The sequence below is a fragment of the Comamonas denitrificans genome (assembly GCF_042654745.1).
GTDB classification, from domain to species: Bacteria; Pseudomonadota; Gammaproteobacteria; order Burkholderiales; family Burkholderiaceae_C; genus Comamonas; species Comamonas denitrificans.
The window spans coordinates 1-57,211 of the sequence record NZ_JBHSEY010000056.1; the positions used below are offsets into that span (position 1 = coordinate 1).

Genomic DNA, 57,211 nt, shown 5'->3' on the forward strand with positions numbered 1-57,211 from the left:
AGCACCGTAGGAATCCCCCTCCTTCCCGCGCAAGCGGTGGCCGAAGGCTAAGGTGGGGGAGGATGTCAAGACAGCGTGCAGCGCGTGGGCGCGGGCAATGCCTTGGCCCAGCAAACGGGCGAGACGATGCAAGAAATGGTGGGCGCAATTGGCAAGGTGAACACCATCGTCAGCGCCATCAGCAACGCCAGCCGCGAGCAGGCCGAAGGGGTCATCCAAGTGGGCGAGGCGATTACGCAAATGGACCAAGTCACCCAGCAAAACGCCGCACTGGTCGAAGAAATGGCGGCGGCTGCCACCAGCTTAAACAGCCAGAGTCAAGAGTTGGTGCAAGCCATCTCCATCTTTCAGGTGGAGGGGGCCAGCGGGCACAGGCAAGCCCCACCAGCCCTATTAAAATAAGAGCGCTTTACGCACGTATTTGCTTTAATTTATCTAAAAATAGCTGCTTAACGCTTTAAATTAAAGCGCAAGCAGCTATTTATTTTTAAGCAACGCCTGCATCATCTCCAGCGCATAGCGGCTGGCCACCGACTGCACAAACGAGGGGAAATCCAAGTGGGCGCTGTCGTCCGCCCGGTCAGAAATGGTGCGCACCGCCGCAAAGGGCAGGCCGTAATCGGCGCAGGTTTGGGCAATGGCTGCGCCCTCCATCTCTACCGCCAGCACCGGGTAGCCGGCCGCCTGCAACTCGCTGTGAATGCGCTGCGAGGTATTGGCCGCCACAATAAATTGGTCGCCGCTGGCAATCAGCCCGTGGTGGACTTGTGGCGCATGGCCTGCCAGCAAAGGCAACTGCCACTGCTGTGCGGCGCTGATGCACTGCGCCGCCGCATGCGCCAGCGCCTGGGTAAGCTGCGCATCGCAATCAAAATGCGGCGCGGCGTAGCCGGGCACCTGCCAGCGGGTAAACAAGGGGCGCACATCCATATCGTGCTGCACAAACTGCGTGGCCACGACCACATCGCCCACCCGCACGTGCGGGGCCAGCCCACCGGCCACACCGGTAAAAACCAAACGCTGAATGGCAAAACGCTCCATCAACACCGCCGTGGTGGTGGCAGCGGCCACTTTGCCGATGCCGCTCAAGGCCAGCACCACTTCTTGCCCATGGAACATGCCCCGGGTAAAGGTGCGCCCCGCATGGCGTTCGGTGGTGGTGTGGGTCAGCAGCAGCTGCAGGCCCTGTTGTTCTTCAGGCAGGGCGCTAACAATGGCAAGGGGCATGGCAAGACAGGCAAAAAAAAGGCGCAGGGCGCAGAAGCAAAAAACCGGGCCTCCCGCAACGAGAGGCCCGGCCCGGATTGTCCCTGATTGTGGCTTGGCTGCCGCCTTAGACCACAGGTCGGCGCTTACGCTTGGCTTTGGCGCAGCTCGCGGCGCAGCACCTTGCCGACGGGGGTTTTAGGCAGTTCCTGGCGAAATTCAATGATCTTGGGGTGCTTGTAATTGGTCAGCTTGCCTTTGCAGAAGTCGCGAATGGCTTGCTCGGTAATCTGCGGACTGTTCACCACGACGACCAGCTTGACGGCCTCGCCGGTTTTTTCGTCTGGCACGCCGACCACAGCGCATTCCAGCACACCGGGCATTTGCGCAATCACCTCTTCCACCTCGTTGGGATAGACGTTAAAGCCGCTGACCAGCACCATGTCCTTTTTGCGGTCAATGATGGTGAAGTAACCGCGCTCGTCCATGATGCCAATGTCGCCAGTGCGGAAATAGCCATCCGGGGTCATAACGCGGGCGGTTTCATCGGGGCGCTGCCAGTAACCGGCCATCACCTGCGGGCCTTTGACGGCAATTTCGCCCGATTGGCCGTGGACGGCAAAGCCATCGTCATCCACCAAAATCACATCCGTGCTGGGCACCGGCAAGCCAATGGTGCCGGTAAACGCTTTGCCCGCCACCGGGTTGCACGAGACGATGGGGCTGGTCTCTGACAAGCCATAGCCTTCGCAAATGGGGCAACCGGTTTTCTCCAGCCACAGCTTGGCCACCGCGCTTTGCACGGCCATGCCGCCGCCGACCGATACCTTCAGGTGGCTCCAATCGACCGAGTCAAAATCCGGGTGGTGGGCCAAGCCGTTGAACAGGGTATTGACCGCCGGGAAGGTGTGAAAGCGCTGCTTGGACAGCTCTTTGAGCGTCGCTTTCAAATCGCGCGGATTGGGGATCAAGATGTTTTTGCCGCCAATGTGCATCGACAGCATCATGTTCACCGTAAACGCGAAGATGTGGTACAGCGGCAGGGCACACACACTGATGATTTGTTCGCCACCGGCCAGCAAGTCCTTGAGCACGGGGCCGTACCAGGCCTCGGCCTGCAGCACGTTGGCAATCACGTTGCGGTGCAGCAGCACTGCGCCCTTGGATACCCCGGTGGTGCCGCCCGTGTACTGCAGCACGGCAATATCGTCTGGCCCAATCTCGGGGCGGGTAAAGGGGGCGCTTTCGCCTTTGTGCAGTGCGTCTTTGTAGGCCACGGCCTGGGGCAGTGCAAACGGCGGCACCAGCTTTTTGACGTTGCGCACCACGTGATTGACCAGCGTGCCCTTGAACCAGCCCAGGGTGTCGCCCATGCTGCACAGCACTACATGCTGAATTTGCGTGTTGGCAATGCATTGCTGCAAAGTGCTTGCAAAGTTTTCGATGATGACGATGGCCTTGGCCCCCGAATCCTTCAACTGGTGCTCCAGCTCGCGGGCGGTGTACAGCGGATTGACGTTCACAATCACCAACCCGGCCCGCAGCACCGCTGCCACGGCCACCGGGTACTGGGGCACGTTGGGCATCATCAGCGCCACACGATCGCCTTGGGCCAAGCCCAGCGATTGCAAATAGGCGGCAAACGCCTGGCTGAAACGATCAAGCTCGGCAAAGCTCATGTCCTTGCCCATAAAGTTAAACGCCACCCGGCCCGCATGCTGGGCAAAAGCCTGCTCCATCAACGCCACCAAGGAGGTGTAGCGGCTCAGATCAATCTCGGCAGGGATGCCTTCGGGGTAGTGGGCCAGCCAGGCGCGCTCTTGCATGAAAAACTCTCTTTCAGATGTCTGCCAGGAGGCTTGCAAAAGGCAATTCTCAAGCTGACGATAAAAACGAACGATAGTTCTATTTTTATCCAAGGTCGTTAAAAAAGTCCATGGTGCTTTGTCAGCAACATGGACTTTTTTTCCTAGGAAAAACCCTTGAAAACGGTGACTTAGGCCTGCAACGCCGCGTTGTTCAACGCAATGCGCGTCTCCAGGGCAACCGCCCGGGCTGCTGTCGCAAAGTCCATTTCCGCGCTGGCGTAAAGAATCGCCCGCGAGGAATTAATCACCATCGGCCCGCCTTGCGCCGCTTGCACCGTGGCCACCGCATCACCCCCCTGTGCGCCCACGCCAGGAATCAGCAGCGGCAGCGTTGGCGCAACCGCCCGCACGCGCTCAATCTCTTGCGGGCGCGTGGCCCCCACCACCAGGCCCAGCTGGCCATTGGTGTTCCACGGCCCCTGCGCCAGCTGGGCAATGTGCTCAAACAGCGTAGGTTGGCCGGGCACATTCGCCAAAGTTTGCGCCTGAAAATCGTCCCCGCCGGGGTTGGAGGTGCGGCACAGCAAAAAGGCCCCTTTGCCCTCGTACTCCAAATAAGGCAGCACCGAATCCAGTCCCATAAAGGGCGAAAGCGTCACCGCATCCGCCCCGTAGCGCTCAAACGCCTCTTTCGCGTACTGCTCGGCGGTGGAGCCAATATCGCCGCGCTTGCTGTCCAAAATCACCGGCACCTGCGGCGCAACGCTGCGCATATGGGCGATCAGCTTTTCTAACTGCGCCTCCGCCCCATGGGCGGCAAAGTAGGCAATTTGCGGCTTAAAAGCGCACACCACATCGGCGGTGGCATCCACGATGGCAGCACAAAAATCAAAAATTTTGGAAGCATCGCCGCGCCAGTGGGTGGGGAATTTGGCCGGTTCGGGGTCAAGGCCCACGCACAGCAAGGAATGGTTGCGAGCCGTGGCATCGCGCAGCATGTCAAGAAAGGTCATGGCTAGATTGTAAAAAAGAGAAGGCCCGGACTGCCCAACCGTTTTAAGCCTGGCCGCCAGCGGGCAAGTTGGGCACATTTGGCAACAAAGCCGCCAACTGCTGGCGGGCAATCGCATGTCCATGCGCGGCGGCCTTGGCAATCCACATCAGCGCCATGGCGTTGTTGTTGGCATCCGCATCACTGGCATCACCGGCCGGCCCCAGCCCCGCCGCATACAGCAGGCCCAGCCAGTGCATGGCATCGGCCTGCGCCTGCTCGGCCGCCCGCTCCAAAAAATAGTGGGCAATGCGCCCCGCGTCGTGCCCCGGCGCGGGCGGGGTGGCTGGCGCAGCACCGCGCAAGGCCAGCAATGCAAACTGGCTGCCCATCTGCGCCTGGGCCAGCGCCTCGCCCTGGTCGGCCCGCACCAGGGTTTGCACATCCTGCGCACTCCAAGCGTTGGCTGCCTCGCCTGGCACACCCTCCATGGATTGCTGCACCGCCTCAAAAGGCACCAATGCCCGCACACCACTGCCCAGGCGCGGCACCAAGCCCTCTTCAATGCGCCGCTGCCAAGTGCGCACACTGCGGCCCGTCAAGATGGCGGCGGTGTGCAGGCTAATCGAAAGGTGGGGGCAGGGCAGCGCAGACATAGCGGCATTGTAGAGAGCGGGCGCTGGGCCCACAGCATGGCGTTACCAGCGCGCGCGTGTCGTTATTTTTGCGCGACAAACCAGCGTGTCGCTGATTTTTGGCGACAAAGCCATGGCTTTTTGTCCTTTGGCCCTGCGACACACGGCCTTGTCGCCAGGGTTTGCCCAGTGCGAGAAAAGTTGGCACGGTCTTTGCTTAAACCTTTGCGTTTTCATTTTTTACTCACTCTAAGGAGCTTGTTATGAAACGTACTATGCGTTCTGTGCAAAAGGGTTTTACCCTGATCGAACTGATGATCGTCGTGGCGATTATTGGTATTTTGGCTGCCGTGGCTTTGCCGGCTTATCAGGATTACACGGCTAAGGCCAAAGTATCGGAAGTAGTTTTGGCTGCATCTAGTGCTCGTACCTGTGTGACCGAAATTGTCCAGTCGTCCGGTTTTTCAAATCTTGACACTTGTGGTAGTTCTTTCACTTCTACAAAATTTGTATCGACTCTGAGCGTCAATGCGACGTCCGGTGAAGTTACTGCTGGGGGGACTATCGATGGCACAGCTGTGGAGGTTAAATTGACACCTACTGCAGCAGGCACGAACGGTATTTCTTCATGGGCTTGCGTGGCTACGCCGGCAAAGTGGGCTCCTGGTTCTTGCCGTTAAAAGAAATCTTAGGAAAAAATGAAAGCGGCTTCGGCCGCTTTTTTTAAGTATGCAAAATTCACCCCATAGTGCCCGTTTGGCTGCGATCTCGTTAGCAGTTTTTTGGCTCTTGTATTTGCATCCTTACCATGGCATACGCCACGACAGCGTTCTGTATTTGGGGCAGGCCCTGCTGGTACGCGAACCACAACAGTTTGCACAAGATTTATTTTTTTCTTACGGCAGTCAAAGCCAATATACCTTTTTCCCTGAACTAGTCGCTTGGCTACTGAACTACTTTCGTCCAGCAGAAATTTTTTTAACGCTGACACTGATAGCTCTCTCTGCTTTTACAGCTGCATCATTCGCCCTGCTACGCACACTGTTTATTGCTGAGCAGCGGTTTTATGCGTTATTGGCTGTACTTATACTGCCTGCGGGTTACGGTGGGCATCTTATTTTTTCTTATGCAGAGCCTTTTTTTTCAGGGCGTTCGATTGCAGAGCCTTTGGTGTTGGCTACTTTAACAGCTTGGCTTGTTAATCGGCGCTGGCTCGCCGCCATATGTTGGCTGTTGGCCGCCAGCATCCATCCGTTGCAAGCCTTAGCCATCCCCATGCTGGCCTTTGGCGTACTGGTCTGGCAAGACAAGCGCTGGTGGCACTTGCTGTGGCTAGCCATACCAATAGTTGGTCTAGGTTTTTGGGGTATTGTGCCTTTTAATCAATTGGTCATACGTCACGATCCATGGTGGCATAACCAAATTGCCGAGCTAACACCTCAAGTGTTTATCTCATCCTGGCAGTATGAAGCTTGGGGCTATTGGTTAACGGATATTTTTCTGGGTTGGCTGGTGATACAGCGTGCTACTGGTCGCCTTCAATCCGTCATGCGAGGTGCCATCATTGCGACTGTGCTGGGTATGTTGGCGACCTTAGTTTTGGCTGATTTTTTTGGTTTGGTTTTGCCAACAGGCCTGCAATTGTGGCGCACTCAGTGGTTGCTGCACTGGCTTGCTATGGCCAGTGTACCTTGGTTACTGATAATGCAGTGGCGCTCTGATTACAGCTTTAGTCCACGCCTAGCACTCTTGTTAGCGATCGTAGTCTATGGGGTGCCACTGGGTGCGATTGCTCCCTCTCCATTGGCAATCTTGGCCATGATCCCACTGTATCTTGTATGGCCGCGTTTGATGGTAACGGTTTCTCCGTGGTTGGTGCGTACGTTGCGCGGTTTTGCTTGGTTAACACTGGTTTTAGGACTGGCCAAATATGCTCAAGGCGTTTGGATGATTTATGCACGTATGGAGGGTGTGCGCGAAGCCGTGCGGCCAGAATTCATGTTGGCCAGCTACCCATTAGTGGCGGGGATACTCATCTATTTGGGTTTAATCGCTTGGGAGCGGGTTAGATACTTGCGTATTGTACTTGTCGCTGTTCTTCTTCTTGCACTGACCCATACAGTAGATGTGTGGGATAGGCGTAGTAAATGGACAAATTATATCGAGTCAGCCCAATATTCTCCCAATTTGTTTGGTGTTTCGCTTGAGCCAGGGGTTCAGGTATTTTGGGAAGATGAACTGTTGGCATCTTGGATTATTTTAAACAGGCCCAGCTTCGTCAATTCACAACAAGCGGCTGGTATAGCATTTAACCGGGGTACTGCAGTTGAAGTAGTACGTCGCCAAAAAATGTTTGATATATTTTATATGCAAAAGCAAATTTGCAGTCTGCTAAATAACTTGAATAGCAACAATGCATGCTCTGTAGATGATCAGCAAATAAATACGCTGTGCGCTAATGGTGCTGGACCAGATTATCTTGTTCTTACTGACCGACTTCAAACCGCACCCCAAGGGACATGGTCAATTATGGGTGGAAGTAAGGGCGATCGGCAGATTAATTACTACTTGTATCGCTGCACAGATTTTTTTACCCATAGTGAAGAATAATAAAAAAATGAGTTTTAATATAAGTAAAATTATTAATACAAATGTTGGCAAAAATAGCCTGTTAGCAAACGAACTGGCACGGTATTTTTTAGTTTCTTTGATTGGGCTTTTGATTGATCTGAGTCTGTTTTCAGTAGCGATGCGCTTGGGGGGGGCTTCCTGGTTTTTTGCGGCAATTTTGGGGTTTTCTGCTGGTGTGGCATCGGTTTGGTGGTTGAGTATTCTTTTTGTTTTTAAAAATCGTTCGCTTGGTCAGTCGCCTGCTATAGAATTTGTGAGCTTTTTGTTTATTGGTATTTTGGGGTTGGGTGTAACCGAGTCGGTTCTTTTGGTCGGAATTGAGGTTTTAAAAATACAGCCGGAACTCAGTAAAATATCAGCTGCAGGGGGAACCTTTGTATTTAATTTTGCATTGCGAAAGTTGTTATTGTTTCGAAATGGCACCTAAAAAATTTTGTTCCGAAAGGATTTGATATGAAAAAACCCGTGGTCATCATCATTGGAGCCGGCCCTGCCGGATTAACTGCAGCACTAGAGCTGGCCCGTGATGGACGTATGGTGCCTATTGTTTTGGAGGCATCAGATAGCGTGGGCGGAATTTCGCGCACCATTGTTTATAAAGGAAATCGCATGGATATTGGCGGCCATCGCTTTTTCTCTAAAAGCGATTGGGTTATGAATTGGTGGAATGAGATTTTGCCTATATCAGCCAGTGAAAAAGATGTAGAAATTGCTTATCAAGGTCAGCGTCGTCAAGTTAATGCAGATTTATCTGGGGCGGAAAAAAAAATTGCACAAGGCAAGATGATGCTTGTGCGAGATCGTCTGTCTCGTATTTATTTTTTGCGAAAATATTTTGATTACCCAATAAAGCTAAATGGGGCAACATTGTCTAATTTGGGTTTATTGAGATTGGTTCGCATAGGTTTTAGCTATGTCTTGGCGATGCTGTTCCCTCGGCGATTGGAAAAGTCATTGGAAGATTTTTTTATTAACCGTTTTGGTGCTGAGTTGTATCAGACTTTTTTCAAAGACTATACAGAAAAGGTCTGGGGGATTTCTTGTGATCGCATCAGTGCTGAGTGGGGGGCGCAACGAATTAAAGGACTTTCTGTTTTTGAAGCTCTTCGTCATGCATTGAGGCGTCTTTTTGGAAAAAATACAGCAGCAACAAAAACAAGTTTGATTGAGAAATTTCTTTATCCTCGGCTCGGTCCTGGGCAATTATGGGAAGAGGTGGCTCGGCAGATTGTTGCTTTAGGAGGGGAGATTAGGTATGAAACGAAAGTTGTATCGATTGCAAATAAAAATGAGAGAGTAAATGCAGTGCTTGTGGAGAGTAATGCTGGAATTAGGCAGGAACTTAATGCGGATTATTTTATTTCAACAATGCCGATAAAAGATTTGGTTTCTGGGATGAATCCACCTGCGCCAGAGAAAATAGAAAGAATCGCTACCGAGCTACCCTACCGGGATTTTATTACAGTGGGTTTGCTGCTATCACGTATGCGTGCTAATTCTCAGGCGCGTAGTGCATCAAGCACCAACATGCCTGCAGATAACTGGATTTATATACAAGAGCGTGATGTGCGCATTGGCCGCTTGCAGGTGTTTAATAACTGGAGTCCAGATTTGGTTGCTGACTCAGAAAATGTTTGGCTTGGCCTTGAATATTTTTGCCAAGAAGGCGATGATTTGTGGTGCATGAGCGATGAACAAATGCGTATTTTTGCTGCTAGTGAGTTGGAAAAAATTGGAATGATTGATCAGCGTGACGTGCTAGATGGCACAGTGGTACGCGTACCAAAGACATATCCGGCCTATTTTGGAGCCTACCAAGAATTTCCACAGGTGCGTGAATGGTTGGATAATTTTAGTAATCTTTACCTTATTGGTCGTAATGGAATGCACCGTTATAACAATCAAGATCATTCCATGCTTACAGCAAAGCTGGCAGTTGAAGCTATTTTGTGTGGGGAATCAGATAAGTCAGCTATATGGAATGTGAATATTGACGACGAATATCATGAAGAATCAAAAAAGGCGGATTCAAATCTGAAGTGCAATACCTGACCTGCCGTAAGGTATGCAGATGTCGCAGCAGCCCAGAATCTACCGCCAACTCCAACCCGAAGACCGTGTGACCCTCGCCAGCCTCAAGCAGCAAAACTACAGTGTTCGTGTGAGATCGCCAGCGTTCTCAGCCGCTCGGCCAGCACCATCGCAGTGAACTGCGCTGCAACTCCTCAGCTGGCCAGTACAGCAGCAATGCGGGCCAGCAAAGCTACCAGCTGTGCCGCAGATAGGGCCGCCGATGCGTAAACTGCACAAGGACACTATCTTGTTTGACCTTGTGCAGCACTTGCTGCGACAGCGCTGGTCGCCCCAACAGATTGCCCTGGCACTGGCGCGCATCTACCCCAATCGCCATGAGCTTCGCGTGTCGCACGAAACCATCTGCAACTGCATCTATGCCCAACCCGTGGGTGAGCTTTGCAAGGAGCTGATCGCCTGCCTGCGCCACGCAGTAAGGGCCAAAACCGGCGTGGCCAGATCCCCGATATGCTCAGCATCCACCTGCTTCCGCCCGAGGTGTAGGATCACCAGTTTCCAGGCCACTGGGAGGGCGACCTCATCAAGGGCGAAGGCAATGCCAGCGCAGTGGGTACCTTGGTCGAGCGCACTAGCCCGCTGCTGATCCTGGTCAAGCTGCCTCACCCCAAGCCCGCTAGCGCCGCGAACGTGCTGCAGGCCTTCACTGACAAGCTCAATGGCATTGCCCCGCCGATGCGCCAGAGTCTGCCTACGACCAGATCAATGGTCGCCCGCGCAAGGGACTCAGGGTACGATCACCGCTGGAGCTTTACGGGGAGCTGCTCCTGAATAGCCCGCAATACTCCACCCTCATTCACTGAACACCGGGTGTTGCTCTTCAGATTTAAATCCGCCCTTATTTAGCAGGCGAAAGTAGCTATCAAAAAATCGCTTTCCCTTCTTGCCAAACCACGTAGATGGTGCTATTGACGCGCAAACAGCCCAGCCCGTGGGCTTTGTCGCGCTGGATTCGTTTTAGCGCAGCCAATGTGCTTCTAAAAATTAAGCTGCTTGCGCTTGATAAATAAGGGTTTTGGCATCAAAAGTGCTTGAAACCTTTTATTTTTAAGTGGCAGGCGCTTGTATAAAGTGAGTGGTTTTGCAGTCTGGTGGGTGGGTTGGCGTGTAGCCAGCATCACCTAGCGCATACGTTTTAAGCTTCAAATTGGCATTTAGCCCTTATTCAGTAAGCGCAAAGAGCTATTAGTTTTGAGTTTCAGCCCCATCCAAAGGCTGCAAGGTGGGGCTGAATCGTTTGCGCTCCCACATCCACGCATGCCGCACGATGTCGTGCAAATCGGTGTATTGCGGTTGCCAGCCCAGCGCAGCGCGGGCGCGGGTGCTGTCGGCCACCAGGATGGCGGGGTCGCCGGGGCGGCGAGGTAAATCTTGCACGGCCACACGCTGGCCGGTGACGGTTTCTACGGCATGAATCACTTCACGAATCGAAAAGCCGTGCCCATTGCCTAAGTTGAAAGCGGTGGAGGCTTTTCCCTGCAGCAGCCAATCCAGCGCCAGCAGGTGGGCCTCGACCAAGTCTTGCACGTGGATGTAGTCGCGGATGCAGGTGCCGTCGGGGGTGTCGTAATCGGTGCCAAACACGCCAATATGTGTTCTTCGCCCGGATGCCGCCTGCAGCACCAGTGGGATCAGGTGTGTCTCGGGGTCGTGGCGCTCCCCCAGTAGGCCATCGGGGTGTGCGCCCGCAGCGTTGAAATAGCGCAATGCCACAGAGCGCAAACCGTGCGCGCAGTCGCAATCGGCCAGTATCTGCTCCACCATGGATTTGCTCCAGCCATAGGGATTGACCGGCTGGCGTGGGTGCGTCTCATCGATGGGAATGCGGATCGGATCACCAAAAATAGCGGCAGTCGAAGAAAAGATCAGGCGCTGCACGCCGTGTTCGATCATGGCCTCTACCAGGTGGATGGTGTTGCCCACGTTGTTGGCGTAGTAGCGGGCAGGCTGCTGCACAGATTCCCCTACTTGGATGGAGGACGCAAAGTGCATCACCGCATCAAAGCGGTGGGCAGCGAACAGGCGCGCCAGCATGGCCCGGTCGGCCAGATCGCCCACGACCAGCTCTCCAGCCAGCACGGCATCCCGGTGGCCATGGCTCAGGTTGTCGAAAACTACAACGTCGTATCCCGCCTGGGCAAGTCGCAGCACCATGTGAGAGCCGATATAGCCGGCTCCGCCGACGATCAAAATTTTGGATTTCATAGGGTTGGTTTCACGGCAATGTGCCAGTTCAGCCGCTCCATGCCACCCACCAGCGGGGGCAAGTTGCGTGTGATGTGCAGGATGCAGGGCTGGGTCATGGGCGCTCCTGCTGCACCAGCGCTTGCCCCGCCTCAGTCAGCCGGTAGCGCTGCAGGCGGCTGGTGGGCTTGTCGGGGAGGGTCATTTCGATGTGCCCTGAGTCCAGCAGGCGGCGAATTTGCTTGTGCAACTCGCCCGATACGGTGGTATGGCCCAGTGCCTTGGCCAGATCGGCCTTACCCATGGGCTGGGTGGTCAGGTGCATGAGCACCTTGGCTGCCAGTTTTGACTCTAGCCGTGACTCTAGCCGTGACTCTAGCCGTTGCAGGATAGAGGTGTCATCCGCAGGGGCAGGCGTTTGTCCCGCCGCGTGGGGCTGTGCCAGCCAGATACGCAACCGAATACCGGTGGCTATTTCCTCAATCAGGGGTTCGGGCAGGCCTTGTTGTGCGGCGGATTCAAAGATGCGCTTAATGCCGCTGCCCCATTGTTCGGTCAAGCCCAGCTCGCGGAATACGCGGGCAATCACCGGGTTGCGGATGCGCGAAATGCCGCTCTTCATGGGTTGTGGCCCTGCTGTGGTGGCACCAGCGCTTGCCCCGCCTCAGTCAGCCGATAGCGCTGCAGGCGGCTGGTGGGTTTGTCGGGGAGGGTCATTTCTACCCAGCCTGCCGCCAGCGCGGGATGCAAATAGTTGGCACGGAAGGTGGGGCGATGTTTGAGACCAAGGCGGTGCTGTATTTCAGAAGGTGGCAGTGCGCCATCCACCAAAACCCGCAGCAACCGCACGACTGGGTCGGCGACTAGGTCGGTGACTGGGTCGGTGACTTCGGGGGTGGCTGGTGGGCGAGTCCCCTCTGCGCCTATGCCTGCGGGTGCAATCACTTGCGTGGTGGGCTTGGGCCGCGCCACCACGGCCCTAAATTCATTGCCGCTGCGGTGGTCTTGCAACTCGATCTGCGGCCAGGCTTGGCGCGCCCGGTGAATGCCGCTGCCCAGCCCCCGGTAGGGCAGCAGGTGGGCGGCGTGTTCGCTCAAGATGGGGTTGCGGCGCTTGGTTTTGCCGTGCTGGATGTCCTCGGTGCTCAGGTTGCCGGGCAGGTGGCCGGGGCTGATGATTTCAATGCGGTCACGAAACACCAGGATGCGAATGGAGGCGCTGTCAAAGTAATCGCGGTGCATCAGGGCGTTGACCAGCAGCTCTTCCAGTGCGATGGGCGGCACTTCCAGCTCGCCCAGGGTGTTAAAGCCCCTGCCGTTTTGCACGTGGTGCAAGTTGCGCTTGATAAAGGCAAAGCTGCGCTGAAACTGCGCGCTCAGGGTGCCGTCAATGTCTTCGCTGTCTTGGTACTGGGTATCGCCAATCGAGTTGCCATAGAACGCCACGGCTTTGACCATGCACACGGGCAGCCAGCGCTGGGGCTGCAGGCCAAACAGCAGCACCCCGGCCAAGGTCAGTTGCTGGTTTTTGAGCAGGCCCAGGCTGGTAAGGCTGGCGGTGTGCTCGGCTTCGGGGCAGGGTTGGTTAAAGCGTTTGCGGTAGTAGGCATCAAAAGCGGCCCAATCCATATCAGCCACGCTGGTGCCCGGCACGGGCAGGGTGTCGGCCTGGATCAGCCCGGCGTTCAAGAACATGCGCTGCATTTCTTCACGCGAGGTGACGTGGCGTTTGTCTGCGCCGTTCTTGACCCACACGCGGCCCTGTGCGTCCATGTAGGGCTGGTTCAGGCCCGCAGCCACCGTCACCACGATGACAACACCCTGTTCGGTAACGATGTTTTGGGTGCTGGGGTGGATGGGTGGGCGCACGTTGTTGCTGGCAGTATTGCTGAGCAACTGGTTAAAAGCGCGTACCTGCTGTGGGCTCAGGCCGCTGATCCGGCCATCGTCTTCCACCCCAACAAAAATCTGCCCGCCGCCACTGTTGGACAGGGCTACCAGCTCGGCAGCCAAGCTGTCCGGGTGGGTGATTTCGCGCTTGAACTGGTGCTGGCTGTCTTCACCACCGGCCAAGAGGCGCTGGAGTTCTTCAAGGTGCATGGCTATCACGGCGGCATCGTTTGGGCGGGCACTGCATAAAAAAAGAGCTTCCAGCCCTTGCTGTAAAAGGGCCGGAAGCCAGTTGGAGGCTGTTATTTTTTCAAAGTGTGCAACGCTCTACACGTCAATATTGCCTGCCCGCAGGGCGTTGGTTTCGATGAAATCGCGGCGGGGTTCGACCTCGTCGCCCATGAGCATGGTGAACACGCGGTCGGCCTCGATGGCGTCGCCCACCTGCACTTGCAGCAGGCTGCGCACGTTGGGGTCCATGGTGGTTTCCCACAGCTGCTCGGGGTTCATTTCGCCCAGGCCTTTGTAGCGCTGGCGGGCGGTGGTGCGCTCGGCTTCGCGAATCAGCCACTGCATGGCTTGGCGGAAGTCGGTGACTTTTTCTGTGCGGGCTTTGTCGCCTTCGCCACGCGTGACTTTGGCGCCGTCTTGTAGCAGGCCGTTGAAGCTTTGCGCTTCGGCGCTGAGCGCGGCGTAGTCGCTGCTGCGCACAAATTCTTGCGTGAGGATGGAGCTTTTGATGTTGCCGTGGTGGTGGCGGCTGATGCGCAAAATGGGGTTGTCGCTTTGCGGGTCGATCTCGGCGGTGACGGCGGCGGGTACGCCGGTGGTGGTCAGCTCGCGCAGTTTTGCTTCTAAAATAGGAGCGCATTCCGCAGCATCGGCCAGCGTTTCTAGGTGAATCTGCACCCCATCGGCGATGGCCCGCAGGGCTTCAGCATCCATAAAGTTAGACAGGCGCTCAATCACGTTCTCGGCGGCCAGGTGCATGTCGGCCAGGCGCTGCAGTTCTTCGCCCTCGATGGTGCGCGGGTTGGCGCCCCCGGTGCTGACGCTGGCATCGCGCAGGGCGATTTTGAGCAGGTAGCGGTTCAGCGCGGGGCCATCTTTCAGGTACAGCTCTTCCTTGCCGTTTTTCACCTTGTACAGCGGCGGCTGGGCGATGTAGATGTGGCCGCGCTCGACCAGATCGGGCATCTGGCGGTAGAAGAAGGTGAGCAGCAGGGTGCGGATGTGCGCACCGTCCACGTCCGCGTCGGTCATGATGATGATGCGGTGGTAGCGCAGCTTGTCGGGGTTGTAGTCGTCGCTGCTGCTTTTGTTGGAGTCTTCGCTGACCTTGCCAATGCCGGTGCCCAGCGCGGTGATCAGGGTGATGATTTCCTGGCTGGAGAGCAGTTTTTCGTAGCGCGCTTTTTCCACGTTCAAAATCTTGCCGCGCAGGGGCAGGATGGCCTGGAATTTGCGGTCGCGCCCTTGCTTGGCCGAGCCGCCGGCCGAGTCGCCCTCCACGATGTAGATTTCGCACAGCGCCGGGTCTTTTTCTTGGCAGTCGGCCAGTTTGCCGGGCAGGCCCATGCCGTCCAAAACGCCTTTGCGGCGCGTCATTTCGCGGGCTTTGCGGGCGGCTTCACGGGCGCGGGCGGCATCGATGATTTTGTTGCACAGCACCTTGGCATCGTTGGGGTTTTCTTCCAGGTACTCGGTCAGCAGCTTGCCGACGATGTCTTCCACCGGCGCGCGCACTTCGCTGGACACCAGCTTGTCCTTGGTTTGGCTGCTGAATTTGGGCTCGGGCACTTTCACCGAGAGCACGCAGCACAGGCCTTCGCGCATGTCGTCGCCGGTGACATCGACCTTGGCTTTTTTGGCCAGCTCGTTTTGCTCGATGTATTTGCCAATCACCCGCGTCATGGCCGCGCGCAGGCCGGTCAGGTGGGTGCCGCCGTCGCGCTGGGGGATGTTGTTGGTAAAGCACAGCACCTGTTCGGCGTAGCTGTCGTTCCATTGCATGGCCACTTCCACGCCGATTTCGGTGCCGGGAATGCCGCCGTAGCTTTCTGCCGGGCGATGGCCCTCGGCATAAAAGGTGGTGGGGTGCAGCACTTTTTTGGTGCCGTTGATGAATTGGACAAAGCCCTTCACGCCGCCAGCGCCCGAGAAATCATCCTCTTTGCCGTCGCGCTCGTCTTTCAGGCGGATGCGCACGCCGTTGTTCAAAAAGCTCAGTTCACGCAGGCGCTTGGCCAGGATTTCGTAGCGAAATTCGTTGTTTTCTTTAAAGATTTCGGTGTCGGGCAGAAAGTGGACTTTGGTGCCGCGCTTGTCGCTGTCGCCCAGCACGCGCATGGGCGAGGTCTCAAAGCCATCGACCACTTCAATCAGCCGGTTTTGCACAAAGCCGCGCGAAAAATCAATTTCATACGCTTTGCCATCGCGCCGCACGGTCAGCTTCAGCCAGCTGGACAGCGCATTCACGCAGGACACGCCCACGCCGTGCAGGCCGCCCGACACTTTGTAGCTGTTTTGGTTGAACTTGCCGCCTGCGTGCAGTTCGGTCAGGGCGATTTCGGCCGCGCTGCGCTTGGGCTCGTGCTTGTCGTCCATCTTCACCGCCGTGGGAATGCCCCGGCCGTTGTCGATGACCGACAGCGAACCGTCGGCATGGATGGTGACCAGAATGTCGTCGCAGTGCCCGGCCAGCGCCTCGTCGATGGAGTTGTCCACCACCTCAAACACCAAATGGTGCAGGCCGGTGCCGTCGCTGGTGTCACCGATGTACATGCCGGGGCGTTTGCGCACGGCTTCCAGCCCTTCCAGGATTTGGATGGCCCCCGCGCCGTAGCCGTCGCTGGGGTTCTCGGGGAGGGGAAGGGTGTCGCTGTGCTGCTCGCTCATACAAAGCCTTTGCTCATAATTCAAGAGCGGGTTGCGCTTGAATAAATTGAATCTGGAGAATAAATAGTATAGAAAATAGCTTATTGCAAGCGCAAAAAGCTATTTGTTTTGTAGCTATCAAAGCCGCATGGGCATGACGACGTATTTAAACCGTGCGCTCTCGGGCACGGTGATCAGGGCCGAGCTGTTGCTGTCCAGCAGGTTGATTTGCACCATCTCCTGGCCCATGTTGGCCAGCACATCAATCAGGTAGCTGACGTTAAAGCCGATGTCGATCTGCGGGCCGTCGTAGGCAATGTCCAGCTCATCGACGGCCTCTTCCTGCTCGGCGTTGTTGCTGGCCACGCGCAGCACGCCGGGTTGCACCGTCAGGCTCACGCCCTTGAATTTGTCGCTGGTCATGATGGCGGTGCGCTGCAAGCTGGCCAGCAGCGCCGCGCGGCCCAGCACGATTTGCTGGTGGTGGTTGGCGGGGATGACACGCTGGTAATCGGGGAATTTCCCCTCGACCAGTTTGGTGACAAATTCCATGCCACCAAAGCTGAATTTGGCCTGGTTGTTGGCAAATTGCAGCGTGATGCGCGGCGCGTTGTCGCCGCTGGCATCGGACAGCAGGCGTTGCAGCTCTAGGACGGTTTTGCGCGGCAGGATGACTTCTTGCTTGGGCTCGACCTGCACATCCAGCTCGGCGCTGGCCCAGGCCAGGCGGTGGCCGTCGGTGGCCACCAGGCTCAGGGTATTGCCCTCGGCCACGAACAAAATGCCGTTCAGGTAGTAGCGAATGTCTTGCACCGCCATGGCAAACGAGACTTGGTGCATCAGGTCTTTGAGCGTTTTTTGCGGCACGCTGAAGGTGGGGCCAAAGCTGGGGGCCTCTTGCACCAGCGGGAAGTCTGGCGCGGGCAGCGACTGCAGGGTAAAGCGGCTTTTGCCGCCTTTGAGCAAGATTTTGTCGGCGTTGGCCTCCAGCGTCACCGTTTGGTCGGCGGGCATGGTTTTCAAGATGTCCATCAGCTTGCGCGCGCCGATGGTGGTGGCAAAGTCGCCCTCGTCGCCGCCCAGCTCGGCGGTGGTGCGGATTTGAATTTCCAGATCGCTGGTGGTCAGCTGCACCGCGTTGCCCACCTTGTGCAGCAGCACGTTGGCCAGAATCGGCATGGTGTGGCGCCGCTCGACGATGCCGCAGACAGATTGCAGTACGGCCAGGACTTTGTCTTGTGTGGTTTTGAAAAGAATCATGTCTGCCTCGATGGGGTCGTCAGATAAAAAGGGGTGATTTTGCCGTGCTCTGCGGGGGCTGCAAACCTGGATGGGGCTAGCCCTTGAGGGTCTGCTCCAGCACGTGCAGTTGTTGGTTGAGTTCGGTGTTGGTCTGGCGCTCGGCCGAAATTTTGCGCACCGCGTGCAGCACCGTGGTGTGGTCGCGCCCGCCAAACAGCTCGCCAATCTCGGGCAGGCTTTTTTGCGTCAGCTCTTTGGCCAAATACATGGCAATTTGGCGGGGCCGGGCAATGCTGGCCGGGCGCTTCTTGCTGTACATGTCCGCGACTTTGATTTTGTAAAAATCGGCCACGGTTTTTTGGATGTTTTCCACGCTGATCTGGCGGTTTTGAATCGACAGCAAATCGCGCAGCGCCTCGCGGGCCAGCTGGATGGACACTTCCTTTTGGTTAAAGCGCGAGTAGGCCAAAATTTTGCGCAGCGCCCCTTCCAGCTCGCGCACGTTGGAGCGCACGTTTTTAGCGACAAAAAACGCCACGTCTTCGGGCATTTCTGAGCCTTCGGCGCGCGCCTTGTTGATCAAAATGGCCACGCGCATTTCCAGCTCGGGCGGTTCAATGGCCACCGTCAGCCCCGAGTCAAAGCGCGAGACCAGGCGCTCGTGAATGTCGGCCAGCCCCTTGGGGTAGGTGTCGCTGGTCATGACGATGTGGCTTTTTTTGGCCAGCAGGGCTTCAAAGGCGTTGAAAAATTCCTCTTGCGTGCGGTCTTTGTTGGCGAAAAACTGCACATCGTCAATCAGCAGCAAATCCAGCGAGTGGTAGTGGTGCTTGAACTCGTCAAACGTCTTGCGCTGGTAGGCTTTCACCACATCCGAGACAAATTGCTCGGCATGGATGTAAAGCACTTTGGCATCGGGTTTGTCCTCCAGCAATTTGTTACCCACAGCATGCATCAAGTGGGTTTTACCCAAGCCCACGCCACCATAAATAAACAGCGGGTTGTACAGCTGCCCCGGCGCACCGGCCACATGCAGCGCGGCCGCGCGGGCCATGCGGTTGGCCGTGCCTTCAACCAAGGTTTCAAAGGTCAAAGCCGGGTTTAAACGGGTGCGAAAAACGGGGGTGGCCGGGGCGGCCTCCTGCGCCGTGGGGGCGTGCGCGGGCCCTGCGCTGGCATGGCTTGCTGGGGCACCCTGGTCGGCCGCAGCCGCAGGACGCACATAGGTGCGGGTGACCGATTCACGCTGGGCCACCGCCAATTCCAGGGTCACGCTGTGGCCGCACAGGGCTTCCAGCAAAGCCACGATGCGCCCGGCGTATTGCGTGCGAATCCAATCGAGTTTGAAGCGGTTGGGCGCGTACACGGTGACCTTGGCGAAGTCTTCGCTGACGCTGGCCGTCAGTGGCTTGATCCAGGTGTTGTACTGTTGTTCTGGCAGGTCGTGGCTGAGCTGTTCAACACAGGCCAACCACAGCCCCTGACCCGCGTTGTGCAGGGCATCTTCGGTCATTCGCAAGCGCTCGGTATGTGGATAGAAATTGACGGCAAAGGAGGCAGATTGTAGCTTTTCAAATGGTTATCCACATGCGCGGCGCATTCTCTAAGGGGGAGATAAGGGGCGCTATTGTGGCCTAAATGCGCAAGGTCATTGCAAGCTGGTCTTAACGCTGTGATAATCGCGGGTTTCCCTGAATGTGTTCAGGGCAATCGTCCTTGCGTAGCGCATGGCTTATAGGAAGCTGGCGCCGCCAAAATACTGAACCTTCTCAAGGAACTGCACCATGAAACGTACTTACCAACCCTCCAAAATCCGCCGCGCCCGCACCCACGGTTTCCTGGTGCGCATGAAAACCAAAGGTGGCCGTGCCGTGATCAACGCACGCCGCGCCAAAGGCCGCAAGCGCCTGGCCGTTTAAGGCCGCGCTTGGCTGGCCGCTGGCAGTGCACCTGCTTGCCATGGGGCAGGCAATGATGCAAAGGCTCAAAACCCGGGCGCAGTTTCAGGCGGTGATGGCCGCCGGGGTTTGCGCCCGTACGCCGCATTTTGTGTTGCACCGTTTGGTGCTAGAAACAACGGCAACTGCGGCAGAGCCTGCCACCGCATCCCTTTCAGGGCCCGATGTTGCGCTGACCCAGCCAGCATCGCAGGCCCTGTTTGCCGTTGTTGGTGCGCCGTCCAGGCAAGCACAGGCGCAGCCTTGGCTGGGGCCGCTGGTGCCCAAACGCTGGGCCAAGCGCTCGGTGACGCGGCATTTGCTGCGCCGGCAAATTTATGCTGTGGCCCAAGATTTTGCGGCCCAGCTGCCGCCTAACGGGGCGTATGTGGTGCGGCTGCGCGCCGCGTTTGACCCCAAGCGCTTTGTCAGCGCCAGCTCGGAGCCTTTGCGCCAGGCCGTGCGCAGCGAATTGCAGCAGCTGTTTGGCTACGCGGTGCGCAAATTGGGTGGCGCTGGCCCTGCGGCCACGGCCAATCTGGCCGCTCCAGGAGTTTTGGCATGATGCAAAAACTGCTCATGGCGCTGGTCAAAGGCTATCGGCTGCTGCTCAGTCCCTGGCTGGGTTCGTCCTGCCGGTTTGAGCCCACCTGCTCGGCCTACAGTCTGCAAGCCCTGGAGCAATATGGCGCTGCCGTTGGCAGCTACATGACCGTGCACCGCTTGCTGCGTTGCCATCCTTGGTGCGAGGGCGGGCACGACCCTGTGCCGGCGCAAGCGCCGCGCTTGTTCAGCCGCTTGCTGCGCCCTTCCGCACCTTCCGCCTCCTCTGAAAAGAAGTCCTCATGACCGATATTCGCCGCACTATCTTGTGGGTGGTGTTTGCTTTCTCCCTCATCATGTTGTGGGACAAATGGCAAATCCACAATGGCAACCCTGCCACATTTTTCCCAGCTGCTTCCCCAGTAACAGCGCAAAATTCAAGCACTAATGGTGCTGAAAATACCGCCAATGCAACGCCAGCAGCTACTGTAAATACAGCAGTGGATGCCACGGGTGCTGCTGCCGAAGCGGCCCCCGTGGGCGAAACCGTGGTGATCACCACCGACGTGTTGCGCCTGACCTTGAGCACCGAAGGCGGCACCGTGGTGCGCACCGAGCTGCTCAACTACAAACAAGATGCCGACCGCAGCCAGCCCGTGGTGCTGCTGGACGAAACGCCCCAGCACAGCTATGTGGCGCAAACCGGCCTGATTGGCGGCAACTACCCCACGCACAAGACCGTGATGCAGTTGCAGCCGGGCGAGCGCACCCTGCAAGACGGGCAAGACAGCTTGAGCGTGCGCCTGGAGTCGCCCGAGATGGATGGCGTGAAACTGGTCAAAACCTTGACCTTCAAGCGCGGCGCTTACGATGTGGCGGTGCAGCACGATGTGATCAATACCGGCAACCAAAGCATCAACCCCCAGCTGTACCTGCAGCTGTTGCGTGACAACTTGCCGATTGACGGCGGCAACGCGTTTTATTCCACCTTCACCGGCCCGGCCTTCTACAGCGAAGCCGGTAAATACCAAAAAGTGGAATTCAAAGACGTGGACAAAGGCAAGGCCAGCTTTGAAAAGCAGACCGACAACGGCTATGTGGCCATGGTGCAGCACTACTTTGCCAGCGCCTGGTTGCTGAACGATGGCATTGAGCGCGAGAACTTTGTGCGCAAAGTCGATGCCAACTTCTACACCGCCGGGGCCATCACCACCCTGGGCCAAATTGAGCCGGGCCAAAGCAAAACCCTGAACGCCCGTTTCTTCGCTGGCCCGCAGCAAGAAAAAATGCTGGAAACCTTGAGCCCCGGCCTGGTGCTGGTCAAGGACTATGGCATGTTCACCATTCTGGCCAAGCCGCTGTACTGGCTGCTGGACAAAATCCACAGCGTGCTGGGCAACTGGGGCTGGTCGATCATTGGCCTGGTGCTGCTCTTGAAAATTGCCTTCTACTGGCTCAACGCCAAGGCCTATGCCAGCATGGCCAAGATGAAGGCGCTCAACCCGCGCATCACCGAGATGCGCGAGCGCCTGAAAGACAAACCCCAGCAGATGCAGCAAGAGATGATGCGCATCTACCGCGAGGAAAAGGTCAATCCCCTGGGCGGCTGCCTGCCCATCATGATCCAAATTCCGGTGTTCATTGCGCTGTACTGGGTGCTGCTTTCCAGCGTGGAAATTCGCCAGGCCCCGTGGATTTTGTGGATCACCGACCTGTCGGCCAAAGACCCGCTGTTCATCCTGCCCATCTTGATGACGCTGTCCTCGCTGCTGCAAACGGCCCTCAACCCCGTGCCGCCTGACCCGATGCAGGCCAAGATGATGTGGTTCATGCCGCTGATCTTCAGCTTCATGTTCTTCATGTTCCCGGCGGGCCTGGTGCTGTACTGGCTGACCAACAACGTGCTGTCGATTGCGCAGCAGTGGGTGATTAACGTGCGCATGGGCGTGCCCCCGCAGTTCAACCACCCGTTCAAAAAGCAGCCGGCGGCGGCCAAGTAAGGCCCAGCCCCTTTCCGCTCCAAACAATGGTCGCGCAAGCGGCCATTTTTGTTCTTGCTACCCTCTTGCCCTTGCCCTATTTTTTTTGAAAGACTGCCCCATGCTTGCACGCCGCCACGATCCCATTGTTGCCATCGCCACAGCACCCGGGCGCGGGGCGGTCGGCATTGTGCGTGTCTCGGGCCAGCAGTTGGCCGGCTTTGTTCGCCAACTGCTTGGGCGCGATTTACAGCCCCGGCAAGCCCATTACCTGCCGTTTAACGATGGCCAGGGCCAGCCCCTGGACCACGGCCTGGCGCTGTTCTTCCCCGGCCCGCACAGCTACACCGGCGAAGACGTGCTGGAGCTGCAAGCCCACGGCGGCCCGGTCGTGTTGCAGCTGCTGCTGCAGCGCTGCCTGGAAGTGGCGCAAACGGTGGCCCCCACGGCCCCGCCCGAGGGCCTGCCCGTGCTGCCCCATCTGCGCCTGGCCGAGCCGGGCGAATTTACCCAACGGGCCTTCTTCAACGACAAAATCGACTTGGCCCAGGCCGAGGCCATTGCCGACCTGATCGATGCCAGCACCGCCGTGGCCGCCCGCAGCGCCAGCCGCTCGCTGTCGGGCGCGTTCTCGCAGGAAATCACCGTGCTGCGCGATGCCCTGATCCACCTGCGCATGCTGGTTGAGGCGACGCTGGACTTCCCCGAAGAAGAGATCGACTTTCTGCAAAAAGCCGATGCCTGGGGCCAATTGCACACCCTGCAAGGCCAGCTGGCCCAGGTGCTGGCCCGCACCCAGCAAGGGGCGCTGCTGCGCGAAGGCATCAAGGTGGTGATTGCCGGGCAGCCCAATGCGGGCAAAAGCTCGCTGCTCAACGCCCTGGCCGGGGCCGAGCTGGCCATCGTCACCCCCATTGCCGGCACCACGCGCGACAAGGTGCAGGAAACTATCCAGATCAACGGCGTGCCGCTGCACGTGATCGACACGGCCGGCCTGCGCCAGAGCAGCGACGAGGTGGAGCGTATCGGCATTGCCCGCGCCTGGGAAGAAATCGCCCAGGCCGATGCCGTGCTGTTTTTGCACGATTTAACGCGCAGCAATGCTCCTGAATACCAAGCTGCTGACGCAGACATTGCAACAGTTTTAGCGCAAAAACTGCCAAAAAGCGTTCCAGTACTGCACATCTGGAATAAAGAAGATATAGCAAACACCGCAACGGCAGTGCCAGCGGCCACTGCGGGGCTGCGCCTGTCGGCCAAACACGGCCAGGGGCTGGATGCGCTGCGCCAGCGCCTGCTGGAGATTGCCGGGTGGCAATCGGCCCCTGAAGGCCTGTACATCGCCCGCGCCCGGCACGTGCAGGCGCTGCAAGCCACGGGCGAGCACTTAGCGCAAGCCCATGCCCTGCTGCAAACCACGGACCCGGCCCTCGATTTGCTGGCCGAAGAACTGCGCCTGGCCCAGCACCACCTGGGTGCCATCACGGGGGAATTCACCTCGGATGATTTGCTGGGGGTGATCTTCAGCAGCTTTTGCATTGGCAAGTGATGGCACTGTCCGAGCGGGTCTGGCCGGATGGGGCGGCTGGGTAGAAAGACCTTGAAGAAAACGAGGTTGGGTGCTTAAATAGTAGGCACAGTGCGGCATTCGATGCTGCGCACCACGCCAAGGAGAGGCACGATGTCGGTGATCAATACCAATTACTTGGCCCTGGTTTCCCAGAGCCACCTGCAAAAATCCCAAAGTGCCCTGGGCACAGCCATTGAGCGCCTGTCCTCGGGGCTGCGCATCAACAGCGCCAAAGACGATGCGGCAGGCTTTGCCATTGCAGAACGTTTTTTGAGCAATATCCGCGGCCTGAGCCAGGTGGCCCGCGATACCTCGGACGGTGTCTCGCTGGCGCAAACTGCCCAGGGGGCGCTTTCTGCCACCAACGACAGCCTGCAGCGCATGCGCGAACTGGCGGTGCAGGCGGGCAACGGCACCTTGAGCAGTGCCGACCGCGAAAAGCTGCAAAAAGAGTTTGACCAGTTGAGCGGCGAGGTCGATCGGGTGGCCAAAAGCACCGCGTTCAATGGCCAAAAACTGCTCGATGGCAGCTTCAGCGCGGCGACTTTTCAAGTCGGCCCCAGTGCGGGCGACAACGTGACCGTGGGGGGCATGGCCAACACCCAGGTCGATAGCCTGGGACAAAGCGCTTACGCCAGTGCCCAGGTGGCCGTGGATGCGGCCAAAAAAGACAGCCTGCAAGCCGACTTGGCCGCTGGCGATGTCACGCTGACCATCACCGGGGCCGATGGCAAAAACTACACCAGCGTCATGCAGCAAGACAGTAGCTTGAGCGCCGATGAGGCGCTGGGCAAGTTGGTTGCCACGGTGAACCAGCGCAGCGCCGACACGGGCGTGACCGCTTTTTTAAGCCAGGACGGCAGCAGCCTTGAATACCGCGCCAGCGTCGATCCCGGCCAAGACCCGACCAATGTGGCCATTGCCGCCTCGGGCAGCAACGGCTTTGCTGCCAGCGGTCAGGCCCAGCAAACCCAGGGCCTGCGCGGCATTGATTTAAGCAGCCAAGCCGGGGCGTGGGAGGGCTTGCAGCGCATCGACAGCGCAATCGACACCGTGAGCCGCTCCCGTGCAACGTTGGGGGCAGTGCAAAATCGCTTTGAAAGCGCCATTGCCAACATCAGCATTCAAAACGAAAACGCCGTGCAGTCCCGTGGGCGGATGGTGGATGCCAACTTTGCCAAAGAAATCTCCAACCAAACCCGCGCCATGATCTTGCAGGAGATGGGTGTTGCCATGCAGGCCCAGGCCAACCATTCCAGCCGCTGGACGCTGGCCCTGCTGCGTTAGGCCTTGTGTGGCTGCTTTGGCCACCGCGATTGCAACGCAAAAGTTCAAGCAGCTCTGCACCAGAGCTGCTTTTTTATTGCGGAAAGCCCGCTAGCGGTATTGGGCTGGGGTTTCTAGGATGGCAGCCACATTCAACAATCAGGAGAGTGGCGCTATGCCTTTGGATTTAAACGTTCCGTCGTATGTTCAACACACCGGCCTCATTGCCTGGGTGGCCGATATGGCGGCCTTGTGTGAACCCAAATACATCCACTGGTGCGATGGCAGCCAAGAAGAGTACGACGCGCTGTGCCAGCAGCTGGTCGATGCCGGTACGTTTACCCGCCTCAACCCGTTGAAGCGCCCGGACAGCTACCTGGCGCGCACCGACCCCTCCGACGTGGCGCGGGTGGAAGACCGCACCTTCATCTGCAGCGAGCGCCAGGAGGATGCCGGCCCCACCAACAACTGGATGGCCCCGGATGCCATGCGCTCCACCTTGCAGCCGCTGTTTGCCGGGTGTATGCGCGGGCGCACCCTGTACGTGATTCCCTTCTCGATGGGGCCGCTGGGCAGCCCCATTGCGCAAATCGGTGTGGAGCTAAGCGATAGCGCCTACGTGGCCGTGAACATGCGGCTGATGACGCGCATGGGCCGCAAAGTGTGGGATGTGCTGGGGGCCGATGGCGCTTTCGTGCCCTGCATGCACACCGTGGGCGCACCGCTGGCCGAGGGTGCCACCGATGCCACCGCCTGGCCCTGCAACCCGACGACGAAATACATCGTTCACTTCCCTGAAACGCGCGAAATCTGGAGCTATGGCTCGGGCTACGGCGGCAACGCCCTGCTGGGCAAAAAGTGCCTGGCGCTGCGCATTGCTTCCAAGATGGGGCAAGACCAGGGCTGGCTGGCCGAGCACATGCTGATCCTGGGCGTGACCAGCCCCGAAGGGGTGAAGCACCACATTGCAGCGGCCTTCCCCAGCGCCTGCGGCAAGACCAACTTTTCCATGCTGGTGCCGCCGGCAGGATTTGCGGGCTGGCGCGTGACCACCGTGGGCGACGACATTGCCTGGATTCAGCCGCAGGCCGACGGCAGCCTGCGGGCCATCAACCCCGAGGCCGGTTATTTTGGCGTGGCACCGGGCACCAACCTGCAAACCAACCCCAACTGCATGGCCAGCCTGCACCGCGACGTGATCTTCACCAACGTGGCGCTGACCGACGATGGCGACGTGTGGTGGGAAGGGCTGGAGGCCGACCACGGCGGCCAGCTGCCGGCGCATTTGATCGACTGGCAGGGCCGGCATTGGACCCCGGCCATTGCCAAGGAAACCGGGGCCAAGGCCGCCCACCCCAACGCCCGTTTTACCGTGGCGGCGACGAACAACCCGGTGCTCGACCCGGCCTGGGACGACCCCCAGGGCGTGAAGATTGATGCCTTTATCTTTGGCGGCCGCCGCTCCAGCACCGTGCCGCTGGTCACCGAAGCGCGCAACTGGGTCGAAGGCGTGTACATGGCCGCCACCATGGGCAGCGAAACCACCGCCGCCGCCTTTGGCCAGCAAGGCGTGGTGCGCCGCGACCCGTTTGCCATGCTGCCGTTTTGCGGCTACCACATGGGCGACTACTTTCGGCACTGGCTGGAGCTGGGCGAAAAACTGCAGGCCCAGGGTGCCACCCTGCCGCGCATTTACTGCGTGAACTGGTTTCGCAAAGGGGCAGACGGCCAGTTCGTCTGGCCCGGCTACGGCGAAAACATGCGCGTGCTGCACTGGCTTCTGCAACGCCTGCAGGGCCAGGCCGAGGGCGAGGAAACCGCCTTTGGCATCGCCCCGCGCTATGGCGATCTGCAGTGGCAGGGCCTGCCGTTTAGCCAAGCGCAATTTGCCAGTGTGACCACGTTGGACCGCGCAATGTGGGTGCAAGAGCTGCAATCGCACGCCGAGCATTTCGCCCAGCTGGGGCCGCGCCTGCCGGTGGCGCTGGAGCAGGTGCGCCAGGCGCTGGCGCAGCGGCTGGCGGGCTGAGTCTGCGGTGGCGCAGGCGCCTACTCCTGTGCCATCCCCGCCTCGGGCACGTAGACCATCGAGCCATCCTTCATCTTGTAGGCTACGCCGGCTTTGGCCCCCTGGCCTTCGCCGATTTCGCCGCTGGCCTTGTAGTGCTCGATCTTGGCACCGTCCTTGATGATGACTTCCATGTTCTCTTTGCCCGGGTTTTTGATAACCGTGACCTGCTCGGCGGTAAAGGGGTTGGTCGGGCTTTGCGCCACGGCCAGCAGCAAGGCGGCGATGATGACCAGGAACACATCGATCAGGTTCACCACCGAGAGGATGGGGTCGTCCTCGTCGCTGTCCTCCAGCAGGCGGCGGCGGGTGCTTTGGGCGCTGGCGCTGTGCGCGATGGGCGCTGCGGGGGCGGGGGGATGGGCGGCACTCATGCGGCGGCCTCTTGCTTTTTCAGGGGCATGACGGTGGCGGGCGGCGCTTGGGGGGCGGCTTGGCCGGCCAGCTCGGCCTCGATGGCGGCCAGATCGACGGCATACCAGCGCTTGCGCACGTTCACCACGGTAAAGCTGATGGCCGCCGCCAGCAGCGCCAGGATGACGGCAGAAAAAGCAATCATCAGGCTGCGCGAGACATCTTGCAGCGCCCCGTCGGCCAGGGCTTTGAGCGCCGGGCCCATGGGAATCATGGTGGCCACCAGCCCCAGCATGGGTGCAACGCGGGTGGCAATGCGGGCAAATTCCAGGCGTTTGACGGCCACGGTCTCCAGCGCCACCAGGTCGCAGCCGGGGTCGGCGCGGCGCAGGGCGTGCAGCTCGAAGCCTGCCGGTTTGCCCTGGGTGCGTTGCCACGCCTGCCAGGCAAACGCGCCCAGCGCGTAGAAGGCGTGGACGAACAGCGCGGCAATGGCCAGCAGCACGGGGTAGAGGAAGAACTGGCTGATGTCGTACATCGCCATTTCGATGGGGTTGGTCATGGTTCAAGCTCCTTGTGAAATCGGTTGGGTTGGTTAATTTAGGAGCTGTTTCCGCTTGTATTTAAACAATTTCATGAATAAATAGCTTTGAAATTGTTTTATTTAGTGCGCAAACAGCTATTTTTATTTACAGCATTGCCTTGCGCCGCTGCCGCCATGCGCCGCCTGCCGTGATGGTGGCCAGGCCCAGCCCCAGGGCCAGATTGCGCCAGGGCGGGTTGTCGGGTGCATCGGGCGCAGTGACGGGTTGCAGCAGCACGCCGCTGATGGGCGGGGGGTCTTGCTCGGCTTGCGGCGGCGGTTCTGGTTCGGGCTGTGGCTCGGGTTCCGGCGCGGGTTCCGGCGCGGGCGGCGGTTCTGCGGCGGGCGGCTCGGGCCGCTTGGGCGTTGGCGCTGCGGCCGCCGGTGGTGCAGGCAAAGCGCGGGCCCCCTGGGGCGCGGCGGCGGTGGGTGTGGCGCTGGGCGCGGCCATGCCAAAGCCGATGCCCGGCTGGGCGCTGGCCCCAACCATGGCGGCAAAGGCCGCGTTGTCGGTGCGCACGTCAAAGCGTTGCGACAAATCCTGCCAGCGCGCTTTGAGCTCTTGCACGGTGGCATCGTCGGCCTGCCAGTAGCCTTGGCGGGCGGCTTCCAGCATGCGTTCCATGGTTTGCGCCAGGGCGTGGGGGTTTTGCTGTTCAAACCACTTTGTCAGGCCCAGCTTGTGCTTGTCGCGCACGTAGACATCGACCATTTCCTGCCACTGGTCGTCGCGCACGATTTCGCGGGCCACCGCCGTCCAGCCCCAGAAGTTGTTGGTGGCATCCAGCACTTGCAGCGTGCCGGCGTAGCCTTCTTGCATCAGTCCCTGGATGTAGCCGGGGTGGAACTGGCGCGTGGCCAGCTCTTTGGCCAGGAACTGCGCCGCGCCTTCCACCCGGCCGCTGCCTGCGCCGCGCAGGTTGCTGATGTACAGCGCGGGTGCTTTGCCATCGAGATGGCGCACGGCCAGGGCGATGCCGCCCAGGTACTGGAAGGGGTCGTCCGTGGTCAGCATGCCGTACAGGTTGGAGCTGCGCGAGAGCACCGCGCCCTGCGTGCCCTTGAGGTGCTCGGCGTACAGGTTCACGCCTTGGCGGCCCTCTAGCCCGGCCACGCCGGCCTGGCCCCATTGTTTTTCATCGGGGCCATAGGCGTATTGCATTTTCGACAGGTAGAGCTGGGCCAGCTTGCGGTCGCCTTCCTCTTTGCCGCTCCAGGTATCGCTGGCCAGCACGGCATCGTCCAGGCCAGTGCCGTAGTTGCCGCTGGCCGAGGCAAAGATGCGCGTGGCCCCGGCCTGCGCGGCCACTTCGGGGGCGGCCCCTTGGGCGATGAGCTGCTGGGCGATGCGCTGGGCGTTGCGGGCCACGGGGTTGTCGGCTTCGTCCCTGGCCTGGCTAGCCAGCAGCGCGGCCTGGGCCAGTTGCTTCATAACGTTGGGGAAGTGGTCGCGGTACAGGCCGGTGGCCGATAGCACCACGTCCACGCGCGGGCGGCCCAGTTGTTCGCGCGGCACCAGGCGCACGCCGGTAACGCGCCCGCCCGCATCCCAGACCGGCTCCACGCCCAGCAGCCACAGCGCCTGCGCTTCCAGCAGGCCGAAGTGGCGCATGGTCTCCACCGACCACAGGCTGAAGGTGAGTTTTTCCGGCGCTTTGCCGTGCAGTTGGATGTGTTCGGCGATCAGGTTTTCGGCGGCCTGCTTGCCTGCCTCCCACGCCTGTTGGGTGGGCACGCGCGAGGGGTCAAAGCCGTAGAGGTTGCGCCCCGTGGGGTAGGCATCGGGGTTCTTGATGGGGTCGCCGCCGTAGGAGGTGGGCAAATACTTGCCATCCAGCACAGCCAGCAGGCCGGTCAGCTCGCCCTGGGCACCCAGGTTGGCGTAGGCGGTGCGGGCCTGCTGCAAAGATTTTTGCAGCGCCTCGGGCAGGTCGTCCACGGGTTCGCCTTGCACCACGTGGCGCTGCAAGAGTTGGTAGGGCGCGGTTTGCGCCAGTTGTTCCCAGGGGCCGACCAGGGCTTCGTCGGCATCTTCCGGTGGCACGCCAGTGTGGATGGCGGCGGCATCCCAAAAGGGCTGGCCCAGCATCAGCAGCACAGTGCCCAGGCGGTGCAGCTCCTCAGGTGCTTTGCCAAAGGTGTGCAGCCCTTGCGGCTGGGCGGTTTGTGCCAGCTCGTGCAGGTGGTCGTGCAACTGGCGCACAAAACCGGCAAAGTCGGCCTGCACTTGGGGCACGGTCAGGCCCAGGTCGGCCACCACGCGCTCTTTTTGTGCGGCGGCCAGCAGGTCGATGGCGGTGCGTTCCTTCACCGCGCCTTCGTCCTGTGCTAGCCATTGGTGCAGCAGGTCGTGCATGTGCGTCAGCGCTTCGTGCAGGCCGCCGGGGGCAAAGGGCGGCGTTTGGTGGCTGATGATGGTGGCGCGGCCCCGGCGCTTGGCCTGGGTGGCTTCACCGATGTTGTCGGCAATGTAGGGGTAGGCCACGGGGATGTCGCCCAGCGCCAGCAGGGGCGGGTCGTACACGGACAGGCCGCGCTCCTTGCCCGGCAGCCATTCCTGCGTGCCGTGGGTGCCAAAGTGGATGAGCGCATCGGCGCGCTGGCGCGTCCACAAATAGGTGGCGAAGTAATAGTGCGAGGGCAGGGCGGTGGTGGAGTGGTAGATGGCTTTTTCCTTGCTCACCTGCCCGTCGGAGCGCGGCGGCTGCGGCAGGATGAGCACCTTGCCCAGTTGCAGGCGCGGGATGACGAAAAATTCTTTTCCTCCCCGCTGCACCACCATGCGCGACTGCGCCGGGTCGCCCCAGGCTTGATGCAGCGCGGCCTGCGTGGCCTCGGGCAGTTGCGTGAGCCAGGCGCGGTAGTCGGCCAGCGGCAGCAGCTCGGCCAGATTGGCTTGCAACAGGGGCTGCAAGCGGCCTGCGCGGTAGGCCGGGGCCAGCAGGTGCTGCAGCTGCGCGATCAGTGCGTCTTCTTCGGGCGTGGTGGTGTCGTAGCCGGCCGCCTGCATGCCGTCCAGCACGTGGCGCAGGCTGCGCGGCACGTTCAGGAACGAGGCGGAGAGGTTTTTCTCCCCCGGCGGATAGTTCCAGAACATCACCGCCACCTGCTTGTCGGCGTTGGGCGTGCTTTGCAGTTTGGCCAGGCGCACGGCCTTGTTCACCACGGCCTGGGCCTGCGGGGCGATGGCAACGATTTGCTCATCGCTTTTGCGCGTGGCGGCGGCCACCTGGATGTCGGTCACGCCGGCGTATTCGGGCTGGGCCAGGTAGAAGGGCACGTCCATCAGCGCCACGCCGTGCGGGTCTTTTTCCCAGTCGGCCGGCTCGCCGCGCCGGTAGGGCATGGCCTGCAGCACGGGCACGCCCAGGGCGGCAAACTCGGTGCGCCGGTCTTCGGCGTTGAGCATGATTTGCGTGGTGATCAGCACATCCACCAGCGGGCGGCCCGCCGCGTCTTGCAGCAGGCGGGTGAAGCCTTTGGGCTCCATCATGGGCGTGTAAAACGGCAGGGCGATGGCGCCGCTGGCCTCGATGCGTTCGATCAGGTCGTCGATAAACGCCGTCTGGATGGAGGCGATGTACTGCTGGTGCAGCGCCAGCCCAACGATGGCCGGGCGCTGGCTGCGCGGCGCGGCGGGGTTCACGCCCTTCCAGGCGAAATACTCCTGCGCGGTGGCAAACACCTGCTGCGCTGCTTTGGGGTGGTAAATCGCCGCTTTGGGGTAGAGCACCGGATCAGCCACCGCTGGCGCAGGCTGGCCACGCAGATGGGCGCTTAAGGTGGCGAAAAAGCCCTCGAAATTTTGCCGCCCGCCATTCACGTAAAAAGGGTGCAGGCGCTGGGCCACGGCATCGGGCAGGCCGCTGGCCTGGGCCTGCGGGCCGTACAGCCACATGTGCGGCTGCGTGAGGTGGGGCAGGGCGGGGGCGAGGTGCTCGCGCACTTCATCGACCAGGTAACTGTCAAAAAACACCGCGTCGTGCCCCTGCCACAGCCCGCCGTCGCTGTTCTTGGCAATGCGGTGCAGGTAGCGCACCTGCACCGCCACGCCGTAGGGCGCGGCAATCGCGGCCAGTTGGCGGAACTTGCCTGCCGGCACGTTGCCGGTGGCAATGAACAGCACCGACAGCGGCGGCTGTTGCGCAGAGGCCGAGGGCACCGCACCGGGCGGCTGCGCCCAGGCCGCGCTGCAGCCCAGTGCCAGCAGCCAGGCACACCAGAATTGGAAAAATTTTTTCATTGCAGCCAGACCAACCCCGCAGGGGTAGTTATCAAGAGCTGGTTCCGCAAATGAATAATAGATTTCAGATAGTTTTATATCTGAAATCCATATTTATAAAGCGGAAGAAGCTATTGTTTTTATATTAAAAATCCATCCGCGCATTCACAAAGAAGCGCCGCCCCTGCTCAGCCCAGCCGAAGTTGGGCGACTCCTCCTGCATGCGCACATTGCCCAGGTTCTGAATGCCGGTGCTCAGGTGCAGCTGGCGCTCGCCACCCAGTTTCCAGGCGCGGCCCACGCTGGCGTTCCACAGCGTGTAGGCGGGCAGCTTGCCGCTGGCGCTTTGCTGCTTGCCCGTGGTTTCTGCGCCCAGCTGGGTGTGCCATTGCTGCACCTGCCACACCAGGGTGGAGTTCCACGCTACGCGCGGGCGGTCGTTCAACTGCTGGCCCGTGGTTTTGTCGCGGGTGTGCAGCCAGGTGGCATCGTTGTTCCACTGCAGGCGCGGGGTGATGTCCTAGGTAAAGCCCGCTTCCAGCCCTTGGATGCGGGCGGCATCCACGTTGTCGTACTGGTAAATGCTGCGCGGGCCGATTTTTTGCAGCAGGCGGTAGGTAATGAGCTGCTTGACCTCGGTATGGAACACCGTGGCCCGCAGTGCCAGCTGCGGCGCGGCCTGCCAGTTGGCACCCAGCTCAAAGGCGTTGGAGGTTTCCGGCTGGATGTTGCCGTTGCCCAGGAAGGAGTGCGGCCCCTCGGCCCCGACGTAGTTAGGCGAAATCTGCTTGAGCGTGGGCGCTTTGAAGGCGTGGCCATAACCGCCCTTGACGACCAAGTTCGGGCTGGCCTCCCACACCAAGTAGGCACGGGGGCTGACTTCTGAGCCAAAGATTTCGTGGTGGTCGCCACGCAGGCCCAGGGTGGCCATCAGGTTCTGGCCCAGGGCGAACTCATCTTGCACGAACAGGGCTTTGTGCGTGGCCTCGTCCTGGCCGTTTTTCAGCCCGGCATTGACCAGCTCTTCCTTGCGCCATTCGCCGCCCACGGTGATTTGGTGGCTGCCCCAGCGCGTGCTGGCGTGGCCGTCCACCACGCTGTCGCGCATGTCCTGCGGACGCGTGGCGGCCACGCCGTTGTTGCGGAAGTTGCGGATGCTGATGTCGCTGCGGTAGGCCCGCAACTGGCTGCGCCAGCCATTGCCCCAATCGGCATTCCAGCTGGCGTGCTTTTGCGTGCGATCTAACTCGTAGCGGTTGTGGTAGTACGTGGGGGTGCGGTTGATGTCGTCGGAATCGCGCTTTTCCAGGCCGTCTTGCACGCCAAACTCCACCTCATGCCCGGCCAAGGGCTGCCAGCTGGCGGTCAGGCCCAGGCTGCGCGTGCGGTTGCCCTCGATTTCAGACTGGGCACGGTCTTCCGGCAGCACGGTGCTGCCCTGGTAAGACTTTTCGGCGTTGATGGCCAGGTTGAATTGCTCGCCCAGCGGGCCAGCGGCATACACCGAGGTGCGCAAGGCATCTGCCGCCGTGTCCGAATCCAGCCCCGTCGCGCCGGACAGGCCGATCGAGGCCATCCAGCGGTCTTTCGGCTTTTTCGTGATCAGGTTGATGACCCCGCCCAGCGCCTCGGAGCCGTACAGCGCCGACAGCGGGCCACGGATGATCTCCACCCGCTGCACTGCCGCCATGGGCAGCCAGCCGTATTGGTAGTCGGAGTGGCCAATCACGTCATCGCTGGCGCTGATGCGCCGCCCATCAATCAGCGTTAGCGTGTGCTTGCCCTCCATGCCGCGCAGCGCCAGCGTCTTGCGCCCGCCCACTTGCCGCCCCTGAAAGGTCACCCCCGGCGTGCCGCGCACGGCATCGAGCAGGTTGGCCGCATTGCGCTGCGCCAGCTCCTCCTCGGTCACCACCGTCACACTGGCGGGCGCGGTGCGGGCTTCTTGTTCGGTCATGGTGGCCGTCACCGTGACGGCTTGCAAGGTGTGCTGCCCAGCTGGTGCGGCGGCCAGCAGGGCATCGTCAGCCGCCGTGGCGGCCTGGGCCAGACCAAACACTAAAAAAGTGGCCAAAGCCACGGGATGGCGCGGGTGCGCCGGGGTGCGAGAGGATGGTTTCATGACGATAAATGTAAACAAGAATAATTCTCATTAAAATTATGACATGGTTTTTTCGGTGTTTTCCTTGTTTTTTCACCCAAGCAAGCGCCAACATGCGGGTGCCGCTGTGCTTGCCCCTTGCGCCAGCGCAGCAAGGGCTGGCGCAAGCTTTATGATCGTGTGCTAAGCACCCATTCACCACTGGGCAGGCACAGTCTGCTGGCCTGCACCCGGTACCCTTTACCCCTCACTTTAGAATTTTGGGAGATTGACCATGAAAATTTTGCTGGCCATTGACGGTAGCCCCTACTCCAAAAAAATGTTGGCCTATCTGTGCGCTCACGATGAGCTGATCAACGCCGGGCGCAACACCTTCACGGCCCTGACGGTGCTGCCCGCCATCCCCCCGCGCGCCCGCGCGGTGTTGAGCAAAGAAATGGTGGATGAGTACTACCGCGAGGAAGGAGCCAAAGTGCTCGATCCCGTGCGCAAGTACTTGGAGCAAAGCTGCATCTTCCCGAAAGAGCGGCTCGAAGTTGGCCACCCCGGCGACATCATCGCCAGCATTGCCGAGGACGAAAAGTATGACCTCATCATCATGGGCACCCACGGCCACGGGGCGCTGGGGCGGTTGGTGATGGGCTCGGTCAGTACCCAGGTGCTGGCCAATTGCAGCGTTCCGGTGATGTTGATTCGGTAAGCGTTTTCATCCTGAAAATAAAAAAGGCCACGATCAGTGGCCTTTTTTTATGGATTATTTTTATAATTTTAATATTCAAATATTTTATTATTTATTTGGATGAATATATTTTTTATTAAAATGATCACAAAAATTCTTTTGGGAATGCCTCTAGAATAGTCCGATAATCAGGAATATTATTACTTTGAAAATTAAATTTTTTCATAGATTCAATCGTGGATTTATTGATTTTTTCGATGATTAAAGGCGGCTGGGGAGGCGTATTTATTCCTAGGAAGTAATCTTTGAATTTAAATTCTTCATCCCTATGTATACTTGTATGCTTTATCTTTAACCACTGAAATGGTATTCCGTACGCTTGTGCAATTACAATGCCGTGCAAGGATGTTGAGAATATAGAATGGCATGAGTGTAGGTCATCAATAAAATTCTCTACTTCTGAGTCCCCCTCTCGATTAATAGATATTATTTTTATGCCTTCATTGTTTAATAATTCTAAATTTTCGTCAATGAGTTTTTGATGAGTTTGATGAAAAATAATACCGATTCTATATTTTTTAATTTGATGTTGTGGGGTATAAAAATGCCTAACTATTATTCCCGGGTCGCCGTATATTTCTGGGCAGGTAAATCCAAGATCGGTAAGTATTTTACGACTGAGCGGCCCTCGAGTTGCATGAATTTTTGATCGGTAGTAATTTTTACGAAAAATTTTATTCAATGGTAAAAGGCGATGAGGGTTAATAAAGTCTTCCGCTAAAACTCCACTTCCCCAAATATGGCTTTTACTATAAATATTATTAAAATCAATGATGGATCCTAGTGCTATTAGCTTATTAATTTCCTTTTGATTGGCATGAATTATTTTTTTGTTGGTGATTTTTTTAATCAGATAGGGTGAAAGTTCGTCGCCGAAATTTTTGTGCCCGGCCCAGTAGTTTAATTTAACTGTTTCCATGAATTTTTTTTAGGTGAATTGAGTTTTTGTATTCGGATGCAGATAGTAAAAAAATAAAGGAGAATAAATAAAAGTTATGGCTAATGACAAAAGTGAAAAATACGGAAGTTAAGCCAGAAATAAAGTATCCAAAATAAATTATTATTCCAGTAATAATAAAAAATCTACTCTCTTGGTCATTGATTTTTTTTGTACTCGAACGTAGCAAATAAATTGGCGCTGTATAAATAATAATTAGTGTAAATACTCCAATAATTCCTCTTCTTGCCCATTGCTCAAGAAAATCATTGTGAGCATGGTGATAGTTCATAATTGAGGGATCAGAAATCCCTTGCTCAATAAATTGTACTTTTCCATTCTTTAGCTCTTGATCGCCCCAGCCTGATAAAGGTTTTTCCAATCCCATCAAAAATGCTGTTTTCCATTGTTCTAGCCGTGCTCCAATCGACGTTTCTATATAATTATCTCTGTTATTGATGTAGCCAATAACTTCGTCTTTTGCCTGATCAATTCTTTTTTCTACCGGTGGGACGCTTGCGAAGGCGAAAATCAGTGGAATTGAAATTACTAATGAGAGGATCTTGATTTTTCTGTTTTTTATCAGAAGCAATAAAATTGTCGGAATAATTAATAAGATCAACCAACCACCTCTTGATAGAGAGAGGATTGATGTGATTAATCCAAAGATCCCAGTAATTAAATAAAAAATCCGCTCCTTATTTGAGAAATATTTAGATAGTGATGCGGTTAAACATATCAAAAACATCATCATTCCAATATTTCCAAATCGAACAGCATTGGTAAATCCTTCAGCTCTCCCTATCGTTTGGCTTTGATAGATTGCGACGAGTCCGGAAAGTACTGCTCCTATGGCTATGCCATAAGTAATGGATTTTTTATGGATGCCTATGTTTGTAAAGCTTATAAGAAAAAATGTACCTATTAGATATCTAAGCAAATAATCCCCCTTGAGGCTTATTGAAAAAATATCGTTGAAGGTATGGCTCCAAAATAATCCAAGAAATAAAAGAAAGAAACAGGCGAGTTTTATTTCTTTTGTTATTTTATTTTTTTCCCAAAGAGGAATTGATAAAATACAAGCCGTGAGCCCAGCAATGATGGCAATTGAATGCCCTGATTTGGTTGGGAGAAGAAGAGCGAAGAACAGAAAAACAGAAATATTAGCAAGAATAAATACAAAATTTCTATATATATTTTTATCTTGTAATATTAAATTCATTTTTTTCAATCCTTGAAATGATGGTTTTTTGGTATGTGTTTTTTTGCTTGTTTTCGATGGCTCGAAAAAATTCACGCTTTATTTTTTTGAAGAGGCTTATTTTTGGCTTCTTTCTGTCGCCAATACTTGATGGGTTGTCAATATCAGATGTTGATATTAGACTTGGCCAAATATCAAGGAGACAGGAGTCGTGATCCCATCCCCGCCAAAGAAAATCATCAACCGGTGTCCAGAAAATATTGCTATTATTGATGAGGTTTTTTGCTATCAATGGAGATATCAAATATCCAAATCCGCCATAAGGGTCTTTGTAATATCGAGTAATGTTTAGATTTTTATTAATCGAGTGTACTTTAATATATTTTTTTTTAAAAGTATTCCCGAGTCGAATAAATAAATTATTTTCGGCAACGGTTTCAATAATGTTATTGATACTATCTAGAAAACGGGGTAGACTGGTATTGATTGAAACATCGTCTTCTAATATTAAAAAGGATTTATTCTCTTTCAAACACTCTTGCCAAACTGCACGGTGTGATAAAAAACATGCAATTTCATTGTCTCTTAAGTCGTAGCCAGGCGTTTGCAGTCGCTTTTTTCTGTCATACATGCGCAGGAATGGTTGAATATCTTTGCCAGATATTGCATCAAAAAACGACCATCTAATATTCTTATTATCAAATAGATTGTTTATTTTTTCTCTGCGATCAAGTTGATTTTTTAATGAAATAACACGAATTTCGAAGTTTTGTGGCATACTAACAAAGTACTTTAAAAAATATTATGCAGCCTCTGCCAATTATCTATATCAATTTGGAAAAAGACGCTCTTCGCCGCACAAGAATGGTGGAGCAATCAAAAATGCTGGGCTTATCCGCCCAGCGTTTGGATGCAGTGTATTGGGCTGATTTGGATGAAAAAATCCAAACTCAGCATTGTAGTCCCGCACTCAACCAGCGTCAGTACTTCAAGCCTTTGGGGAATGGTGAAAAGGGCTGTTATGCCAGCCATGTCCTAGCTTGGCAGCAATTGTTGGCCAGCGATGCGCCGGCTTTGGTGGTCCTGGAGGACGATGTGCGCTTGCTGCCCAACTTTCCGTCAGTGCTGCAAGCGATCGCTGATTTGCCGCCCCAGAGCTGGGACATGGTCAAGCTGTATGGGCGAGCGCAAGAAAAAATTGCCCAACGTGCGCCATTGGCCAATACCGGGGTGGAGTTGATTACCTATCGGCGCGTACCCAGCTTTGCGGCGGCGTATGTCATTAGCCGGGCTGGGGCGCAGAAGCTGCTGGCCAGTCGGGTGCCGTTTGGGCGGCCCGTGGATGTCGATATGCGCTTTTGGTTTGAGAACGGCGTGCGCACTTTTGGCGTATTCCCCAGCGTGGTGGCCTTGGACGACACCAGTGCCGAGAGCAGTATTTGGCAGGGGGGACGCGATCGGCTGACTTTGATCCAGCGGTTGCGCAAGCTGAAAATGAAACTTCAACTCGCCTGGGGCAACGCCAGAGCGCAGCCGCCACAATTGCCGCTGCATTAAGTGGTTGGTTTGGTGGCCGGGAGAAGCGGCATGTCCAACAACGCCTGGTAGCGCTGCGCCATTTGCTCGTCGCCATAGCGGGTCAGGGCAGTGTGGCGGGCCTGCGTGCCGAGTTGCGCTGCGTAATCGGGCTGGGTCAGCAATTGCTCCAAGGCGTGCGCCAAAGCGGCTGGGTTGGCGTGGGGAACGATCAAACCATCGTGCTGGTGTTGCAGTACATCCCGTGCGCCAGGGGCATCGCTGGTGATGCAGGCGCAGCCAGCCGCCATGGCCTCAACCAGGGCCAGTGGCATTCCCTCCCAGTGCGTGGCGAGGACGAAAACCTGCGTTTTTGCCAGCCGCTGCGGTACATCAGCCACCTTGCCTAAAAAAACGACCTGCTCGTGCAGTCCCAGGGTATGCGCCAGACGCTCCATCTGCTTGCGCAGTCGTGTACTGCCAGCCCCAGCCAAATACAACCGAGGCTGCAGCCCCTGCGCTTTGAGCAGCGCCAAAGCCCGAAGCAACGTGGCGTGGTCTTTTTGCCGTCCAAACCGCGCGGCCATGAGGATGGCAGGTTCGCGGTCTTGCCAGTGGGCGGGCAGCAGGCTGTCGGGGAATTTCTCCAGGGCAATGCCGTTCAAGATGGCGATGCAGCGCTCGGGCGGAAAACCGCGCTCTATCAGCGCCTGGCGCACGCCTTCGGAGACACCGATGCTGGCCTGGGTGAACGGGGCCAGTGCCAGCGCTTGGCGCAGGCGCTGGGGGGTGTAGCGCTCGCGGCTGTTGTGTTCGACGTGAAAGATGCGCGGCACGCCTTCGGCCACGGCCGCTTGGCGGCCCCAGATGTGGTCACTAAAGCCGTGGGCAAAGACGGCATCGGGCTGCCAGCTGCGGATGATGCGGCGCAGTTCCCACACCGTAAGGGCGTGCAGCCAGTTGGAGACCACGCGCACGTCCAGCCCCTGGTCGCGCAGCGCCTGCACGCGGGCGGCGCTGGTGTTGCGTTTGCGCCGCAGCACCAGCAGGGTGTGCGTGCCAGGCGTGCGCTGGGCGGCCAGGCACAGGTCGATGGCAACCTGGGTTGCGCCAGAAAAACCGCCAGTGACAAAGTGCAAGATGCGCATCAGCTCAAAAGAAAAAAGAAGGCACGCCAAGAAGGCAAGAAAAAAGGGCTTGGCAGCAGGGCCAGCCCTTGGGCAAGGTCAAGGCAGCGCGGGCGCAGCCGTTCAGTGCCCGCCCTGGAACACTTCGCCCGCTTTGAGCTGGTACACGGTGCCGCAGTACGGGCACTTGCCTTGGCCATCGTGGCCCACGTCGATATAGACGCGGGGGTGGCTGTTCCACAGCTTCATGTCGGCCTTGGGGTGGGGGCAGTAAAAATCGCCTGCGGGGTTCAGGTCGTGGGCGGTCAGTTCAACGGGGGCCGTGGTGGTGGTCATGGGGACGGTCTCTTTCGGTCAAATCAATCGAATTTATGGGATAGGGCACTCACGCGGCGGATTTTACGCCGGGGGTGCGCAGCCCTTACTCCAAGCCGCGCAAGGTGTCCATCGCCTCATCCACGCGCTCCACTGCATGAATGCTCAGGCCGGGGATGGCGCGTTTGGGGGCATTGGCTTTGGGCACGATGGCGGTGGTAAAGCCCAGCTTGGCCGCTTCCTTCAGGCGCTCTTGGCCGCGCGGGGCGGGGCGGATTTCGCCGGCCAGGCCCACTTCGCCAAAGGCGATAAAGCCGCGCGGCAGCGGTTTGCCACGCAGGCTGCTGGTGATGGCCAGCATCACGGCCAAATCCGCCGCCGGTTCGCTGATGCGCACACCGCCGACGGCATTCACAAACACATCCTGATCGGCACAGGCCACACCGGCGTGGCGGCTGAGCACGGCCAGCAGCATCGCCAGGCGGTCGCGCTCTAGGCCCACCGATAAGCGCCGGGGCGCGGGGCTGCCGCCATCGACCAGGGCTTGAATTTCGACCAGCAGCGGGCGCGTGCCTTCCAGCGTGACCAGCACGCAGCTGCCGGGCACCGGCTCGCTGTGCTGGCTCAAGAAAATAGCGCTGGGGTTGGAAACGCCTTTGAGGCCTTTCTCGGTCATGGCAAACACGCCGATTTCGTTCACCGCGCCAAAGCGGTTTTTGATGGCGCGAATCAGGCGGTGCGGGCTGTGCGTGTCGCCCTCAAAGTACAGCACCGTATCGACCATGTGCTCCAGCACGCGCGGCCCGGCCAGGGCGCCCTCTTTGGTCACGTGGCCGACCAAGATGACGGTGATGCCCGTGCTTTTGGCCATGCGGGTGAGGTGGGCGGCGCACTCGCGCACCTGGGCCACCGAGCCGGGGGCGCTGCTCAGTTGGTCGGAGTACACGGTTTGGATGGAGTCAATCACCGCCACCGCCGGTTGCACGGCATCAATGGTGGCCAGGATTTTTTCGAGTTGAATTTCAGCCAGCAAATTAACTTGGCTGCCCTCAATGCCCAAACGGCGCGAGCGCAGCGCCACCTGCGCCCCGCTTTCTTCGCCGGTGACGTACAGCGTGGGCAAGCCGCTGCGCTGCAGCGCATCCATGGCCTGCAGCAGCAGGGTGGATTTGCCAATGCCGGGGTCGCCACCGATCAGCACCACGCCGCCCTCGACCACGCCGCCGCCCAGCACGCGGTCCAGCTCGCTCAGGCCGCTGGGGGTGCGGGCGACATCCTGCGCCTCGATGGCTGCCAGCGGGGTGACCGGCTGGGCATTGGCCAGCCCGGCGTAGCCTTGGGGCGTGCCCAGGCGGTTTTTGCCACCGCTGGCCGACTCGGCCACGGTTTCCACCAGGCTGTTCCACGCGCCGCAGCTGGGGCATTTGCCCAACCAGCGCGGCGAGGTGCCGCCGCAGGCGTTGCAGGTAAAAAGGGTTTTTTCTTTGGCCACAATAAAAAAAGGAGCTGCTTGCGCTTTAAATTCAACAATTTCAAGCTTGTTTTTTATGAAATTGCTGATTTTTAAAGCGGTAGCAGCTATTGGTAAAAGTTTAAATTCCTGAGGCTTTCACGTTCTAAAAAGCCACGGCATAGCGAAGCAGCAGGAAATTATCGCCAGGGTTGGGTTTTTTCAGTCCGGCATTGGACTGGTGCTGCACCCGCAGCGCCAAGGCATGGCGGCCCTGGGGGCCGAAGTTGCGCCCCACGCCCAGGTGCGAGGCAAAGTTGTAGCGGGTGCCGAAGTATTTATCGCCGTTGGCGTAGTGGCGGTTGTGCCAGACCAGGCCCGTGCCCGCTTCCACAAACCAGCGCGATGCGCCCTGGGCAGGCCGCCAGCGCAGATTGATGCCCGCACCCAAGGCGGTCACGCTGCGGCGCTGGGCCCCTTCAGGGCGGGCCGAGAGGGTGCCCAGCCCCAGATCCCACGCCCCCGTCAGCTGCCCGCTGCCCAGGGCATGCGCCCAGTTCCAGGGCAGGGTCACCCCCAGCGTTGCGGTATAAGCACCATGCCTGCCGCTGCCCGCTTGCAGGTACAGGCTGGGGCTGTCTTGGCTTTGCGCCGCTGCCCATGGCGAGGCCAGCAACAGGGCGAAGCCGAATGCAGAGGTGATGTTTTTCATTTCAGCACTCCTTTCTCAAACAGAACGCCGCCGCGTTCAGCACCATCGTGAACCGCTGAGGGGAAAATACCCTTCTGGCAAACCCTGGAGGATACTTTTTGGCACCCACCCCGCACTCCGTTCTACACGATATTTTTGGCTACGACAGCTTTCGCGGGCCACAGCAGGGCATTGTCGAGCACGTCACCGCCGGGGGCGATGCGCTGGTGCTGATGCCCACCGGCGGCGGCAAAAGCCTGTGCTACCAGATTCCGGCCATCGTGCGCCAGCAGCAGGGGCTGGGCTGCAGCATCGTCGTCTCGCCGCTGATTGCGCTGATGCACGACCAGGTGGGGGCGCTGCACGAGGCCGGGGTGGATGCCGCCTTCCTCAACTCATCGCAATCTTACGAGCAGGCGCAAGAGGTTGAATGGCGCTTGCAAAGCGGGCAAATCACGCTGCTGTATGTGGCCCCTGAGCGGCTGGTCACGCCGCGCTTTCTGGGCCTGCTCGATGCCTTGTACGCCCAGGGGCAACTGGCCCTGTTTGCCATTGACGAGGCGCATTGCGTCAGCCAATGGGGGCACGACTTTCGCCCCGAATACCGCCAACTGGCCCTGCTGCACGAGCGCTATGCGGGCGTGCCGCGCATTGCCCTGACCGCCACCGCCGACGACCTGACCCGTGCCGACATGGTGCAGGGCCTGCACCTGCAAAACGCGCAGCAGTTCATCAGCAGCTTTGACCGGCCCAACATCCGTTACCGCATCGTCGAAAAAAAAGATGCCTTTGCGCAGCTGCAGCGCTTTATCCAGCACGAGCACGCGGGCGATGCCGGCGTGGTCTATGCCCAGTCGCGCCGCCGTGTCGAAGAGCTGGCCGAGAAGCTGCAGCAGTCCGGCATCCACGCCTTGCCCTACCACGCCGGGCTGCCGCCCGAGGTGCGGGCCCGCCACCAGCACCGCTTTTTGCGCGAAGAAGGCGTGGTGATGGTCGCCACCATCGCCTTTGGCATGGGCATCGACAAGCCCGATGTGCGCTTCGTGGCCCACGTGGATATGCCCAAAAACATCGAAAGCTATTACCAAGAAACCGGCCGCGCCGGGCGCGATGGGCTGCCCGCGCAGGCGTGGATGGCCTACGGCCTGGCCGACGTGGTGAACCAGCGGCGCATGATTGACGAGGGCGAGGCCGAGCAAGCCTTCAAAGCCATCTTGCGCGGCAAGCTCGATGCCCTGCTCGCTCTGGCCGAGGCCACCGACTGCCGCCGCCAGCGCCTGCTGGCCTACTTTGGCGAAGCCAGCGGCCCGTGCGGCAACTGCGACAACTGCCTGCAGCCGCCCGCGCTGTGGGATGGCACGGATGCGGCGCGCAAGCTGCTCTCGACCATCTACCGCGTACACCAAAAAAGCGCCCTGACCTTTGGCGCGGGCCACATCATCGACGTGCTGCGCGGCAAAGATTCAGACAAAGTGCGCCAGTACGGGCACGAGAGCATTTCCACCTTTGGCGTGGGCGCACAGTACTCCGAGGCGCAGCTCAAAGCCATCATGCGCCAGCTGCTGGCCACCGGCGCACTGGGACTGCACAAGGTGACCAGCGAAAACAGCGGCCATGTGTTTGACACGCTCACGCTCACCGATGCCTCCCGCGCCGTGCTGCAAGGCCAGGTGCAGGTGCTGCTGCGCGAAAGCCTGGCCGCCACCCGCACGCGCCGCCCCAAAGCCACCCCGGCCAACGTCGCCGCGCAAGACCTGGGGCCGGATGCGCAGGCGCGCTTTATCAACCTCAAAGCCTGGCGCAGCGAAGTGGCCAAGGCGCACGACCTGCCCGCCTACGTCATCTTCAACGATGCCACGCTGGTGGGCATTGCCCAGCGCAACCCGCAAACCCTGGCCGATTTGCACGGCATCAGCGGCATTGGCACCAAAAAGCTCGAAGCCTATGGGGCGGAAGTGTTGCGCGTGATTCAACCGGGCACCAAACTATAAAAATGGCCGCGGCCCACCATCCATCCACTGTGTCCAAACAGGAGCGTCCGTGAAGTTCTTATCCTCCCGCCTCCCCGCCCGCACCTTCCCCCTGCGCCACCGCGTGCGCCATATGCGCCTGCCGTTGGTGGGCCTGGCCTTGCTGGGCAGCTTGCTGCTCAACGGCTGCGCCGTCATGAGCGCGGAAGAATGCACCCATGCCGACTGGTACGCCCTGGGCCAAGCAGACGGCGCCAAGGGCCGCGACCGGCAGTACCTGCAGGAGCGCATCAGCGTCTGTGCGAAAGCACAGGTGACTGCCGACACGGGCCGCTACGCGCAAGGCTATGCCCAGGGGCTGCAGCAGTATTGCGTGGTTGAAAACGCCTTCTCGCTTGGTGCCAATGGGGGCCAGTACAAGGGCGTGTGCCCTGCGGCCATCGACCCGCAGTTTCGCCGCCGCTTTGATGCGGGTCGCGCGATCTATGACACCCGGCAGGAAGTCAAACGCCTGCAAGAGCGCATCAACGACAAAGAGCGCGAACTGACCCAGACCCACAAGGACGAGGAGCGCAAGCTGCGCGACCCGAAAAACGCCGACGAACGCCGCCGCATCCAGCGCGATTTTGAGCAGCGCCGCCACCGGCTGCGCTCTGAGATCGAGCAACTGGACCGCCAGCTGTACCGCGCCCGCGACCAGCAATACGATGCAGAGCGCCGGGGTCGACAACACCAATAGCTTCAACCGCTGATAAAAAAAGGGTTTCAGGAACAAAAGCACCTGAAACCCTTTTTTTTATCAGCGAGAACAGCTCTTGTATTGATACCACAGCACCCTGCCTGCCGGGCGGGTGGGTTGGGTCACGTGCAGGTTGGGCCTTCCGCTGGGTGCTGGAGCTGTTTCCAGCCCGTCAGCACCCCGTGGCAACGATTTAAGAACGTGTTCACAACCTCCTCGCGGGTGTGCAGTCGCGGCCTCGGGCGGTCTGCGGTGTTGCAAATCCTCGCCATAGCTACCGCTATGTCTGTGGTTTGCGCCTTGCAACCCATCCCGAACCGCATTCCGCACCCCTGCGCGCGGAAATCGTGAATACGTTCTAAAAGATTTTGCCCGGGTTAAGGATGCCCTGCGGATCGAGCGCGGTCTTGATGGCCCGCATCATGGCAATGGCGCCGTCGCCGCATTCTTCGCGCAAAAAATCTTGTTTGTGGATGCCTATGCCGTGCTCGCCGGTGCAGGTGCCGTCCATGGCGATGGCGCGGCTGACCAGGCGGTGGTTGAGCTGCTCGGCACGGTCGCGCTCGGCCGCGTCGTCGGGGTCGATCAGGTAGCCAAAGTGAAAGTTGCCGTCGCCCACGTGGCCCACCAAGAAGAAGGGGATGGCGCTGTCTTGCGCGTCTTGCACCGACTCCAACAGCGCATCGGCCAGGCGCGAGATAGGCACGCAGGCATCGGTGGTGATGCAGCGGCTGCCCGGGCGGCTTTGCACCCCGGCAAAGTAGGCGTTGTGCCGGGCGGTGAACAAGCGGGTGCGCTCTTCAGGCGTTTCGGCCCATTCAAAGTCTTGCGCCCGGTGCTCGGCGGCAATGGCCTGCACTTGCTCGACCTGTTCCTGCACGCCCGCTGGGGAGCCGTGAAATTCCATCAGCAGCATGGGCGCTTCGCGCAAGCTCAGTTGGCTGTAGCGATTGACCATGCCCACGGTGGCGGCATCCAGCAGTTCGACCCGCGCGATGGGCACGCCCAGTTGGATGGTTTCAATCACGGTGTGTACGGCATCGGCGATGCTGGCAAAGGTGCAGGTGGCGGCGCGCACGGCCTCGGGCAGGGGGTGCAGGCGCAGTGTGATTTCGGTGAAGATGCCCAGCGTGCCTTCGCTGCCGACCAGCAGGCGCGTGAGGTCGTAACCGGCGGCGCTTTTCTTGGCGCGGTTGCCGGTGCGGATGAGGTCGCCGCTGGCGGTGACGGCCTGCAGCGCCAGCACGTTCTCGCGCATGGTGCCGTAGCGCACGGCGTTGGTGCCGCTGGCGCGGGTGGCGGTCATGCCGCCGATGGTGGCATCCGCGCCGGGGTCGATGGGGAAGAACAGGCCCAGGTCTTTGATGGCTTCATTGAGCGCTTTGCGCCGAATGCCCGGCTGCACGGTGACCGTCATGTCCTCGGCATGCACCTGCAGCACCTGGTTCATGCGGCTCACATCCAGGCTGATGCCGCCGCGCACGGCCAGCAAATGCCCTTCCAGTGAGGTGCCCGCGCCGTAGGCAATGATGGGCACGCCATGCTGGGCGCACAGGCGCACGGCATCTTGCACGTCCTGGGTACTTTCGGCAAAGACCACCGCCATGGGCGGCGGTGCGGTGATGGATCCTTCATCGCTGCCATGCTGCTCGCACAGGGCCGCTGCGGTGGAGCATTGCTGGCCAAAACGCTGGCGCAGGGTGGGAAGAAAATCGGGGGACATGCGGGGTTCCTTTTTAAAAATAATAGCTGGTAGCGCTTTAAATAAAGCCAATTTTTAATGTTTTATTGAAATATCGTTATCAGTAAAGCGGGATGTGCTGCAAATATGTGCTTTACATGCAGCACATCAATTCCACATCCCAGCCGTGCTGCTCGGCCTGCTGGGCCAAGCTGTGCAGAGCGGGCAAAGGCATATCGGCCTGTAACTGCACCGGCACGGCGATGCTGCGCAGGCCAATCCAGTCTTGGGCCACGGGCTGCAAGGCCGCTATGAGTGCCGTGGCCGCCGCGCCATCGCTGGCCTGGGCCCACAGGGTGACATCTTCCACCTGCGGCAAGGCGGCCAGCCGGGCGTATCGGCTGCGCAGGTGGTGGGCGGCCATGCCGTGCGCCCCGGCCAGCAGCAGCACGGGCTGGGGCTGCTGGCTTTTGTGCGCGGCCAGCCAGTCGATTTGCGCGGCCTGGCCAATGCCGTGCCACAGCCCCAGGCGCGAGCACGCCTCCAGCCCGCGCGCATCGGCCACCCCGGGCAGCAGGGCCAGGGGGCCGCGCCAGCCCAGGCGGCGCAAGCGTGTGGCGCTGGCCGTATCGGGGGCGATAAAGCCTTCGGCCGCCTGCAGCTGGGCAAATTGTGTGGCGATGTGGTCAGCCCCCGCCCCTTGCCCTGCTGGCTCTTGCGGCGCCACGGCAGCCCACAGGCGGGCGGTTGGCAAGGTGGCCGCCAAGCTGGCCAAGGCGGTGGTTACAAAATCATCGGGGGCAGGGGTGGGCATCATTACAAGTTCTCTCAACGTGCGTGCGATTCTGACACTGGGGCACGTGATATAAACCTTGTCTTATTTGTTACAGGCCAGCGACCCCGCTGGCCTAGTGATTTTGAATTGCATGAAGCGCGGTTTCTATACCATCATGGCGGCGCAGTTTTTCAGCTCGCTGGCCGACAATGCCTTGTTCGTTACCGCGATCGCACTTCTGCGCAGCGCGGGGGCGCACGAGTGGCAGCAAGCGGCTTTGGTGCCCATGTTTGCCCTGTTTTACGTGGTGCTGGCCCCTTTTGTCGGGGCGTTTGCCGATGCCATGCCCAAAGGGCGGGTCATGCTGATCAGCAACACCATCAAGGTGCTGGGCTGCCTGCTGATGCTGTGGGGGGCGCATCCGCTGCTGGCCTACTCCATCGTGGGCCTGGGGGCGGCGGCGTATTCCCCGGCCAAGTACGGCATCCTGACCGAGTTGCTGCCCTCCTCGCAACTGGTGCGCGCCAATGGCTGGATTGAGGGGCTGACGATCAGCTCCATCATCCTGGGGGTGTTGCTGGGCGGCCAATTGGTTGGCCCGGTGGTTGCGCCCCTGCTCATGGGGCTGCACCTGCCCGGTGTGGACAGTGCCCCCCAGGCCGCCATTGCCGTGCTGGTGCTGGTGTATGCCCTGGCCGCTTTGTTCAACCTGGGCATTCCGCGCACCAGCGCCCGCTTGGTGCCGTTTTGGCAAAGCAGCCACCACGCCAGCAGCCCCTGCGCCGACCCAGGCAGCGGCCGCCGCAGTGCGGGGGTGTGGGGCTTGCTCCAAGATTTTTGGCGCTGCAACGCCAGCCTGTGGGGCGACAAGCTGGGGCAAATCTCGCTGTCGGCCACCACCTTGTTTTGGGGCGTATCGGGCAATTTGCGCTACATCGTGCTGGCCTGGGCCGCCGTGGCGCTGGGGTATGACACGACCAAGGCCTCTGCCCTGGTGGGCGTGGTGGCCCTGGGCACCGCGGCCGGGGCCATTTTGGCGGCCATGCGCATGCGTTTGCAGTACGCCACCCGCACCATTCCGCTGGGCATTGGCATGGGGCTGTTGGTGCTGGCGATGAACTTCATCAACGAGCTGTGGCTGGCGGTGCCGTTTTTGATTTTGTTGGGGGGGCTGGGCGGCTATTTGGTCGTGCCCATGAATGCCTTGCTGCAGCACCGTGGCCATTGCCTGATGGGCGCGGGCCGATCGATTGCGGTGCAAAACTTTAACGAGCAAATTGCCATTTTGGCGCTGGGGGCGCTGTACAGCCTGGGCTCGTGGGGGGGGCTGACGGCCTACGGGGCGATTACCGCCTGTGGCCTGCTGGTGGCCATCAGCATGTGGCTGATTGGGCGCTGGTATGTCTTTAACTGCCGCAACCACGGCGGCGAGATGCGCAAGCTGCTGACCATTGCCCGCAGCGATAAAAGCGAATAAGTAGCAGCGAATAAATATAAAAATTCATAGCTATTAGCGCTTATTTAATAAGGCGTTAAGCCGTATTTTTTAAAAATATGCGTTCTATCCATACTCAAACTTGGCGGGTCATTGCCGCTTGGCTGTTGTTTTTTACGCCCACTTTGCTGCCGGGCCTGTCTGCCTCGGCCCTGGGCCACCTGCTGTTGGCGGCCTGGTGTTTTGCGCCCGTGCTGTTGGTGCGCCCGCTGCTGCCGCTGGTGCTGGGGGGGCTGGCGCTCTTGGGCTGCGCCAACATTGTGCATGCCAGTTTTTTTGGCGCTTTGGTGGATGAGTTTTTCTTGGCCACCTTGCTGCGCACCACGCCGACAGAATCCCTAGAGTTTGTGCCCACGGTGCCCGGCCGGGCCTGGGCCACGCTGGCCCTGTGGCTGCTGGCCTGTGCCTGGGCCGGGCGCACGCTGTGGCGCACCCTGCCAGCGCTGCGCGGCACCTCCTTGCTGCTGCGCAGGGTGTGGCAGGGGGCCGGGCTGTTTTGGGCGTTGGTGCTGGTGTATGCGCTGATTCAGCAGCTCAATGCCAATACCTTTATGCGCAAGGCCAAAAGCCTGTATCCCCTGCATGTGGTGCGGGCCGCCATGCGCCAGCAAGAGATTGCGGCCGGGCTGTTTTTGCCGCCCCTGCTGCCCAGCAGCGCCCCCAATACCAGCAGCCAAGTCGATACCATCGTGGTGGTGCTGGGCGAAAGCGCTACTGCCCACCGCTGGTCGTTGTTGGGGTACCAGGGGGCCCCTACCAATGCCCCGCTGGCCAGCGTGCCCGGCATCGCCGCCACCACCGTGCTGGCCCAGGGGTGGAATACGGCGGCCGCGCTGCCCTACATGCTGACCGGCATGTCGGCCCTGGACAGTACCGCCCGCCGCGCACCATCGTTTCTCGATCTGGCCCAGCATGCTGGCTATAAAACCTTTGCGTTCAGCAATTCGCGCTTTTTCAGCTTGCACGAAGACTTTTTCAGCTACGCCTTGCGCCGTGCCAGTGCGGTGTATCAAAAAGTGGGCAATGGCGACTTTGATGAGGTGCTGACGCGCAGCCTGCGCACGGCCTTGGCCGATCCGGCCCCGCGCAAGCTGATCGTGCTGCACACCTATGGCAGCCACCCCCAGCTGCAAGAGCGCACACCGTCCAGCTACCGCGCCGTGGCCGATGCCTACGACAACAACACCCACTACAGCAGCCATTTGCTGGCGCAGTGGATTGGGCTGTTGGAGCAGGCCAGCAGTCCCCACCGCAGCGCCTTGCTGCTGTACACCAGTGACCACGGCGTGCTGCTGCCGCCCTGTGCCGATGATTACCGCCACGGGGCCGGTTTGAGCAGCCTGGAGGTGCCCATGCTGGTCTGGGCCAACCCGGTGACCCATGCCCAGCATGCGCCGGTGTTGCCGATCTTTGCCCAAGCTCCCCAGGCCGACGGGCCGGGCCAAGCCCCCGAACACTCCAACGCCCTGTTGGCCGAAACGGCGATGCGGGCGGTGGGGTATGGTGCCTTGCTGGAGCAAGCCGACTGGCCCAGCAGCGCCAATCCCGGTTTGAATGGCATTGCGTGGGCAACGCTGCGCCAGCGCAATGCCTGCACGCTGCAATAAAAAAGCTAGGGCTGCTCCCCGGCCCAGAGTTTTTCTAGCAGCCGCCCTTCATCGTCAAAGCGCAGCATGGTGCGCTGGCGGTTGAGCTCATTGGTCTCGATGGACTGTTTTTGTGCTGCCACGGCCATTTGGGCGGCTTTCACGGCCCTTTGGGCTTCTGGTGTGGGGTTGCTGCCCTGCGTGGCCAAATCTTTTTGTGCTTGCAGGTACAGCTCATCCAAGCTGGCCAGCCGTGCCCGGGCCATGGCCTGCACCTCGTCGAGTTGCTGCGCTTGCTGCAGGCGCGCGGCCTCATGGGCATTGCGATCGGGGTAGCGCAGCAAGAGCGCCTGGTTTAAGCGCCGTTGCTCGGCGATGCGCTCGCGCTCGCGCTGTTGGTGTTCGCGCTCGCGGGCGGCTTGCTCGCGCTCGCTTTTGGTTAAAACAGGGGGAAGCGGCTGGCGCTCTACGCCGCTGGGGCCCAGCACGCGCTGCTCACGGTCCAGGCATTCCGGGATGGGGCGATCGGACACCAGGCGGCGGCCCCGATCATCCACGCAGGAGTACACCGCAGAACTTTGTGCCCACACGCTGGCGCACACCAGCACCAGCCCTGCGGCGACCCCTCCTGAAAAATAATGACGCATATCCTGGTTCCGCCTGTGTCCCCTGCGCTGTGCAGCCCTTGGTGTTGTTGTGGTGTATTTGCTGGCGCGCTTACCCGGCGACCCCATACCGCTGGCGGTACGCGGTGACGCGCTGGTAGTGCTCGGCCATGGTGGCTTCGCCATCGGCTTGTTGGCCCAAGTAGGCCAGTAAGTCGGCCAGTGTAGCAATAGCGCAAACCTGCAGCCCCAGTTGCTGGCGCACGTATTGCACGGCGCTGTGCGCAACGTCCTGGCCGTTTTCGGTGGCCATTTCCTGGCGGTCCAAGGCAATGGCCACCGCATGCGGGGTGGCCCCGGCGGCCTGGATGAGGGCAATCGATTCGCGTGCTGCGGTGCCAGCGCTCATCACGTCGTCGATGATGAGCACGCGGCCCTGCAGCGGGGCCCCAACCAAGGTGCCGCCTTCGCCGTGGTCTTTGGCTTCTTTGCGGTTGTAGGCAAAGGGCACGTTCTTGCCCATGCGGGCCAGCTCCACGGCCACCGTGGCGGCCAGCGGAATGCCTTTGTAGGCGGGGCCAAATACCATGTCAAACTCGATGCCGCTGGCCACAATGGCCTGTGCATAAAATTGGGCCAGGCGGGCCAGCTTGGCACCGTCATCAAACAGACCGGCGTTAAAAAAGTAGGGACTCATGCGCCCGGCTTTGGTTTTGAATTCACCAAAGCGCAACACGCCCGCTTCCACCGCAAAGGCCACAAACGCTTGGGCCAAACCTGCAGCATCTACCGGCTGCGTGACTTCTTGATTCGACATGACGACTACTTCTTCCCTGTTTCAACTGACCAGCCTGAATTTGAACGGCATCCGCTCTGCAACCACCAAGGGGCTGGAGGCTTGGCTGGCCACCATGCGGCCCGATTGTATTTGTGTGCAAGAGTTAAAAGCCCAGCCGACCGACATTGCTGGGCGCTTTGAGACCCTGGCCGGGCTGCCGGGCTGGTTTCACTGCGCCGAAAAAAAGGGCTATTCCGGCGTGGGCATCTACAGCCGCCACGCGCCCAGTGACGTAATTGTTGGCTTTGGCAACCCCGAGTTTGATGCCGAGGGCCGCTACATCGAAGCCCGCTTTGACACGCCGCAGCGCAAGCGCTCCATCATCAGCAGTTACTTTCCCAGTGGCTCTTCGGGGGAAGAGCGGCAAGCGGCCAAGTTTCGCTTTCTGGATGCCATGCATGCCCACCTGATGGCGCTGAAAGAGGAGCGGGACTTTATTTTGTGCGGCGACATCAATATCGCGCACACGCAAAAAGACATTAAAAACTGGCGCAGCAACCAAAAAAACAGCGGTTTTACCCCCGAAGAGCGCGCCTGGATGGACCAGCTGCTCAGCGACGATCCGGCCCGTGGCGGCTTGCGCGATGTGTACCGCCAGCTCGAGCCGGAGGCCACCGACGCAGGCTACACCTGGTGGAGCAACCGGGGCCAGGCCTATGCCAACAACGTGGGCTGGCGCATTGATTACCACCTGGCCACCCCGGCGCTGGCCGCTTTGGCGCGCAGCAGCAGCATCTACAAGGGGGAAAAGTTTTCTGACCACGCGCCGCTGACCGTGGGCTACGAGTGGACGTTTTAATAGATGAGCTGTTTGCGCACGCAGATAAAAGGTTTCATGCATAAAAATGCATGAAACCTTGATTTAATCAGCGCAAACAGCTTTTAAAACCAGAGCAAACCTCGCCCATCACCCCAGATTTGGGGCCAGGCGGCGGCGCAGTTCTTCCACGTCCATGCCCCGGCGCTGGGCCATGTCTTGCACCTGATCGTCGCCAATCGTGCCCACGCTGAAGTAGCTGGCCTGCGGGTGGGCCAGGTAAAAGCCGCTGACGCTGGAGGCCGGGTGCATGGCCAGGCTCTCGGTCAGCTGCATGCCGATTTCGTCGGTGCGCAGGGCTTTGAACAGGTCGATCTTGGGCGTGTGGTCGGGGCAGGCCGGGTAGCCGGGGGCGGGGCGGATGCCTTGGTATTGCTCTTTGATGAGGGCCTCGTTGTCCAGGGCTTCATCGGCGGCATAGCCCCACAAATCTTTGCGCACGCGCTGGTGCAGGCATTCGGCAAAGGCTTCGGCCAGGCGATCGGCCAAGCTTTTGAACATGATGCTGCTGTAGTCGTCCAGCGCGTCGAGAAATTCTTTTTCTTTTTTCTCGCTGCCAATCCCGGCGGTGACGGCAAACAGGCCGGCGTAGTCGGCAATGCCGCTGTCCTTGGGGGCGACAAAGTCGGCCAGGCAGCGGCTGGGGCGCAACTGGCCTTCGGCATCCACCTGTTTTTCGGTTTGCTGGCGCAGGCCGTACCAGGTCATCAGCACCTGGCTGCGGCTTTCGTCGGTGTAGAACTCGATGTCGTCGCCCACGCGGTTGGCCGGGTACAGGCCCAGCACACCGTTGGCTTGCAGCCAGCGGCCTTCAACGATTTTTTTCAGCATGGCCTGCCCGTCGGCCAAGACTTTGCGGGCTTCTGTGCCGACGATTTCATCGTCCAGGATGGCGGGGTAGGGGCCGGCCAAATCCCAGGTCTGAAAGAAGGGGCCCCAGTCGATGAACTGGGCGATTTCGGCCAGGTCGAAGTTTTTGAACACGCGCCGCCCCAGGGCGCGGGGGGCCACGGGGGGCGGGTTGGCAAAGTCCAGCTGCGGCAGATTGGCGCGGGCTTTGGCCAGGGGCCACAGGGGTTGCTTTTTGCGCTTGGCGTGCAGTTGGCGCACGTGTTCGTAATCGGCGGCCACTTCGGCCAGGTAGGCGGCGCGGTTCTCGCCCAGCAGGTTTTGCGCCACGCCCACGCTGCGCGAGGCATCGGGCACGTAGATGACCGGGCCGTTGTATTGCGGGGCGATTTTCACGGCGGTGTGCACGCGCGAGCAGGTGGCCCCGCCGATCAGGAGTGGGGTCTGGCGGCTGCGGAAGTACTCGTCCTTGTCCATTTCGCCGGCCACGTACTGCATTTCTTCCAGGCTGGGGGTGATCAGGCCCGACAGGCCCACCATGTCGGCGTTCACCTCTTTGGCCTTGGCCAGGATTTCGTGGCAGGGCACCATCACGCCCATGTTGATAACGTCAAAGTTGTTGCACTGCAGCACCACGGTGACGATGTTTTTGCCAATGTCGTGTACGTCGCCCTTGACGGTGGCAATCACGATCTTGCCCTTACTGGAGACGTCGATGCCCGCCGCCTCTTGCTGGCGCTTTTCTTCCTCGATGTAGGGAATGAGGTGGGCCACGGCCTGCTTCATCACGCGCGCGCTTTTCACCACCTGGGGCAAAAACATTTTGCCCGCGCCAAACAGGTCGCCGACGATGTTCATGCCGTCCATCAGCGGCCCTTCGATGACGTGCAGCGGGCGGCCGCCTTGTTGCACCACGAGTTGCTGGTAGGCCTCTTCGGTGTCTTCGGTGATGAAGTCGGTAATGCCGTGTACCAGCGCGTGCGACAGGCGCTCGCCCACGGTTTTGGGGTTGTCGGGCGTGCCGCGCCATTCGAGTTTTTTGCTCTCGTCCTTGGCCGCGCCTTTGGCGGCTTCGGCAATTTCCAAGAGGCGTTCGGCGGCATCGTCGCGCCGGTTCAAGACCACGTCTTCCACGCGCTCGCGCAGCTCGGGGTCCAGGTCGTCGTACACCCCGACCATGCCGGCATTGACGATGCCCATGTCCATCCCGGCCTGGATGGCGTGGTACAGAAAGACGGTGTGAATCGCTTCGCGCACCGGTTCGTTGCCCCGAAAGCTAAAGCTCACGTTGGAGACCCCGCCGCTGATTTTGGCCCCCGGCAGGTTGGCCTTGATCCAGCGCACGGCGTTGATGAAATCGACGGCGTAGTTGGCGTGCTCTTCGATGCCGGTGGCAATGGCGAAGATGTTGGGGTCGAAGATGATGTCTTCGGGCGGAAACCCCACCTCATCGACCAGGATGCGGTAGGCGCGTTCGCAGATTTCGATCTTGCGCTCAAAGGTGTCGGCCTGGCCTTTTTCGTCAAAGGCCATGACCACGGCGGCCGCGCCGTAGCGTTTGATGAGCCGCGCCTCGTGCTTGAATTTGTCCACCCCTTCTTTCATCGAGATGGAATTGACAATGCCCTTGCCCTGCAGGCAGCGCAGGCCCGCTTCGATCACTTCCCACTTGGAGCTATCGACCATCACCGGCACTTTGGCGATGTCCGGCTCCGAGCCGATCAGGTTCAAAAAGCGCACCATGGCGGCCTTGCTGTCGAGCATGGCCTCGTCCATGTTCACGTCGATCACCTGGGCGCCGTTTTCCACCTGCTGGCGCGCCACGGACAGGGCTTCTTCGTACTGCTCGTTCAGAATCATCCGCGCGAAGGCCTTGGAGCCGGTGACGTTGGTGCGCTCGCCCACGTTCACAAACAAAGAGTTCTCACCGATAAACACCGGCTCCAGGCCCGAGAGCTTCATGGGGGGAATGGTCTGAACAGGGGTCACGGTGGACATAGCACTCACTTCATCGAATAAAAGGCAAACAGGGCCGCGATTTTACCTTTGTAAATAGATAGCTTTAACCGCTTGAAAATAGTGTGTTTAAAGCGGTTTTATGCCCAAATTCAAGGCAGGGGAAGCGCAAGGTGCTGGTCAAAGAATAGCAAGGTGCGGTCTTTGGCCTGGATGGCGCTGTCGTGGTCGTAGCTGGCGCGCAGGTCGCAGTTAAAGCCGTGCTCGGCCTCATAGATATGCGTTTGCACGGGCGGCTGGTGGGCCGCTTGGGCTTGTGTGGCGTGGGCAAAGGCCAGCACTTCTTGCAGGGGGATGATGGTGTCGCGCCGGCCAAAGTGCGCTTGCACCGGGCAGCGGGGGCGGCGCGTGCGTTCGCGCTGGCTGGTCATGCCGCCGCCGTAGTAGGTGACGGCCGCCGACAGCTCGGGCACCTGGGCAGCGGCCCGCCACGTGACCAGGCCGCCCCAGCAAAAGCCGACCATGCCCACTTTGCACGGGGCCTGGGCCAAGGCCCATTGGGCGCTGGCTTGCACCTGTTGCAAGATGGCATCGGGCATGGCTTCGGCCTGGGCTTTGTACCGGCGGCCTTGGGCCACGTCGGCCTCGCTGTAGCCCAGATCCAGGCGCGGGGTAAAGCGGGCGAATAAATCAGGCGCGATGGCCAAAAATCCCCGGGTGGCCATGCGGTCGGTGACGGCCCGGATGTGGCTGTTTACGCCAAAAATTTCTTGCCCCACGATGACCGCGCCACGCACAGCGCCCGGCGGGTGGGCGGCCCAGGCCGAAAAGGGGGTGCCATCGGCGGCCTGCAGGTCAATCCACTGTCCCATCGCATGTCTCCTGGGCTCTTTTTTTTAGTGGCAACCGCAGCCTGTGCTGGCCGCTGCTGGGGTGGGCGCGGCCGCCACGGGCTGGGCATGGATGTCAAACCCGGTGCTTTGCAGGTGGTAAACCAAGGCGGCATCCATGGTTTTGGCGTGGTAGCTGAACCAGTGGGCCAAGTCGGGAATCATCGCCCGGATGGCGGCCAGATCGCCTTGCGCCCCTTTGGCCGCGCCGTCGCGCAGGATGTCCAGCACCGCTTGGTGTTGGTGAAAGTGGCAGTTGTCCGGGGCAAAACCGGTGGCCAGCATCCAGCGGTTTTCCATGGCGAAGTGCTCCTCGGTGTGGCTGACGATGGTGTGCCACAGCGCCAGCAAGGCGGCATCGTCGGCGCTTTCGGCGTGGGTGAGTAAATCGACAAATTCACGGTGGACGGTGTCCAGCTCTGGCAAGTCCAGCTGCAGTTTGTCGTCCCATTGCAAGGTGGCCATAAAGGGGTCTCTCTTTGGAGAAAGTGGATGAAAAAAACAAGCTTAACGGGCGGTGGCGGTGGTTTGCAGCCATTGGATCAGTTGCTGGCCCACGGCATCGGTGGCCTGGCTCAGGGCGGCCGCACCGCCGGCCGCATTGGCGCTGGGGGCGGGGAGGGTGGCGGTAAACAGCTGTTGGCCCAGCAGCACTTCACCGGCCGCTTGGTAGCCCATCAAGGTGGCCCGCAGGCGAATGTTGGCGCTGCTGTGTGCGGGCTGGTCAAACACCTGCTCAAACTGCTCCAGCGCCAGCAGCAGCACGGGGGGCGCTTGCCCGGCCACGCTGGGCGGGATGCGCCCGCCTTCGGCGCTGAGCACCACGCGCTGGCCTTGGCTGAGCCATTGGCGCAGGC

46 protein-coding genes and 3 pseudogenes (1 of these 49 cut by a window edge) are annotated in these 57,211 nt (G+C 59.4%); 20 read left to right on the forward strand and 29 right to left on the reverse strand.

Annotated elements, in window-relative coordinates; genetic code table 11:
* The first annotated feature begins 75 nt into the window (after positions 1 to 75).
* On the forward strand, positions 76 to 402 hold the full coding sequence (locus ACFO24_RS11595) for a methyl-accepting chemotaxis protein (RefSeq protein ID WP_377738493.1): 327 nt from the start codon (positions 76 to 78) through the stop codon (positions 400 to 402).
* Between the two features lie 75 nt (positions 403 to 477).
* Here the strand turns inward: ACFO24_RS11595 and ACFO24_RS11600 are convergent, their stop codons facing one another.
* From ACFO24_RS11600 to ACFO24_RS11615, 4 genes are all read right to left on the reverse strand, one after another.
* On the reverse strand, positions 478 to 1,227 hold the full coding sequence (locus ACFO24_RS11600; protein WP_207573983.1) for a 5'-methylthioadenosine/adenosylhomocysteine nucleosidase: 750 nt from the start codon (positions 1,225 to 1,227) through the stop codon (positions 478 to 480).
* 125 nt (positions 1,228 to 1,352) lie between these two features.
* A complete protein-coding gene (locus ACFO24_RS11605; RefSeq protein ID WP_377738494.1) occupies positions 1,353 to 3,032 on the reverse strand; it encodes a long-chain-fatty-acid--CoA ligase in 1,680 nt (559 codons plus the stop codon).
* A gap of 170 nt (positions 3,033 to 3,202) precedes the next feature.
* Entirely contained in the window at positions 3,203 to 4,027 is an 825-nt protein-coding gene (gene pyrF, locus ACFO24_RS11610; protein ID WP_377738495.1) for an orotidine-5'-phosphate decarboxylase, read from the reverse strand.
* Positions 4,028 to 4,070: 43 nt separating this feature from the next.
* Positions 4,071 to 4,661: an SEL1-like repeat protein gene (locus ACFO24_RS11615; RefSeq protein ID WP_377738496.1), complete on the reverse strand. Its 591-nt coding sequence runs from the start codon at positions 4,659 to 4,661 to the stop codon at positions 4,071 to 4,073.
* 242 nt (positions 4,662 to 4,903) lie between these two features.
* Here ACFO24_RS11615 and ACFO24_RS11620 point away from each other — a divergent pair, with 242 nt between their 5' ends.
* The 5 genes and pseudogenes from ACFO24_RS11620 (at position 4,904) to ACFO24_RS13345 (ending at position 10,165) form a co-directional block, all read left to right on the forward strand.
* Positions 4,904 to 5,320 carry a pilin gene (locus ACFO24_RS11620; protein WP_377738497.1) on the forward strand — a complete coding sequence of 139 codons (417 nt, stop codon included), beginning with the start codon at positions 4,904 to 4,906 and terminating at the stop codon, positions 5,318 to 5,320.
* Between the two features lie 49 nt (positions 5,321 to 5,369).
* Positions 5,370 to 7,250 carry a hypothetical protein gene (locus ACFO24_RS11625; RefSeq protein WP_377738498.1) on the forward strand — a complete coding sequence of 627 codons (1,881 nt, stop codon included), beginning with the start codon at positions 5,370 to 5,372 and terminating at the stop codon, positions 7,248 to 7,250.
* A complete protein-coding gene (locus tag ACFO24_RS11630) occupies positions 7,240 to 7,698 on the forward strand; it encodes a GtrA family protein (RefSeq protein WP_377738499.1) in 459 nt (152 codons plus the stop codon). The genes ACFO24_RS11625 and ACFO24_RS11630 overlap by 11 nt, the downstream gene beginning before the upstream one ends.
* 26 nt (positions 7,699 to 7,724) lie before the next feature.
* The gene (locus ACFO24_RS11635) at positions 7,725 to 9,323 is read left to right on the forward strand and encodes an NAD(P)/FAD-dependent oxidoreductase (RefSeq protein ID WP_377738500.1); all 1,599 of its coding nucleotides are present in this window, start codon (positions 7,725 to 7,727) and stop codon (positions 9,321 to 9,323) included.
* Positions 9,324 to 9,342: 19 nt separating this feature from the next.
* Positions 9,343 to 10,165: pseudogene (locus tag ACFO24_RS13345) on the forward strand (IS30 family transposase).
* Positions 10,166 to 10,547: 382 nt separating this feature from the next.
* Here ACFO24_RS13345 and galE read toward each other — a convergent pair.
* The 6 genes and pseudogenes from galE to dnaA all read right to left on the reverse strand — a co-directional run bounded on the left by galE (position 10,548) and on the right by dnaA (position 19,068).
* Entirely contained in the window at positions 10,548 to 11,567 is a 1,020-nt protein-coding gene (gene galE, locus ACFO24_RS11640; protein WP_377738501.1) for a UDP-glucose 4-epimerase GalE, read from the reverse strand.
* 94 nt (positions 11,568 to 11,661) lie between these two features.
* Complete coding sequence (locus ACFO24_RS11645; protein WP_377738502.1) at positions 11,662 to 12,168, reverse strand: ATP-binding protein; 507 nt, start codon at positions 12,166 to 12,168, stop codon at positions 11,662 to 11,664.
* Positions 12,165 to 13,646, reverse strand: coding sequence for a Fic family protein (locus ACFO24_RS11650; RefSeq protein ID WP_377738503.1), 1,482 nt, complete (start codon positions 13,644 to 13,646; stop codon positions 12,165 to 12,167). Before ACFO24_RS11650 ends, ACFO24_RS11645 begins: the two co-directional genes overlap by 4 nt.
* A gap of 117 nt (positions 13,647 to 13,763) precedes the next feature.
* Positions 13,764 to 16,289, reverse strand: a pseudogene (gyrB, locus tag ACFO24_RS11655) (DNA topoisomerase (ATP-hydrolyzing) subunit B); the annotation flags it as partial.
* 162 nt (positions 16,290 to 16,451) lie between these two features.
* On the reverse strand, positions 16,452 to 17,573 hold the full coding sequence (gene dnaN / locus ACFO24_RS11660; RefSeq protein WP_207573993.1) for a DNA polymerase III subunit beta: 1,122 nt from the start codon (positions 17,571 to 17,573) through the stop codon (positions 16,452 to 16,454).
* 76 nt (positions 17,574 to 17,649) lie between these two features.
* The gene (dnaA, locus tag ACFO24_RS11665; RefSeq protein WP_377738505.1) at positions 17,650 to 19,068 is read right to left on the reverse strand and encodes a chromosomal replication initiator protein DnaA; all 1,419 of its coding nucleotides are present in this window, start codon (positions 19,066 to 19,068) and stop codon (positions 17,650 to 17,652) included.
* Positions 19,069 to 19,339: 271 nt separating this feature from the next.
* Between dnaA and rpmH the strand changes: the two genes are divergently transcribed.
* The 7 genes from rpmH to ACFO24_RS11700 all read left to right on the forward strand — a co-directional run bounded on the left by rpmH (position 19,340) and on the right by ACFO24_RS11700 (position 26,879).
* Complete coding sequence (rpmH, locus tag ACFO24_RS11670) at positions 19,340 to 19,474, forward strand: 50S ribosomal protein L34 (protein WP_003060014.1); 135 nt, start codon at positions 19,340 to 19,342, stop codon at positions 19,472 to 19,474.
* A gap of 55 nt (positions 19,475 to 19,529) precedes the next feature.
* Entirely contained in the window at positions 19,530 to 20,057 is a 528-nt protein-coding gene (locus ACFO24_RS11675) for a ribonuclease P protein component (RefSeq protein WP_377738551.1), read from the forward strand.
* A complete protein-coding gene (gene yidD / locus ACFO24_RS11680) occupies positions 20,054 to 20,341 on the forward strand; it encodes a membrane protein insertion efficiency factor YidD (RefSeq protein ID WP_207573995.1) in 288 nt (95 codons plus the stop codon). The genes ACFO24_RS11675 and yidD overlap by 4 nt, the downstream gene beginning before the upstream one ends.
* Complete coding sequence (gene yidC / locus ACFO24_RS11685) at positions 20,338 to 22,035, forward strand: membrane protein insertase YidC (protein WP_377738506.1); 1,698 nt, start codon at positions 20,338 to 20,340, stop codon at positions 22,033 to 22,035. The genes yidD and yidC overlap by 4 nt, the downstream gene beginning before the upstream one ends.
* Before the next feature lie 100 nt (positions 22,036 to 22,135).
* Positions 22,136 to 23,563, forward strand: coding sequence for a tRNA uridine-5-carboxymethylaminomethyl(34) synthesis GTPase MnmE (gene mnmE, locus ACFO24_RS11690; protein WP_377738507.1), 1,428 nt, complete (start codon positions 22,136 to 22,138; stop codon positions 23,561 to 23,563).
* A gap of 132 nt (positions 23,564 to 23,695) precedes the next feature.
* Positions 23,696 to 24,871 (forward strand): flagellin N-terminal helical domain-containing protein, encoded by a 1,176-nt coding sequence (locus tag ACFO24_RS11695; protein WP_377738508.1) that lies wholly within the window; start codon positions 23,696 to 23,698, stop codon positions 24,869 to 24,871.
* Between the two features lie 154 nt (positions 24,872 to 25,025).
* Positions 25,026 to 26,879, forward strand: a complete 1,854-nt coding sequence (locus ACFO24_RS11700; protein ID WP_377738510.1) for a phosphoenolpyruvate carboxykinase (GTP) — start codon at positions 25,026 to 25,028, stop codon at positions 26,877 to 26,879.
* 20 nt (positions 26,880 to 26,899) lie between these two features.
* On the opposite strand, the gene ACFO24_RS11705 is transcribed toward ACFO24_RS11700, so the two are convergent.
* The 4 genes and pseudogenes from ACFO24_RS11705 to ACFO24_RS11720 all read right to left on the reverse strand — a co-directional run bounded on the left by ACFO24_RS11705 (position 26,900) and on the right by ACFO24_RS11720 (position 34,199).
* Positions 26,900 to 27,292, reverse strand: a complete 393-nt coding sequence (locus ACFO24_RS11705) for a DUF2149 domain-containing protein (protein ID WP_207574000.1) — start codon at positions 27,290 to 27,292, stop codon at positions 26,900 to 26,902.
* Positions 27,289 to 27,834 (reverse strand): MotA/TolQ/ExbB proton channel family protein, encoded by a 546-nt coding sequence (locus tag ACFO24_RS11710; protein WP_207574001.1) that lies wholly within the window; start codon positions 27,832 to 27,834, stop codon positions 27,289 to 27,291. The genes ACFO24_RS11705 and ACFO24_RS11710 overlap by 4 nt, the downstream gene beginning before the upstream one ends.
* Before the next feature lie 127 nt (positions 27,835 to 27,961).
* Complete coding sequence (gene cobN, locus ACFO24_RS11715) at positions 27,962 to 32,098, reverse strand: cobaltochelatase subunit CobN (protein ID WP_377738511.1); 4,137 nt, start codon at positions 32,096 to 32,098, stop codon at positions 27,962 to 27,964.
* Positions 32,099 to 32,222: 124 nt separating this feature from the next.
* Positions 32,223 to 34,199 (reverse strand): annotated as a pseudogene (locus ACFO24_RS11720) (TonB-dependent receptor plug domain-containing protein).
* A 253-nt stretch (positions 34,200 to 34,452) separates the two neighbouring features.
* On the opposite strand from ACFO24_RS11720, the gene ACFO24_RS11725 reads away from it, so the two are divergent.
* Complete coding sequence (locus ACFO24_RS11725; protein ID WP_207574004.1) at positions 34,453 to 34,878, forward strand: universal stress protein; 426 nt, start codon at positions 34,453 to 34,455, stop codon at positions 34,876 to 34,878.
* A gap of 124 nt (positions 34,879 to 35,002) precedes the next feature.
* Here the strand turns inward: ACFO24_RS11725 and ACFO24_RS11730 are convergent, their stop codons facing one another.
* From ACFO24_RS11730 to ACFO24_RS11740, 3 genes are read right to left on the reverse strand one after another with little or no spacing between them, the layout of a single operon-like run.
* A complete protein-coding gene (locus tag ACFO24_RS11730; protein ID WP_377738512.1) occupies positions 35,003 to 35,836 on the reverse strand; it encodes a polysaccharide pyruvyl transferase family protein in 834 nt (277 codons plus the stop codon).
* Complete coding sequence (locus ACFO24_RS11735; protein ID WP_377738513.1) at positions 35,823 to 37,076, reverse strand: O-antigen ligase family protein; 1,254 nt, start codon at positions 37,074 to 37,076, stop codon at positions 35,823 to 35,825. The genes ACFO24_RS11730 and ACFO24_RS11735 overlap by 14 nt, the downstream gene beginning before the upstream one ends.
* A complete protein-coding gene (locus ACFO24_RS11740; protein ID WP_377738514.1) occupies positions 37,054 to 37,833 on the reverse strand; it encodes a glycosyltransferase family 25 protein in 780 nt (259 codons plus the stop codon). Before ACFO24_RS11740 ends, ACFO24_RS11735 begins: the two co-directional genes overlap by 23 nt.
* Positions 37,834 to 37,859: 26 nt before the next feature.
* Here ACFO24_RS11740 and ACFO24_RS11745 point away from each other — a divergent pair, with 26 nt between their 5' ends.
* On the forward strand, positions 37,860 to 38,612 hold the full coding sequence (locus tag ACFO24_RS11745; protein ID WP_377738515.1) for a glycosyltransferase family 25 protein: 753 nt from the start codon (positions 37,860 to 37,862) through the stop codon (positions 38,610 to 38,612).
* Here the strand turns inward: ACFO24_RS11745 and ACFO24_RS11750 are convergent.
* From ACFO24_RS11750 to ACFO24_RS11765, 4 genes are all read right to left on the reverse strand, one after another.
* A complete protein-coding gene (locus ACFO24_RS11750; RefSeq protein WP_377738516.1) occupies positions 38,609 to 39,718 on the reverse strand; it encodes a glycosyltransferase in 1,110 nt (369 codons plus the stop codon). The two genes, ACFO24_RS11745 and ACFO24_RS11750, sit on opposite strands and share 4 nt — an antisense overlap.
* 102 nt (positions 39,719 to 39,820) lie before the next feature.
* Positions 39,821 to 40,033, reverse strand: coding sequence for a zinc-finger domain-containing protein (locus tag ACFO24_RS11755; RefSeq protein WP_377738517.1), 213 nt, complete (start codon positions 40,031 to 40,033; stop codon positions 39,821 to 39,823).
* 85 nt (positions 40,034 to 40,118) lie between these two features.
* Entirely contained in the window at positions 40,119 to 41,504 is a 1,386-nt protein-coding gene (gene radA, locus ACFO24_RS11760) for a DNA repair protein RadA (protein ID WP_207574009.1), read from the reverse strand.
* 124 nt (positions 41,505 to 41,628) lie between these two features.
* On the reverse strand, positions 41,629 to 42,174 hold the full coding sequence (locus tag ACFO24_RS11765; RefSeq protein WP_377738518.1) for an acyloxyacyl hydrolase: 546 nt from the start codon (positions 42,172 to 42,174) through the stop codon (positions 41,629 to 41,631).
* A 98-nt stretch (positions 42,175 to 42,272) separates the two neighbouring features.
* On the opposite strand from ACFO24_RS11765, the gene recQ reads away from it, so the two are divergent.
* Positions 42,273 to 44,144, forward strand: coding sequence for a DNA helicase RecQ (recQ, locus tag ACFO24_RS11770; RefSeq protein ID WP_377738519.1), 1,872 nt, complete (start codon positions 42,273 to 42,275; stop codon positions 44,142 to 44,144).
* A 49-nt stretch (positions 44,145 to 44,193) separates the two neighbouring features.
* Entirely contained in the window at positions 44,194 to 44,862 is a 669-nt protein-coding gene (locus ACFO24_RS11775; protein ID WP_377738521.1) for a DUF2799 domain-containing protein, read from the forward strand.
* 358 nt (positions 44,863 to 45,220) lie between these two features.
* On the opposite strand, the gene ACFO24_RS11780 is transcribed toward ACFO24_RS11775, so the two are convergent.
* Together ACFO24_RS11780 and ACFO24_RS11785 are read right to left on the reverse strand one after the other, a co-directional pair.
* Complete coding sequence (locus tag ACFO24_RS11780) at positions 45,221 to 46,585, reverse strand: FAD-binding oxidoreductase (protein ID WP_377738522.1); 1,365 nt, start codon at positions 46,583 to 46,585, stop codon at positions 45,221 to 45,223.
* A gap of 112 nt (positions 46,586 to 46,697) precedes the next feature.
* Positions 46,698 to 47,360 (reverse strand): alanine racemase, encoded by a 663-nt coding sequence (locus ACFO24_RS11785; protein WP_377738524.1) that lies wholly within the window; start codon positions 47,358 to 47,360, stop codon positions 46,698 to 46,700.
* Positions 47,361 to 47,469: 109 nt separating this feature from the next.
* On the opposite strand from ACFO24_RS11785, the gene lplT reads away from it, so the two are divergent.
* Positions 47,470 to 48,795, forward strand: a complete 1,326-nt coding sequence (gene lplT, locus ACFO24_RS11790; protein ID WP_377738553.1) for a lysophospholipid transporter LplT — start codon at positions 47,470 to 47,472, stop codon at positions 48,793 to 48,795.
* A 77-nt stretch (positions 48,796 to 48,872) separates the two neighbouring features.
* A complete protein-coding gene (locus ACFO24_RS11795; protein WP_377738525.1) occupies positions 48,873 to 50,420 on the forward strand; it encodes a phosphoethanolamine transferase in 1,548 nt (515 codons plus the stop codon).
* A 5-nt stretch (positions 50,421 to 50,425) separates the two neighbouring features.
* Here ACFO24_RS11795 and ACFO24_RS11800 read toward each other — a convergent pair whose 3' ends face one another.
* The gene (locus tag ACFO24_RS11800) at positions 50,426 to 51,046 is read right to left on the reverse strand and encodes a DUF4124 domain-containing protein (protein ID WP_377738526.1); all 621 of its coding nucleotides are present in this window, start codon (positions 51,044 to 51,046) and stop codon (positions 50,426 to 50,428) included.
* Positions 51,047 to 51,116: 70 nt separating this feature from the next.
* On the reverse strand, positions 51,117 to 51,821 hold the full coding sequence (gene pyrE / locus ACFO24_RS11805) for an orotate phosphoribosyltransferase (protein WP_377738528.1): 705 nt from the start codon (positions 51,819 to 51,821) through the stop codon (positions 51,117 to 51,119).
* Between the two features lie 16 nt (positions 51,822 to 51,837).
* Between pyrE and ACFO24_RS11810 the strand changes: the two genes are divergently transcribed.
* Positions 51,838 to 52,641 carry an exodeoxyribonuclease III gene (locus ACFO24_RS11810; protein WP_377738554.1) on the forward strand — a complete coding sequence of 268 codons (804 nt, stop codon included), beginning with the start codon at positions 51,838 to 51,840 and terminating at the stop codon, positions 52,639 to 52,641.
* 108 nt (positions 52,642 to 52,749) lie between these two features.
* Here ACFO24_RS11810 and metH read toward each other — a convergent pair whose 3' ends face one another.
* From metH to ACFO24_RS11830, 4 genes are all read right to left on the reverse strand, one after another.
* Positions 52,750 to 55,506 (reverse strand): methionine synthase, encoded by a 2,757-nt coding sequence (metH, locus tag ACFO24_RS11815; protein WP_377738529.1) that lies wholly within the window; start codon positions 55,504 to 55,506, stop codon positions 52,750 to 52,752.
* 110 nt (positions 55,507 to 55,616) lie between these two features.
* A complete protein-coding gene (locus ACFO24_RS11820) occupies positions 55,617 to 56,336 on the reverse strand; it encodes a dienelactone hydrolase family protein (protein ID WP_377738530.1) in 720 nt (239 codons plus the stop codon).
* Positions 56,337 to 56,360: 24 nt separating this feature from the next.
* The gene (locus ACFO24_RS11825) at positions 56,361 to 56,819 is read right to left on the reverse strand and encodes a hemerythrin domain-containing protein (RefSeq protein ID WP_207574038.1); all 459 of its coding nucleotides are present in this window, start codon (positions 56,817 to 56,819) and stop codon (positions 56,361 to 56,363) included.
* Between the two features lie 42 nt (positions 56,820 to 56,861).
* On the reverse strand, positions 56,862 to 57,211 hold the 3' portion of the coding sequence (locus ACFO24_RS11830) for an ABC-type transport auxiliary lipoprotein family protein (RefSeq protein WP_377738531.1). Its footprint extends 289 nt past the window's final position; only the last 350 of its 639 coding nucleotides appear in the window; the start codon falls outside the window, past its right edge; it ends in the stop codon at positions 56,862 to 56,864.

Coding starts and splice junctions, on each gene's coding strand:
- ACFO24_RS11600 (WP_207573983.1), bottom strand. CDS start 1,227: ATGCCCCTTGCCATTGTTAGCGCCCTGCCTGAAGAACAACAGGGCCTG.
- ACFO24_RS11605 (WP_377738494.1), bottom strand. CDS start 3,032: ATGCAAGAGCGCGCCTGGCTGGCCCACTACCCCGAAGGCATCCCTGCC.
- pyrF (WP_377738495.1), bottom strand. CDS start 4,027: ATGACCTTTCTTGACATGCTGCGCGATGCCACGGCTCGCAACCATTCC.
- ACFO24_RS11615 (WP_377738496.1), bottom strand. CDS start 4,661: ATGTCTGCGCTGCCCTGCCCCCACCTTTCGATTAGCCTGCACACCGCC.
- ACFO24_RS11620 (WP_377738497.1), top strand. CDS start 4,904: ATGAAACGTACTATGCGTTCTGTGCAAAAGGGTTTTACCCTGATCGAA.
- ACFO24_RS11625 (WP_377738498.1), top strand. CDS start 5,370: ATGCAAAATTCACCCCATAGTGCCCGTTTGGCTGCGATCTCGTTAGCA.
- ACFO24_RS11635 (WP_377738500.1), top strand. CDS start 7,725: ATGAAAAAACCCGTGGTCATCATCATTGGAGCCGGCCCTGCCGGATTA.
- galE (WP_377738501.1), bottom strand. CDS start 11,567: ATGAAATCCAAAATTTTGATCGTCGGCGGAGCCGGCTATATCGGCTCT.
- ACFO24_RS11645 (WP_377738502.1), bottom strand. CDS start 12,168: ATGAAGAGCGGCATTTCGCGCATCCGCAACCCGGTGATTGCCCGCGTA.
- ACFO24_RS11650 (WP_377738503.1), bottom strand. CDS start 13,646: ATGCACCTTGAAGAACTCCAGCGCCTCTTGGCCGGTGGTGAAGACAGC.
- dnaN (WP_207573993.1), bottom strand. CDS start 17,573: ATGATTCTTTTCAAAACCACACAAGACAAAGTCCTGGCCGTACTGCAA.
- dnaA (WP_377738505.1), bottom strand. CDS start 19,068: ATGACCGAAGATGCCCTGCACAACGCGGGTCAGGGGCTGTGGTTGGCC.
- rpmH (WP_003060014.1), top strand. CDS start 19,340: ATGAAACGTACTTACCAACCCTCCAAAATCCGCCGCGCCCGCACCCAC.
- ACFO24_RS11675 (WP_377738551.1), top strand. CDS start 19,530: ATGCAAAGGCTCAAAACCCGGGCGCAGTTTCAGGCGGTGATGGCCGCC.
- yidD (WP_207573995.1), top strand. CDS start 20,054: ATGATGCAAAAACTGCTCATGGCGCTGGTCAAAGGCTATCGGCTGCTG.
- yidC (WP_377738506.1), top strand. CDS start 20,338: ATGACCGATATTCGCCGCACTATCTTGTGGGTGGTGTTTGCTTTCTCC.
- mnmE (WP_377738507.1), top strand. CDS start 22,136: ATGCTTGCACGCCGCCACGATCCCATTGTTGCCATCGCCACAGCACCC.
- ACFO24_RS11695 (WP_377738508.1), top strand. CDS start 23,696: ATGTCGGTGATCAATACCAATTACTTGGCCCTGGTTTCCCAGAGCCAC.
- ACFO24_RS11700 (WP_377738510.1), top strand. CDS start 25,026: ATGCCTTTGGATTTAAACGTTCCGTCGTATGTTCAACACACCGGCCTC.
- ACFO24_RS11705 (WP_207574000.1), bottom strand. CDS start 27,292: ATGAGTGCCGCCCATCCCCCCGCCCCCGCAGCGCCCATCGCGCACAGC.
- ACFO24_RS11710 (WP_207574001.1), bottom strand. CDS start 27,834: ATGACCAACCCCATCGAAATGGCGATGTACGACATCAGCCAGTTCTTC.
- cobN (WP_377738511.1), bottom strand. CDS start 32,098: ATGAAAAAATTTTTCCAATTCTGGTGTGCCTGGCTGCTGGCACTGGGC.
- ACFO24_RS11725 (WP_207574004.1), top strand. CDS start 34,453: ATGAAAATTTTGCTGGCCATTGACGGTAGCCCCTACTCCAAAAAAATG.
- ACFO24_RS11730 (WP_377738512.1), bottom strand. CDS start 35,836: ATGGAAACAGTTAAATTAAACTACTGGGCCGGGCACAAAAATTTCGGC.
- ACFO24_RS11735 (WP_377738513.1), bottom strand. CDS start 37,076: ATGAATTTAATATTACAAGATAAAAATATATATAGAAATTTTGTATTT.
- ACFO24_RS11740 (WP_377738514.1), bottom strand. CDS start 37,833: ATGCCACAAAACTTCGAAATTCGTGTTATTTCATTAAAAAATCAACTT.
- ACFO24_RS11745 (WP_377738515.1), top strand. CDS start 37,860: ATGCAGCCTCTGCCAATTATCTATATCAATTTGGAAAAAGACGCTCTT.
- ACFO24_RS11750 (WP_377738516.1), bottom strand. CDS start 39,718: ATGCGCATCTTGCACTTTGTCACTGGCGGTTTTTCTGGCGCAACCCAG.
- ACFO24_RS11755 (WP_377738517.1), bottom strand. CDS start 40,033: ATGACCACCACCACGGCCCCCGTTGAACTGACCGCCCACGACCTGAAC.
- ACFO24_RS11765 (WP_377738518.1), bottom strand. CDS start 42,174: ATGAAAAACATCACCTCTGCATTCGGCTTCGCCCTGTTGCTGGCCTCG.
- ACFO24_RS11780 (WP_377738522.1), bottom strand. CDS start 46,585: ATGTCCCCCGATTTTCTTCCCACCCTGCGCCAGCGTTTTGGCCAGCAA.
- ACFO24_RS11785 (WP_377738524.1), bottom strand. CDS start 47,360: ATGATGCCCACCCCTGCCCCCGATGATTTTGTAACCACCGCCTTGGCC.
- lplT (WP_377738553.1), top strand. CDS start 47,470: ATGAAGCGCGGTTTCTATACCATCATGGCGGCGCAGTTTTTCAGCTCG.
- ACFO24_RS11795 (WP_377738525.1), top strand. CDS start 48,873: ATGCGTTCTATCCATACTCAAACTTGGCGGGTCATTGCCGCTTGGCTG.
- ACFO24_RS11800 (WP_377738526.1), bottom strand. CDS start 51,046: ATGCGTCATTATTTTTCAGGAGGGGTCGCCGCAGGGCTGGTGCTGGTG.
- pyrE (WP_377738528.1), bottom strand. CDS start 51,821: ATGTCGAATCAAGAAGTCACGCAGCCGGTAGATGCTGCAGGTTTGGCC.
- metH (WP_377738529.1), bottom strand. CDS start 55,506: ATGTCCACCGTGACCCCTGTTCAGACCATTCCCCCCATGAAGCTCTCG.
- ACFO24_RS11820 (WP_377738530.1), bottom strand. CDS start 56,336: ATGGGACAGTGGATTGACCTGCAGGCCGCCGATGGCACCCCCTTTTCG.
- ACFO24_RS11825 (WP_207574038.1), bottom strand. CDS start 56,819: ATGGCCACCTTGCAATGGGACGACAAACTGCAGCTGGACTTGCCAGAG.